This window comes from Streptomyces sp. NPDC091682 (genome assembly GCF_044756625.1).
Lineage (GTDB): Bacteria > Actinomycetota > Actinomycetes > Streptomycetales > Streptomycetaceae > Streptomyces.
The window spans coordinates 1-55,728 of the sequence record NZ_JBIVTH010000025.1; the positions used below are offsets into that span (position 1 = coordinate 1).

The 55,728-nt window shown below is 73.2% G+C and carries 50 protein-coding genes (1 of these 50 only partly in view); 25 read left to right on the forward strand and 25 right to left on the reverse strand.

Annotated elements, in window-relative coordinates:
* The first annotated feature begins 456 nt into the window (after positions 1-456).
* Both ACIQK6_RS36450 and ptsP read left to right on the forward strand, forming a co-directional pair.
* Complete coding sequence (locus ACIQK6_RS36450; RefSeq protein ID WP_329104252.1) at positions 457-906, forward strand: PTS glucose transporter subunit IIA; 450 nt, start codon at positions 457-459, stop codon at positions 904-906.
* A gap of 74 nt (positions 907-980) precedes the next feature.
* A complete protein-coding gene (gene ptsP, locus ACIQK6_RS36455) occupies positions 981-2,651 on the forward strand; it encodes a phosphoenolpyruvate--protein phosphotransferase (protein WP_329104250.1) in 1,671 nt (556 codons plus the stop codon).
* Between the two features lie 69 nt (positions 2,652-2,720).
* Here the strand turns inward: ptsP and ACIQK6_RS36460 are convergent, their stop codons facing one another.
* Positions 2,721-3,644 carry a hypothetical protein gene (locus tag ACIQK6_RS36460; RefSeq protein ID WP_402696789.1) on the reverse strand — a complete coding sequence of 308 codons (924 nt, stop codon included), beginning with the start codon at positions 3,642-3,644 and terminating at the stop codon, positions 2,721-2,723.
* A gap of 63 nt (positions 3,645-3,707) precedes the next feature.
* A complete protein-coding gene (locus ACIQK6_RS36465) occupies positions 3,708-5,684 on the reverse strand; it encodes an acetoacetate--CoA ligase (protein ID WP_402696790.1) in 1,977 nt (658 codons plus the stop codon).
* A 221-nt stretch (positions 5,685-5,905) separates the two neighbouring features.
* Between ACIQK6_RS36465 and ACIQK6_RS36470 the strand changes: the two genes are divergently transcribed.
* From ACIQK6_RS36470 to ACIQK6_RS36485, 4 genes are all read left to right on the forward strand, one after another.
* Complete coding sequence (locus ACIQK6_RS36470; RefSeq protein WP_402696791.1) at positions 5,906-8,254, forward strand: glycoside hydrolase family 31 protein; 2,349 nt, start codon at positions 5,906-5,908, stop codon at positions 8,252-8,254.
* Positions 8,255-8,485: 231 nt separating this feature from the next.
* Positions 8,486-8,971: an SRPBCC domain-containing protein gene (locus ACIQK6_RS36475; protein WP_329104241.1), complete on the forward strand. Its 486-nt coding sequence runs from the start codon at positions 8,486-8,488 to the stop codon at positions 8,969-8,971.
* A complete protein-coding gene (locus tag ACIQK6_RS36480) occupies positions 8,968-9,312 on the forward strand; it encodes an ArsR/SmtB family transcription factor (RefSeq protein WP_402696793.1) in 345 nt (114 codons plus the stop codon). Before ACIQK6_RS36475 ends, ACIQK6_RS36480 begins: the two co-directional genes overlap by 4 nt.
* 36 nt (positions 9,313-9,348) lie before the next feature.
* The gene (locus tag ACIQK6_RS36485; RefSeq protein WP_329104237.1) at positions 9,349-9,786 is read left to right on the forward strand and encodes an SRPBCC domain-containing protein; all 438 of its coding nucleotides are present in this window, start codon (positions 9,349-9,351) and stop codon (positions 9,784-9,786) included.
* Between the two features lie 77 nt (positions 9,787-9,863).
* On the opposite strand, the gene ACIQK6_RS36490 is transcribed toward ACIQK6_RS36485, so the two are convergent.
* Positions 9,864-10,373, reverse strand: a complete 510-nt coding sequence (locus tag ACIQK6_RS36490) for an NUDIX domain-containing protein (RefSeq protein WP_329104235.1) — start codon at positions 10,371-10,373, stop codon at positions 9,864-9,866.
* A 185-nt stretch (positions 10,374-10,558) separates the two neighbouring features.
* Here ACIQK6_RS36490 and ACIQK6_RS36495 point away from each other — a divergent pair, with 185 nt between their 5' ends.
* From ACIQK6_RS36495 to ACIQK6_RS36505, 3 genes are read left to right on the forward strand one after another with little or no spacing between them, the layout of a single operon-like run.
* Positions 10,559-10,927, forward strand: coding sequence for a DUF962 domain-containing protein (locus tag ACIQK6_RS36495; protein ID WP_329104233.1), 369 nt, complete (start codon positions 10,559-10,561; stop codon positions 10,925-10,927).
* A gap of 34 nt (positions 10,928-10,961) precedes the next feature.
* Positions 10,962-11,465, forward strand: coding sequence for a Zn-ribbon domain-containing OB-fold protein (locus ACIQK6_RS36500; protein WP_402696795.1), 504 nt, complete (start codon positions 10,962-10,964; stop codon positions 11,463-11,465).
* Positions 11,462-12,658: a lipid-transfer protein gene (locus ACIQK6_RS36505; protein WP_329104229.1), complete on the forward strand. Its 1,197-nt coding sequence runs from the start codon at positions 11,462-11,464 to the stop codon at positions 12,656-12,658. The genes ACIQK6_RS36500 and ACIQK6_RS36505 overlap by 4 nt, the downstream gene beginning before the upstream one ends.
* Positions 12,659-12,803: 145 nt before the next feature.
* Here the strand turns inward: ACIQK6_RS36505 and ACIQK6_RS36510 are convergent, their stop codons facing one another.
* The 4 genes from ACIQK6_RS36510 to ACIQK6_RS36525 are packed head-to-tail and all read right to left on the reverse strand — an operon-like array spanning position 12,804 to position 17,133.
* Positions 12,804-13,430: an ATP/GTP-binding protein gene (locus tag ACIQK6_RS36510; RefSeq protein WP_030016310.1), complete on the reverse strand. Its 627-nt coding sequence runs from the start codon at positions 13,428-13,430 to the stop codon at positions 12,804-12,806.
* On the reverse strand, positions 13,411-13,878 hold the full coding sequence (locus ACIQK6_RS36515; protein ID WP_329104227.1) for a DUF742 domain-containing protein: 468 nt from the start codon (positions 13,876-13,878) through the stop codon (positions 13,411-13,413). The genes ACIQK6_RS36510 and ACIQK6_RS36515 overlap by 20 nt, the downstream gene beginning before the upstream one ends.
* Before the next feature lie 10 nt (positions 13,879-13,888).
* The gene (locus ACIQK6_RS36520) at positions 13,889-14,326 is read right to left on the reverse strand and encodes a roadblock/LC7 domain-containing protein (protein WP_030016314.1); all 438 of its coding nucleotides are present in this window, start codon (positions 14,324-14,326) and stop codon (positions 13,889-13,891) included.
* Positions 14,323-17,133 carry a nitrate- and nitrite sensing domain-containing protein gene (locus tag ACIQK6_RS36525; RefSeq protein WP_329104225.1) on the reverse strand — a complete coding sequence of 937 codons (2,811 nt, stop codon included), beginning with the start codon at positions 17,131-17,133 and terminating at the stop codon, positions 14,323-14,325. The genes ACIQK6_RS36520 and ACIQK6_RS36525 overlap by 4 nt, the downstream gene beginning before the upstream one ends.
* A gap of 426 nt (positions 17,134-17,559) precedes the next feature.
* On the opposite strand from ACIQK6_RS36525, the gene ACIQK6_RS36530 reads away from it, so the two are divergent.
* Positions 17,560-18,018 carry a hypothetical protein gene (locus ACIQK6_RS36530; RefSeq protein ID WP_329104223.1) on the forward strand — a complete coding sequence of 153 codons (459 nt, stop codon included), beginning with the start codon at positions 17,560-17,562 and terminating at the stop codon, positions 18,016-18,018.
* A 43-nt stretch (positions 18,019-18,061) separates the two neighbouring features.
* Here ACIQK6_RS36530 and ACIQK6_RS36535 read toward each other — a convergent pair whose 3' ends face one another.
* The 3 genes from ACIQK6_RS36535 to ACIQK6_RS36545 all read right to left on the reverse strand — a co-directional run bounded on the left by ACIQK6_RS36535 (position 18,062) and on the right by ACIQK6_RS36545 (position 25,563).
* Complete coding sequence (locus ACIQK6_RS36535) at positions 18,062-22,819, reverse strand: hypothetical protein (protein WP_402696798.1); 4,758 nt, start codon at positions 22,817-22,819, stop codon at positions 18,062-18,064.
* 76 nt (positions 22,820-22,895) lie between these two features.
* Complete coding sequence (locus tag ACIQK6_RS36540) at positions 22,896-23,798, reverse strand: hypothetical protein (RefSeq protein ID WP_329104220.1); 903 nt, start codon at positions 23,796-23,798, stop codon at positions 22,896-22,898.
* Between the two features lie 259 nt (positions 23,799-24,057).
* A complete protein-coding gene (locus ACIQK6_RS36545) occupies positions 24,058-25,563 on the reverse strand; it encodes a hypothetical protein (protein ID WP_329104219.1) in 1,506 nt (501 codons plus the stop codon).
* A 99-nt stretch (positions 25,564-25,662) separates the two neighbouring features.
* Between ACIQK6_RS36545 and ACIQK6_RS36550 the strand changes: the two genes are divergently transcribed.
* The 5 genes from ACIQK6_RS36550 (at position 25,663) to ACIQK6_RS36570 (ending at position 29,597) form a co-directional block, all read left to right on the forward strand.
* The gene (locus ACIQK6_RS36550) at positions 25,663-26,457 is read left to right on the forward strand and encodes a LamB/YcsF family protein (protein ID WP_402696800.1); all 795 of its coding nucleotides are present in this window, start codon (positions 25,663-25,665) and stop codon (positions 26,455-26,457) included.
* Positions 26,454-27,077: an allophanate hydrolase subunit 1 gene (locus ACIQK6_RS36555; RefSeq protein WP_329104218.1), complete on the forward strand. Its 624-nt coding sequence runs from the start codon at positions 26,454-26,456 to the stop codon at positions 27,075-27,077. Before ACIQK6_RS36550 ends, ACIQK6_RS36555 begins: the two co-directional genes overlap by 4 nt.
* Positions 27,070-27,939 carry a biotin-dependent carboxyltransferase family protein gene (locus tag ACIQK6_RS36560; RefSeq protein WP_329104216.1) on the forward strand — a complete coding sequence of 290 codons (870 nt, stop codon included), beginning with the start codon at positions 27,070-27,072 and terminating at the stop codon, positions 27,937-27,939. Before ACIQK6_RS36555 ends, ACIQK6_RS36560 begins: the two co-directional genes overlap by 8 nt.
* 72 nt (positions 27,940-28,011) lie before the next feature.
* A complete protein-coding gene (locus ACIQK6_RS36565) occupies positions 28,012-28,587 on the forward strand; it encodes an RNA polymerase sigma factor (protein WP_402696802.1) in 576 nt (191 codons plus the stop codon).
* Positions 28,584-29,597 (forward strand): hypothetical protein, encoded by a 1,014-nt coding sequence (locus tag ACIQK6_RS36570; RefSeq protein ID WP_329104212.1) that lies wholly within the window; start codon positions 28,584-28,586, stop codon positions 29,595-29,597. The genes ACIQK6_RS36565 and ACIQK6_RS36570 overlap by 4 nt, the downstream gene beginning before the upstream one ends.
* Positions 29,598-29,677: 80 nt before the next feature.
* Here ACIQK6_RS36570 and ACIQK6_RS36575 read toward each other — a convergent pair whose 3' ends face one another.
* Together ACIQK6_RS36575 and ACIQK6_RS36580 are read right to left on the reverse strand one after the other, a co-directional pair.
* Positions 29,678-31,075, reverse strand: coding sequence for a HEAT repeat domain-containing protein (locus tag ACIQK6_RS36575; RefSeq protein WP_329104210.1), 1,398 nt, complete (start codon positions 31,073-31,075; stop codon positions 29,678-29,680).
* 331 nt (positions 31,076-31,406) lie between these two features.
* Positions 31,407-31,829 carry an ankyrin repeat domain-containing protein gene (locus ACIQK6_RS36580; RefSeq protein ID WP_402696804.1) on the reverse strand — a complete coding sequence of 141 codons (423 nt, stop codon included), beginning with the start codon at positions 31,827-31,829 and terminating at the stop codon, positions 31,407-31,409.
* Between the two features lie 330 nt (positions 31,830-32,159).
* On the opposite strand from ACIQK6_RS36580, the gene ACIQK6_RS36585 reads away from it, so the two are divergent.
* Positions 32,160-32,354: a hypothetical protein gene (locus ACIQK6_RS36585; protein WP_007262923.1), complete on the forward strand. Its 195-nt coding sequence runs from the start codon at positions 32,160-32,162 to the stop codon at positions 32,352-32,354.
* Between the two features lie 68 nt (positions 32,355-32,422).
* Complete coding sequence (locus ACIQK6_RS36590; protein WP_329104206.1) at positions 32,423-34,054, forward strand: hypothetical protein; 1,632 nt, start codon at positions 32,423-32,425, stop codon at positions 34,052-34,054.
* Between the two features lie 15 nt (positions 34,055-34,069).
* Here the strand turns inward: ACIQK6_RS36590 and ACIQK6_RS36595 are convergent, their stop codons facing one another.
* Positions 34,070-35,572: a PLP-dependent aminotransferase family protein gene (locus ACIQK6_RS36595; RefSeq protein ID WP_329104204.1), complete on the reverse strand. Its 1,503-nt coding sequence runs from the start codon at positions 35,570-35,572 to the stop codon at positions 34,070-34,072.
* 226 nt (positions 35,573-35,798) lie between these two features.
* On the opposite strand from ACIQK6_RS36595, the gene ACIQK6_RS36600 reads away from it, so the two are divergent.
* From ACIQK6_RS36600 to ACIQK6_RS36610, 3 genes are all read left to right on the forward strand, one after another.
* Positions 35,799-36,569 carry a glycerophosphodiester phosphodiesterase gene (locus tag ACIQK6_RS36600; protein WP_329104203.1) on the forward strand — a complete coding sequence of 257 codons (771 nt, stop codon included), beginning with the start codon at positions 35,799-35,801 and terminating at the stop codon, positions 36,567-36,569.
* 69 nt (positions 36,570-36,638) lie between these two features.
* Positions 36,639-38,060 (forward strand): MFS transporter, encoded by a 1,422-nt coding sequence (locus ACIQK6_RS36605; RefSeq protein ID WP_329104200.1) that lies wholly within the window; start codon positions 36,639-36,641, stop codon positions 38,058-38,060.
* Positions 38,061-38,373: 313 nt separating this feature from the next.
* Complete coding sequence (locus tag ACIQK6_RS36610; RefSeq protein ID WP_007262928.1) at positions 38,374-38,748, forward strand: RNA polymerase-binding protein RbpA; 375 nt, start codon at positions 38,374-38,376, stop codon at positions 38,746-38,748.
* Positions 38,749-38,869: 121 nt separating this feature from the next.
* Here ACIQK6_RS36610 and fxsA read toward each other — a convergent pair whose 3' ends face one another.
* The 4 genes from fxsA to ACIQK6_RS36630 all read right to left on the reverse strand — a co-directional run bounded on the left by fxsA (position 38,870) and on the right by ACIQK6_RS36630 (position 42,799).
* Positions 38,870-39,442, reverse strand: coding sequence for an FxsA family membrane protein (fxsA, locus tag ACIQK6_RS36615; RefSeq protein ID WP_329104197.1), 573 nt, complete (start codon positions 39,440-39,442; stop codon positions 38,870-38,872).
* Positions 39,443-39,530: 88 nt separating this feature from the next.
* Entirely contained in the window at positions 39,531-40,364 is an 834-nt protein-coding gene (locus tag ACIQK6_RS36620; protein ID WP_329104195.1) for a polyprenol monophosphomannose synthase, read from the reverse strand.
* 303 nt (positions 40,365-40,667) lie between these two features.
* On the reverse strand, positions 40,668-42,296 hold the full coding sequence (locus ACIQK6_RS36625) for an amidohydrolase (protein ID WP_402696807.1): 1,629 nt from the start codon (positions 42,294-42,296) through the stop codon (positions 40,668-40,670).
* Between the two features lie 62 nt (positions 42,297-42,358).
* Positions 42,359-42,799, reverse strand: a complete 441-nt coding sequence (locus ACIQK6_RS36630; protein ID WP_030011705.1) for an Lrp/AsnC family transcriptional regulator — start codon at positions 42,797-42,799, stop codon at positions 42,359-42,361.
* Positions 42,800-43,016: 217 nt separating this feature from the next.
* On the opposite strand from ACIQK6_RS36630, the gene ACIQK6_RS36635 reads away from it, so the two are divergent.
* On the forward strand, positions 43,017-43,496 hold the full coding sequence (locus tag ACIQK6_RS36635; RefSeq protein WP_402696809.1) for a hypothetical protein: 480 nt from the start codon (positions 43,017-43,019) through the stop codon (positions 43,494-43,496).
* Positions 43,497-43,512: 16 nt separating this feature from the next.
* On the opposite strand, the gene ACIQK6_RS36640 is transcribed toward ACIQK6_RS36635, so the two are convergent.
* Positions 43,513-44,604, reverse strand: coding sequence for a phosphotransferase family protein (locus ACIQK6_RS36640; RefSeq protein ID WP_402696811.1), 1,092 nt, complete (start codon positions 44,602-44,604; stop codon positions 43,513-43,515).
* Between the two features lie 15 nt (positions 44,605-44,619).
* Complete coding sequence (locus tag ACIQK6_RS36645) at positions 44,620-45,753, reverse strand: hypothetical protein (RefSeq protein WP_402696813.1); 1,134 nt, start codon at positions 45,751-45,753, stop codon at positions 44,620-44,622.
* A gap of 214 nt (positions 45,754-45,967) precedes the next feature.
* Between ACIQK6_RS36645 and ACIQK6_RS36650 the strand changes: the two genes are divergently transcribed.
* Positions 45,968-46,363: a diadenosine tetraphosphate hydrolase gene (locus tag ACIQK6_RS36650; protein ID WP_402696814.1), complete on the forward strand. Its 396-nt coding sequence runs from the start codon at positions 45,968-45,970 to the stop codon at positions 46,361-46,363.
* A gap of 298 nt (positions 46,364-46,661) precedes the next feature.
* A complete protein-coding gene (locus ACIQK6_RS36655; protein WP_329104184.1) occupies positions 46,662-46,802 on the forward strand; it encodes a hypothetical protein in 141 nt (46 codons plus the stop codon).
* A gap of 6 nt (positions 46,803-46,808) precedes the next feature.
* On the opposite strand, the gene ACIQK6_RS36660 is transcribed toward ACIQK6_RS36655, so the two are convergent.
* The 5 genes from ACIQK6_RS36660 to ACIQK6_RS36680 all read right to left on the reverse strand — a co-directional run bounded on the left by ACIQK6_RS36660 (position 46,809) and on the right by ACIQK6_RS36680 (position 51,381).
* On the reverse strand, positions 46,809-47,981 hold the full coding sequence (locus tag ACIQK6_RS36660; protein ID WP_329104182.1) for an acyl-CoA dehydrogenase family protein: 1,173 nt from the start codon (positions 47,979-47,981) through the stop codon (positions 46,809-46,811).
* Between the two features lie 147 nt (positions 47,982-48,128).
* Complete coding sequence (locus ACIQK6_RS36665) at positions 48,129-48,818, reverse strand: TetR/AcrR family transcriptional regulator (RefSeq protein WP_402696817.1); 690 nt, start codon at positions 48,816-48,818, stop codon at positions 48,129-48,131.
* A gap of 250 nt (positions 48,819-49,068) precedes the next feature.
* A complete protein-coding gene (locus tag ACIQK6_RS36670; RefSeq protein WP_329104181.1) occupies positions 49,069-49,221 on the reverse strand; it encodes an SCO1431 family membrane protein in 153 nt (50 codons plus the stop codon).
* 238 nt (positions 49,222-49,459) lie between these two features.
* Positions 49,460-49,891 (reverse strand): SPW repeat protein, encoded by a 432-nt coding sequence (locus ACIQK6_RS36675; protein WP_030010692.1) that lies wholly within the window; start codon positions 49,889-49,891, stop codon positions 49,460-49,462.
* A 98-nt stretch (positions 49,892-49,989) separates the two neighbouring features.
* Positions 49,990-51,381, reverse strand: coding sequence for a peptidase C39 family protein (locus ACIQK6_RS36680; protein ID WP_329104178.1), 1,392 nt, complete (start codon positions 51,379-51,381; stop codon positions 49,990-49,992).
* Between the two features lie 126 nt (positions 51,382-51,507).
* Between ACIQK6_RS36680 and ACIQK6_RS36685 the strand changes: the two genes are divergently transcribed.
* Together ACIQK6_RS36685 and ACIQK6_RS36690 are read left to right on the forward strand one after the other, a co-directional pair.
* The gene (locus ACIQK6_RS36685) at positions 51,508-52,140 is read left to right on the forward strand and encodes a hypothetical protein (RefSeq protein WP_329104177.1); all 633 of its coding nucleotides are present in this window, start codon (positions 51,508-51,510) and stop codon (positions 52,138-52,140) included.
* A gap of 378 nt (positions 52,141-52,518) precedes the next feature.
* The gene (locus tag ACIQK6_RS36690; RefSeq protein WP_329104175.1) at positions 52,519-54,438 is read left to right on the forward strand and encodes an AAA family ATPase; all 1,920 of its coding nucleotides are present in this window, start codon (positions 52,519-52,521) and stop codon (positions 54,436-54,438) included.
* Between the two features lie 172 nt (positions 54,439-54,610).
* Here the strand turns inward: ACIQK6_RS36690 and ACIQK6_RS36695 are convergent, their stop codons facing one another.
* Positions 54,611-55,728, reverse strand: partial view of a hypothetical protein gene (locus ACIQK6_RS36695; protein ID WP_329104173.1) — the 3' portion only. 697 nt of this gene lie beyond the right edge of the window; only the last 1,118 of its 1,815 coding nucleotides appear in the window; its start codon lies beyond the right edge, outside the window; the stop codon is at positions 54,611-54,613.

A 55,728-nucleotide genomic window follows, 5' to 3' on the forward strand; every position in this document is an offset into this window, starting at 1 on the left:
CCGACTCTATCAGACTCTTTCGTGTCCGACTTCCTCGGCGCTTTCCAGGTTTTCGCTTTCGCGCTTTCCCTTTCCGGCGAGTCCGACTCTATCAGCGGTTTTCCTTCTCCCTGACCACTCTCCGCATTACCGAAAAGGCGTACGAAAAGAAGGGTGGGATCAAGATCAATGCCGAAGAGGAGGAGTCCCGTCCATCGGCCGTTCGCGAGAAGTTCACACGAGGCGTCCTGGCGGGAGTCACGACAGTACAGCTCTGGGGGTGCCCAAGCAAATCGATTCAGGCGTATGGTCTAGTCCACCGGTCTAGTCCACTAGTCTTCCGGCCAACGGAGACGCCCGGATCAGGAGCTACATCGGGCGAACCCGAACATTTAGTGCCATATCCTTCTGAAGAGTACGCCGTTCGCGACAGGTAGTGACGGCGACACGAAGAGCCCCACCCCCTGGGAGGCCCCCATGACCAGCGTGACGTCCCCACTTGCCGGGCGCGCCATCGGACTCGCGGCAGTGCCCGATCCGGTGTTCTCCGGCGCGATGGTGGGACCGGGCACCGCTATTGATCCCGTGCGCGAGGCGTCGGAGGCGGTGTCCCCCGTCGACGGTGTGGTCGTCTCCCTGCACCCGCACGCGTACGTGGTCGTCGACGGCGAGGGTCACGGTGTACTCACGCACCTCGGCATCGACACGGTTCAGCTCAACGGCGAGGGCTTCGAGCTCCTCGTCAACAAGGGCGACACCGTGACCCGCGGCCAGGCCGTCATCCGCTGGAACCCCGCTGCCGTCGAGGCAGCCGGCAAGTCGCCGATCTGCCCCGTTGTGGCGCTCGAAGCGACGGCCAAATCCCTCTCCGGCGTCGTCGAGTCCGGCGACGTGAAGGCTGACGACGCTCTCTTCAGCTGGCAGTGACGCGTCCGCCTGTTTGGGCGAGTCGTACATCCACCGCGGCGGCTCGGCCCGCCGCTCAATCGGAGACGGGTGAAATGGAGACAACGCTGCGAGGCGTCGGCGTGAGCCACGGGGTGGCGATCGGCGAGGTGCGGCACATGGGCACGGCGGTTCTGGAACCGCCGGCCAGGCAGATCACCGCGGATGAAGCGGCGCGCGAACAGGGGCGCGCCCGTCAGGCCGTGAGTGCTGTGGCGGCCGATCTGATCGCGCGCGGCCAGCTGGCCGGTGGCGAGGCCCAGCACGTGCTCGAAGCTCAGGCAATGATCGCCGAGGACCCCGAGCTGATGGCGGACGTCGACCGGCGGATCGCCGTCGGCAGCACCGCGGAGCGCGGCGTGTACGACGCGTTCGCCGCGTACCGCGACCTGCTCGCGGGGGCCGGCGAGTACATGGCCGGCCGGGTGGCCGACCTGGACGACGTGCGCAACCGCATCGTGGCACGGCTGCTGGGCGTGCCGATGCCTGGTGTGCCCGACAGCGATGAGCCGTACGTGCTGATCGCGCGGGACCTGGCTCCCGCCGACACGGCGCTGCTCGACCCGGCGCTCGTCCTCGGTTTCGTGACCGAGGAGGGCGGGCCGACCAGCCACAGCGCGATCCTCGCGCGGGCCCTGGGCGTGCCGGCCATCGTGGCGCTGCCGGGTGCCGGTGAGATCGCCGAGGGCACCATGATCGCGGTGGACGGCAGCACGGGCGACCTGTTCGTGGACCCGTCGCCGCAGAAGCGGGCCGAGCTCGAGGCCGCGGCCGCCGAGCGCAGGGCGGCTCTGGCCGCTTCGTCCGGTCCGGGTGCGACCTCCGACGGTCACAAGGTGCCGCTGCTGGCCAATGTCGGCGGTCCCGCGGACGTGCCGGCCGCCGTCGAGGCGGGGGCGGAGGGTGTGGGTCTGTTCCGCACCGAGTTCCTCTTCCTGGACGACAGCAAGAAGGCGCCGTCCGAGGAGAAGCAGATCGAGTCCTACCGCAAGGTGCTCGAAGCCTTCCCCGAGGGCCGGGTCGTCGTACGGGTGCTCGATGCCGGCGCCGACAAGCCGCTGGACTTCCTGACGCCGGGCGACGAGCCCAACCCGGCGCTGGGTGTGCGCGGGCTGCGCTCACTGCTGGACCACCCGGACGTGCTGCGCACGCAGCTCACCGCGCTGGCCAAGGCCGCCGAGGGGCTGCCGGTCTACCTCGAGGTCATGGCGCCGATGGTCGCCGACCGGATCGATGCCAAAGCCTTCGCGGACGCCTGTCGGGAGGCCGGTCTGAAGGCGAAGTTCGGGGCGATGGTGGAGATCCCTTCCGCCGCGCTGCGGGCGCGCTCCATCCTCCAGGAAGTCGAGTTCCTGTCGCTGGGCACGAACGACCTGGCCCAGTACGCCTTCGCCGCAGACCGTCAGGTCGGCGCCGTCTCGCGGCTCCAGGACCCGTGGCAGCCGGCGCTGCTCGACCTGATCGCCCTGTCGGCGGATGCCGCCAAGGCGGAGGGCAAGAGCTGCGGCGTGTGTGGTGAGGCCGCTTCCGATCCGCTGCTGGCCTGCGTGCTGACCGGTTTGGGTGTCACCTCCCTTTCGATGGGTGCCGCTTCGATTCCCTACGTCCGGGCGACGCTCGCCAAGTACACGCTGGCCCAGTGCGAGCGTGCCGCGGCGGCGGCCCGTGCGGCGGACAGCGCCGAGGAGGCTCGTGTGGCCGCGCAGGCGGTGCTGTCCGGCGAGTAGCCGGTTGGTGCGGGTGGTGTAGAGGGGCCTTCGCCGGTGGCGAGGGCCCCTCGGTCCGTTCCGGGCCGGTCAGTGGTGCGGTCCGGGTGCGTCGACCTCGTATCCCGGGCAGTATTCGACGCCCGATTCGGGGGCGACGGGGTCTCCGGTGTCGGCGTCGGTGCAGTAGGCGTTGAAAACGGCCGCGGCCGACAGGGCGGTGAGCCGGCCGCGGTCCAGGCGCCAGCCGTGGACCCGGTCCCGGCGGCCCTCACCGGTGGTGCGGACCACCAGTCCCCCGGGGCCGCCGAGGGCGAGTCCCGCGGCGAGGACCGTCACGAAGTCGAGGCCTGCCCGGCCGTCGATGCGCGGCGGTGTGTCCGGGTCGTCGGTGGTGTCGGCGTGTAGGACGGCGACGAGCTGTTGTGCTTCGGTCGGGATGCTGCAGACGAAGTGGTGGTGGCCGGGTCCGGCGCCGGCCACGAGGCGTTTGAGCGCGTCGGTGGCGCGGTCGAAGGAGGAGTGGCCGATGTCCTCGCCGCAGTCCGCGCAGTGGCCGACCTCGGCGAGGACGCCGGTGGCGTACTCCCAGGTGGCTTGGCGGACGGCTTCGTCGACGAGGAGCGGGACGAGCTCGTCGATGGGCTGGCCGCTGTAGGGCAGGAGGGCGCCGCTGCCGGCCAGCTCTGCGGTGAAGCGGGCGCGGGTTTCGGCGGTGTCCGGGTCGAGGCCGGTCTCCCCGCAGAATTCGGCGTACTCCTCGGGATCGAAGAGGGCGACGGTGGTGTGGATGCCCTGGGCCGCGAGGGACCTGAGCAGGCCGTCCACGTGGTGGAGGTAGTCCTGGTGGTCGTCGAAGGTGAAGCTGCGGTAGCCGCGCATGGCCGCGAAGTCCCCGGCGTCGGCCAGGAGGCCGATGGTGCCGGGGACCTCGCGGCGCAGCAGTCGGCGCCGGTCGGTGGTACGGGTTCGGTGCGCGCCCGTACGCGCACCGGTGTCGTTCTTGCGTGGCATGGCTCCCCCTGAGCATCGCAATCGCTTGCTCACTCAGAGTAGCCATCGCCACTGACATTGGCCTCAGCCGCGGGTGCGGGCCAGCTCCTCGTAGAAGTGGAGGAGGTCGAGGTTGTCGACGGAGCCCGGGTTGACCGCCTTGGCCAGGGGTGCGCCCTGCAGGAGGCGCTTGACCGGGACCTCGATGCGCTTGCCGGTGAGGGTGTGCGGGATGCCGGGGACTTCGATGATCTCGTCGGGGACGTGGCGCGGGGAGAGTTCCTCGCGGATCGTCGCCTTGATCCGGGCGCGCAGGTCGTCGTCGAGGGTCGCGCCGGGGACGAGGTGGACGAAGAGCGGCATCCAGTAGCCGCCGTTGGGCTCCTCCAGGCCGATGACCAGGGATTCCTTGATCTCGGGAAGGCGTTCGACGGCTTCGTAGATGTCGGCGGAGCCCATCCGGACGCCTTGGCGGTTGAGCGTGGAGTCGGAGCGGCCGTGGATGATCACCGAGCCGTGGTCGGTGAGGGTGATCCAGTCGCCGTGGCGCCAGACGCCCGGGAACATCTCGAAGTAGCTGTCGCGGTAGCGGCTGCCGTCGGGGTCGTTCCAGAAGTGGATCGGCATGGACGGCATGGGGTTGGTGACGACGAGCTCGCCGACCTCACTGGTGACCGGCTTGCCGGAGGGGTCCCAGGCCTGGAGGTCCGTGCCGAGGCAGGCGGCCTGGAGTTCGCCGATGTGCACCGGGAGGGTGGGGACGGCGCCCGCGAAGCAGCTGCAGACGTCGGTGCCGCCGCTGACGGAGGCGATCCAGAGGTCTTCGGCGACCTCCTCGTGGAGCCAGCGGAAGCCGTCGGGCGGGAGCGGGGAGCCGGTGGTGGCCACGCACTTCACGGCGGAGAGGTTGAAGTCGCGGGCCGGGTGGACCTCGGCCTTGCGGCAGGCCATGACGTAGGCGGCGGAGGTGCCGTACAGGGTGGCGCGGGTGCGCTCGGCGATGCGCCACTGGGCGCCCGTGTCGGGGTAGCCGGGGCTGCCGTCGTAGAGGACGACGGTCGTGCCGGTGAGCAGGCCGGAGACGAGGAAGTTCCACATCATCCAGCCGGTGGAGGTGTACCAGAAGAACCGGTCCTCGGGGCCGAGGTCGCAGTGCAGGCCGAGCTGCTTGAGGTGTTCGAGGAGGATGCCGCCCTGGGACTGGACGATGGCCTTGGGGAGCCCGGTCGTACCGGAGGAGTACAGCACCCAGAGGGGGTGGTCGAAGGGGACCGGCTCGAAGGCGGGCTCGGTGTCGCCCGAGGTCAGGGCGGACCAGTCGAGGGCGCCTTCGGGGGCGGGCGTGCCGAGGAGCGGGATGTGGACGACGGCGCGCAGGGACGGGAGGTCCGCGCGGAGCTCGGCGACGGTGTCGCGGCGGTCGTGCTCCTTGCCGCCGTAGCGGTAGCCGTCCACGGTGAACAGGACGACGGGCTCGACCTGCTGGAAGCGGTCGAGGACGCTGCGGGCTCCGAAGTCGGGGGCGCAGGAGGTCCAGACCCCGCCGACGGCGGCGGTGGCGAGGAGGGCGACGACGGCCTCGGGGATGTTGGGGAGGTAGCCGCTGATCCGGTCGCCGGGGCGCACGCCGAGGGCGCGCAGTTCGGCGGCGAGCGAGCCGACCTGGCGGCGGAGCTCGGCCCAGGTGACCGGGACGGCCTCGTGGGTCTCGTCCACGTACAGCAGGGCGGCGTCGGCGGCGCGGGCCGGGTCCTCGGCGGCGCGCAGGGCGTGCTCGGCGTAGTTGAGGGTGGCTCCGGCGAACCACTGCGCGCCGGGCATGGAGCGGTCGGCGAGGACGGATGCGTACGGGGTGGTGAAGCGGACGTCGAACCACTCGGCGACGGCCTGCCAGAAGGTGTCGAGCTCGTCGACGGACCAGCGGTGCAGGGCGGGGTAGCCGCCGTCGGCGGGGGCTCCGTGGTGCTCGGCGGCCCAGGCCTGGAAGGCGGTGATCCGTGCCGCGGCGATCCGGTCGGGGCCCGGCGCCCAGAGGGGTTCCGGCTGCGTGGCTGAGGTCATGGGTCGGCTCCCGGTCAAGTCTGCGGCTCGCGCTTCGTGTGCGTACGGTGCCGTCGCGCGGGGGTGTGGGCGCGGCGGCTCACAGGGACCATGCCATGTGATCGTCCGCTGCACCAGGGCCGTCCTGGCGGGTCGGATGATCGACTCGGGGGTGCCGCTGCCGGGTGAACGGCAGTTGAACGCCGTCCCTTCGGCCGAGGGCCGGTGGCAGGGTGAGCGGCATGGACGGTCGTGATCTGGTGCGTGCGGTGAAGGACATCGGTACGGAGCGCGGTCGGCGCGCCTGGCGCTCGGCCTGGCGCCACCGGCGCTCGGACGCGGTGGGGCTTCCGCGCCGGGGCGCGGAGCGGGCGCGCGTCCCCGGGCTGCTGACCGGTACGGAGGCCCGGCCGGGCGGGGGCGTGCTGCGGTTCGCGCGTTCCGAGCTGCTGGTGCGGGTGATGGTGGGCGGCGCGGTGTTCTGGAGCTGGGACGGGGCCGGGCCGACGCCCTCGTACGCGGTGGTGGGCGACGGCCCCGAGCCGGATCCGCGGGCCGTGCTGGAGCCGGACACCGGGGGCGGCTGGCGGGTGGTGTCGGAGCGGGTGACGGTGGCGGTGTCGCGGCACGGGGCTCTGGAGGTGCGCACGCCGGGCGGGACGGTGCTGCGGCGGGAGGCGCCGCCGCGGTGGTGGGAGCCGGTGGATCCGCGGATGGGTGCGGCGCGGTGGTCGCAGCGGAGCGAGGTGCCGGCGGACGCGCGGTTCTTCGGGCTGGGTGGGCGGGCCGCCGGGCCGCGGCTGCGGGACGGGGCGTACCGGCTGTGGAACACGGATCCGAAGGGGGGCTTCGGGCCGGGGGCCGATCCGCTGTACCTGACGATGCCGGTGCAGCTGGTGGTCGCGGACGCGGGGACGCACCTGGTGTTCCACGACAACTCGTGGGACGGGCGGGTGGTGCTGCGCGAGGGTGAGGAGGGCGCCGGTTCGGGGGCGGACCGGCCGGGGGCGAGCGAGCTGCGGATGGAGGGCGGGCCGCTGCGGTGCTGGGTGCTGGTGGGGACGCCGGCGCGGGTGTTGCAGGGGTGGTCGGGGCTGACGGGCGCGGCCGCGGTGCCGCCGGAGTGGGCGCTGGGGTACCAGCACGCGCGGTGGGGGTTCGGGAGCGCGGAAGAGGTGCGGCGGGTGGTGGCGGGGTACGCGTCGCGCGGGCTCGCGCTGTCGGCCGTACACCTGGACATCGACCACTACGACGGGCACCGGGTGTTCACGGTGGACCAGGGGCGGTTCCCCGATCTGCCCGGACTGGCACGCGAGTTGGGGGAGTCCGGGGTGCGGCTCGTGTCGATCGTGGACCCGGCGGTCAAGGCGGGTGACGGGGTGCACGCGTCGGGGCTGACGGTGGGGGCGGGCGGGGCCTTCGTGCGGGACGCGCGGGGCGGGGAGGTGCGCGGTGAGGTGTGGCCGGGCGAGTGCGCGTACCCGGACTTCACGGATCCGGCGGTGCGGGAGTGGTGGGGCGGGCTGTACGAGGAGCGGCTCGCGCAGGGCTTCGCCGGTTTCTGGCACGACATGAACGAGCCGGTGTCCTTTGCGCCGTTCGGGGACACGACGCTGCCGAGGTCGGCGCGGCACGCGCTGGACGGGGTGGGCGGCGACCACCGCGAGGGGCACAACGTGTACGCGCTGGGGATGGCGCGGGCGGGGTGGGAGGGGCTGGTTCGGCTGCGGCCCGCCGAGCGGCCGTTCCTGTTCTCGCGGTCGGGGTGGGCGGGGATGCAGCGGTACGGGGGCACGTGGTCGGGGGACGTGGAGTCCAGCTGGGAGGGGCTGCGGGCCTCGCTGGCGCTGGTGTTGGGGCTCGGGCTGTGCGGGGTGCCGTACTCGGGCCCGGACGTCGGGGGGTTCGGGGGTTCCCCGTCGCCGGAGTTGTACGTGCGGTGGCTGCAATTGGGGGCCTACCTGCCGCTGTTCCGGACCCACTCGGCGATCTGGGCGGGACGGCGGGAGCCGTGGGAGTTCGGGCCGGAGGTGACGGAGCAGGCCCGGGCGGTGATGGCGGAGCGGGAGCGGCTGCGGCCGTACTTCGTGACGCTGGCCCATCTGGCGCGGCGGACGGGCGCCCCGTACGTGCGGCCGGTCTGGTGGGGGACGCCGGAGGACCGGCGGCTGCGGGACTGCGAGGACGCGTTCCTGCTGGGTGACGCGCTGCTGGTGGCGCCGGTGCTGGAGTGCGGGGCGGACCGGCGGGCGGTGCGGCTGCCGCGGGGGCGCTGGTACGACACGGCGACGGGGGCGGCGTACGAGGGCCCGGGGCAGATCCTGCTGGACGCGCCGCAGGGCCGGATCCCGGTGCTGGCACGGGCGGGGGCGGTGCTGCCGGTGCGTGCCGCCTCCGGCGACGGGGTGGAGCTGGAGGTCTGGGCTCCGGCGCGGGGGCGCACGGGGGGCGGGGTGGTGATCCGGGACCCGGGGCCGGGTTTCGGGGCGGGTGAGGTGGAGCGGTACGCGGTGCGGTGGCTGGGTGACGCGGTGGTGGTGGAGGACGAGTCGGGGAACCGGGTGGAGGGGGTCACCGTGCGGGGCCTGTAGGCGCACGGGCCGGTGGCCGCGCAGGCCCGTGGTGTCGCCGCCTCCTCCGGGCCTCCCCGGGCCTCCCCCGGGCCCCCTCCATGCCTCCTCCATGCCTCCTCCATGCCTCCTCCATGCCTCCTCCGGGGCTCCTCCGGGGCTCCTCCGGGGCTCCTCCGGTCGATACGCAACCATCGGTTGCGTATCGACCGGAGGGGGGCTAGCTTTATATGCAACCGAAGGTTGCGAAAGATGGAGACGGCCATGGAGTACGGGAGCATCGAGCGCGAGCTGCACATCGACGCCTCGCCCGAGGTGGTGTTCGAGGTGCTGAGCAGCCCCGAGCACATCCGGGAGTGGTGGAGCGCCGAGACCACCGCGTTCGAGCCGGCCGCGGGCGCGACCGCCCGTCTCACGTGGACGGATCAGGACACCGGTCGGCAGCAGTCCGCGCCGTTCACGGTCGTCGAGGCCGACCCGCCGCGGATGTTCTCGTTCCGGTGGACCTACGACGAGACGCAGACGGAAGCGGCGGGTCCGGGCAACTCGCTACTGGTGACCTTCGAGCTCCTACCCGCGGGTACGGGAACCACGGTCCGCTTCCGCGAGAGCGGCTACCGCGAGCGGGGCTGGGAGGCCGCCGTGCTCGAAGCCCACTACGACGACCACCGGCAGGGCTGGGACTTCTACCTGCCGCGCCTGGTGGCGACGGCCGATCGACTGGCGGCCGCGCGATGAGCACCGCCGTCGACGACGACCTCTGGTCCGCGATAGGCGACCCGACCCGGCGCCGGATGATCGACCTCCTGCTGGCCGACGGCCAGGGGACCGCGACCACCCTCAGCGTGCACCTGCCGGTGACCAGACAGGCCGTGACCAAACACCTGGCCGTGCTCGACCGGGTCGGGCTGGTCCGGTCGACGCCGGCGGGACGGGAGAAGCGCTACCGGGTGGACGAGGCCCAGTTGGCCCGGGCCGTGGCGCAGCTGAACTCGGTCGGCGAGATGTGGGACGCCCGGCTGCGGCGCGTCAAGAGCCTCGCCGAAGCGATCCAACGGGCCAAGAACGAGAAGCAGTGACGCGGAGACGCGACATTCAGGAGTGAGGAGAGCGAGATGGTGGACATCCTGCACCGGGTAGGCATCACCGCGACCCCGGAGAAGGTGTACGAAGCGCTCACCACGGTCGAGGGACTGGCCGCCTGGTGGACGACCGACACGAGCGGGAACGGCGACGGCGTCCTGGAGTTCCGGTTCGGCGACCTCGGCGGCTTCGACATGAAGGTGCTCGAACTGCGGCCGAACACACGGGTGCTGTGGGAGGTCGCCGACGGTCCGGCCGAGTGGGTCGGGACGACGGTGAGCTTCGAACTGACCCGGGACGGCGAGTGGACGATCGTCAGGTTCGCGCACGCGGGCTGGCGCGAACCGGTCGAGTTCATGAACCACTGCAGCACCAAGTGGGCGATCTTCCTGATGAGCCTGAAGTCCCTGGTGGAGACGGGCTCCGGCGCGCCGCACCCGCGCGACGTACAGATCAGCAACTGGCACTGACGTCGCTTGCGCAGGGCCCGACGCCGTGTTCCCGACCCACGGGGTCGGGCCCACGGGGTCGGGCCCACGGGGTCGGTTCAGGCGTACTTGCCGGCGAACCAGGACGCCGCCGCCTGGGTGTGCAAGGGGAAGGCCAGCGCCGAGGGGGTGCGCAGGACGTGCCAGCCCGTGGTCTCGTCCGTCGGCTTCGAGGCGGGCAGTTCCGCGGCCGGGCGGGCCGGGAGGAGCCCGAAGAGGAGGAGGTGGCCCGCCGGGGAGCTCAGGGCGTCGGCCAGGACGACCTCCGAGGCCGGGGCCGTGATGCCGGTCTCCTCGAAGAGTTCACGGACGACCGCGTCGCGCCAGTCCTCGCCGAAGTCGATGAAGCCGCCGGGGAGGGCGACGCCGCCGAGGGCCGGTTCGATGGTGCGGGTGATGACCACGAGGCCGGTGCCGTCCGCATCCTCGACGGGCAGAAGGGTGACGGCCACCGGGAGCGGATTGCGGTAGGCGGTCGCCCCGCAGGCCGCGCAGGTGCGGGGCCACTCGGGGCTGGAGTACGGGGCTCCGCAGGTGGAGCAGTGCGAGTCCTTCAGGTGTGCCGACATCCGGCGATGGTATGCCAAGGGGTCTGTGGACGGCGGCTGTTGCGGCCCCCTGCCGGCCGGCGGCCCGTTCGGGCCCGCCCCGGCGGTGATGGCGTGCCGCGCACGGGGCCCGAGGCGGGTAGCGGTATGCATGTCGACCCTCCCCGTCGCTGTCGCCGTCGTGCGGCCGTAAGTACCTTGCCCGCATGACCTTCACCTCGTACGAGGAGTTCTGGCCCTACTACGTCGCGATGCACTCGCGCGCGGCCACCCGCTGGATCCATCTCACGGGCACCCTGACCGGGCTGGCCGTGAGCGCCTACGGGCTGGCGCGCGGCCGCCGGCGCTACCTCGCCGCCCTCCCCCTGATCGGGTACGGGACCGCCTGGTCCGCGCACTTCCTGATCGAGGGGAACAACCCGGCCTCCTTCGGTCATCCCGGATGGTCGCTGCGCGGGGACGCGCAGATGATCCGGATGATGCTGGCCGGGCGCGACGCGGAGCTGGGCGAGATCGCGCAGAAGTGGCTCGCCGAGAACCCGTGTCAGGGACGACCGCCCGTGGCAGACTCCTGACGATCCGTCAGAAGTTTGACCAGGGAGGGGCATCGTGGCACGCACACGCACACCCGTCGTGAGCGGGTGGTTCACCGAGGACGCACCGGACGGCGGCGGCTTCCGACTGCTCGGCACCCGGTGCTCGGCCTGTACCGCGGTGTTCTTCCCCCGCGAGGACGCCTACTGCCGCAATCCGCGCTGCCCGGGCGGCGGCGAGCTCGCCGAGGTGCCGCTGTCCCCACGGGGCCGGGTCTGGTCCTACACCGACGGGCGCTATCGGCCGCCCGCGCCGTACGTGTCCGATCCGGCCGCGCCCTGGGAGCCGTACACGCTGGTCGCGGTGGAACTGGAGGCCGAGGCGATGGTGGTCCTGGGGCAGGCCGCGCCGGGGGTGGGGGTCGCCGACCTCGCGGTCGGGATGGAGGTCGAGGTGGTCGGGGGCGTATTGAACGAGGATGCCGGGACCGCCGGCGCCACGGGGACCACCGGGACCACCGGGACCACCGGGACCGTCTGGACCACCTGGCAGTTCCGGCCGGTGGGAGGCGCCGAGTGAGCGCCGACATCGCCGTCCTCGGGGCCGGTATGCACCCCTGGGGCAAATGGGGCCGCAGTTTCGTCGAATACGGGCGGGTCGCCGCGCGGGCGGCACTGGCCGACGCCGGACTGGACTGGACGCAGGTGCAGTCGATCGTCGGCGCCGACACCGTGCGTTCCGGCTACCCGGGCTACGTGGCGGGCGCCACGTTCGCCCGGGCTCTCGGCTGGCAGGGCGCACGGGTGACCAGCGTGTACGCGGCCTGCGCGTCCGGCGCCCAGGCCATCGGAGCCGCCCGCGCGCAGATCCTGGCCGGCCTGGCCGACGTGGTGCTCGTGGTCGGCGCGGACGCCGCGCCCAAGGGGTTCTTCGCACCGGCCGGTGGCGATCGGCCCGACGATCCGGACTGGCTGCGGTTCCGCGTGCTCGGCGCCACCAACCCTGCCTACTTCGCGCTCTACGCCCGGCGCCGGATGGCCCTCCACGGGGACACCCCCGAGGACTTCGCCCAGGTCAAGGTGAAGAACGCGGCGGCAGGGCTGCTCAATCCGCACGCCCGCTACCGCAGGAAGGTCACCGCCGAGGAGGTGGCCGCTTCGGCGGTGGTCGCCGATCCGCTTCGGCTGCTCGACATCTGCGCCACCTCCGACGGGGGCGCGGCCCTGGTGCTCACCAGCATGGACTTCGCCCGTGCGCGCGGGGTGGCCGATCCGGTGCGGATCCGCGCCGTCTCGACGGTGACGCCCACCTATCCGCGGACGGTGCTGGACCTGCCGGACATCGCCACCGACTCGGCGGTGGCGATGGCGGTGGCGCCGGCGGCCGGGTCCTTCAGGTCCTCGATCGCGCGCGCCGCCTACGAGGAGGCGGGGCTCGGCCCGGACGACCTCTCCCTGGCCGAGGTGTACGACCTGTCCACCGCCCTGGAGCTGGAGTGGTACGAGGACATCGGGCTCTGCGGGGAAGGTGAGGGGGCGAAGCTCGTACGGGAGGGGGCGACGGCGCTGGGTGGCCGGATCCCGGTCAACGCCAGTGGCGGGCTGGCTTCCTTCGGGGAGGCGGTGCCGGCGCAGGCCATCGCGCAGGTGTGTGAGCTGACCTGGCAGTTGCGCGGTACGGCCGGGGAGCGGCAGGTGCCCGGTGCGCGGGCCGGGATCACGGCGAACCAGGGGCTGTTCGGGCACGGGTCCGCGGTCGTCGTCGTGCGCTGAACTGCTGGTGTTGTCCGAACGCTTGACGGCTCCCGGCGGCAGGTTCACACTCGCTCCACAGTCCCGCGCCGCGACCGGGGCCCCGGTCCCCCCGTGAGAGCTGCGGCCCGTACCCCAGTCGGCGGGGGTACGGGCCGCCTCCGTGTCAGGCGCCCGCCGAGAGGCTCCGGCGCCGCTCGCGTGCCAGGGACATCGCGTGTTCCACGACCCCCACCAGCACGTCCTTCACGGATTCCCGGTCCCGTGCGTCGCACAGCAGCACCGGTACCCCGGGGTCGAGGTCCAGTGCCGTCCGTACGGTCACCACGGGGTGCCGGTCGGCTCCGTCGAAGCAGTTGACCGCGACGACGAACGGGATCGCGCGCCGCTCGAAGTAGTCGATGGCGGCGAAGCAGTCGGCGAGGCGACGGGTGTCCGCGAGGACGACGGCGCCGAGCGACCCCTGTGCGAGCTCGTCCCACAGGAACCAGAAGCGGTCCTGCCCGGGGGTGCCGAACAGGTACAGCACCAGGTCCTCGCGGAGCGTGATGCGCCCGAAGTCCATGGCCACGGTGGTGGTGCTCTTGCCTTCCACTCCCCCCGTGTCGTCGACACCGACGCCCGGCTCGGAGAGCCGTTCCTCGGTGCGGAGCGGTCTGATTTCGCTCACCGCGCTGACCAGGGTGGTCTTGCCCACCCCGAAGCCGCCCGCGACCAGGATCTTCAAGGTCAGCGGCTCGACCGGCGACACCGCGTGCATGGCACCGGTGCGGCTAAAGCGCCCGAAGGCCATCGATCACCTCACGCAGAATGGATTCATCGGGCAGTTCGGCCGGCGGTACCGGCCTGGTCACGTGGACCAGTTCCTCGTCGACCAGGTCGCCGATCAGGACGCGGACGACCCCGACCGCGAGGTCGAGATCGGCCGCGAGTTCGGCGACCGACTGCGGTCGGCCCCGGCACAGCCCGAGGATGTGGGCGTGTTCCGGGGAGAGGGTCATGTCCCAAACCGGATCGTCTGCCGCCGGTTCGGCGACGACGAGCGCGATCAGGTCGAGTCGGTGCTGGCCCGTGTGGCTGGTCCGGCCGCGGGTCATGGCGTACGGGCGGACGACGGGCCCCGCGTCGTCGTCGAACCAGTGCGCGTGGTCGGGGTCCAGTTGGTCGGGGTCGGAGTAGGACGCGTCGACGGTGAAGCCGCCGGGAATGCCGGTGGGGTGGTCCTGGCCTGAATCGCTCATGCCTTACGACTCACCCTCCGGCTGGCAGCCCAGTGCGCGGGGCGGTCGCCAGGTGGTCGCCGACGCGCTTGACCATCAGCGTCATCTCGTACGCCACCTGGCCGACGTCGGAGTCGGCGTCGGCCAGGACGGCCAGGCAGCTGCCGTCGCCCGCGGCCATGACGAAGAGGAAGGCCTCGTCGAGCTCGACCACGGTCTGGCGGACCCGGCCGGAGTCGAAGTGCCGGCCGACCCCCTTGGCCAGGCTGTGGAAGCCGGAGGCGACCGCCGCCAGGTGCTCGCTGTCTTCGCGGGTCAGGTCCTTGGAGCTGCCGGTGGGCAGGCCGTCGCCGGAGAGGACCACCGCCTTGCGGATGGATCCGACCCGGTCGACGAGCTCGTCGAGGAGCCAGTTGAGCGGGCCGGAGCCGCGGCCCCTGGTGTCGTTGCCGGTCTGCGGTGCGGTCATCGACCGTCCCCTTCGTTCTCGTTCGCGGGACCGCCGGCGGCGGATGTGCCTGCCTCGGTCTCGGACTTCTGCTGTGCGTGCTGGTTGCGGCCCGCCGTCCAGCCGCGCTGGAGTGCGGACATGCGCGTACGTACGTCTTCCGCGTCGCGGTCGGCCACCTGGTCGGGGGCGGCTTCGGCGGGTGCGGCGGACGGGGACTTCTTGAGCTGGGGCGCCAGGCTGGCCTGGCGGACCCGGCGGGGCAGCCCGCCGATGTCGGGGCCGGGTACGGCGGCCCCGGCATCGGATCCGGTCGCGGGGACCGGGGAGGGCTGCGGGACCACGGACACCGGGCGGGGCTCCACCCGGCGGCCGTGCTCTGCTACGAGGGTCGGGGTCGGGCGGCGGCGCGGCAGCGGTACGGCGCCCTGGGAGCGGGGGCCGTCCGGACGCGGGGTCTCCACGCGCTGGGTGTCCAGCCGGACCGGGCCGGTGGGTGCGTGCGGCTCGCGGTCGCCCTTGCGGGAGCCGCTGCGGTCCGCGTGCCGGTCGGTGTGCGGCCGGTCCGCCGGGCGCAGGCCCAGGAGGGCGCTGCGCGGGATGCCGTTCGGCGGGGTCTCGTCGTCGAGCGTGGCCATGACCGGGCGGGCGGCGGCGGTGCGGCTCGTGATCGCCGTGGGGGCGTCGTCGAGCGCGGCGGGGTCGTCGAGGCCGTCCAGCCGGTCCAGCCCGCCGACCGGGAGCGGTGCCTCCAGCTCGACCGGGCCGCGCAGTTCGGCGACGGGCAGCTGGCGGCCGGAGGTCGCGCGCTCCATGGCGGCGGCCGCGGGCCGCTCGGACCCGGCGCGGCCGAGGTGGCCGACCTTGTCGGACCTGAGGGGCTTGGCCGCGGCGCGGGCGCCGTCGAACCGCGCGCCCGCACCGTTGGTCTCGGGGGCCTCGGTCAGCAGGGCCGCGGGGAGGAAGAGCACCGCGGTGGTGCCCCCGTACGGGCTGGGCTGGAGGACGACCTTGACGCTGTGGCGCTGGGCGAGGCGGCTGACGACGAACAGGCCGAGCCGGTCGGTGTCGGAGAGCTCGAACTCGGGGGTCTCGGCGAGCCGGAGGTTCGCGTCGAGCAGCGCTTCCGGGGTCATGCCGAGGCCGCGGTCGTGGATCTCCAGGGTGAAGCCGTTGGCGACGCGCTCGCCGTGCACCTGGACCGCGGTGTGCGGCGGCGAGAACACGGTGGCGTTCTCCAGGAGTTCGGCGATGAGGTGGGTGACGTCGGCGACGGCCGGGCCGACGATGCCCAGGCGCGTGAGCCGGCGCACCTCGATGCGCTCGTAGTCCTCGACCTCGGCGACGGCGGCGCGTACGACGTCCATCAGCTGGACGGGCTTGCGCCACTGGCGGGAGGGCGCGGCGCCGGAGAGGATCACGAGGCCCTCGGCGTGGCGGCGCATGCGAGTGGTCATGTGGTCGAGGCGGAAGAGGTCGGCCAGTTCCTCGGTGTCCTCGGTACGGCGTTCCATCGTGTCGAGGAGGGTCAGCTGGCGGTGCAGCAGCACCTGGTTGCGGCGGGCCAGGTTGACGAACACCTCGGAGACCCCGCGGCGCAGGTCGGCTTGCTTGACGGCGGCTTCGACGGCGGCGCGCTGGAGGGTGTTGAGGGCCTGGCCGACCTGGCCGACCTCGTCCTTCTCGTATTCGAGCTGGGGCGACTCGGTCTCCACGTCGACGTGCTCGCCCGCGGCGAGGCGGCGCATCACGCTGGGCAGCCGGACGCCGGAGGCCTCGTGGGCCTCCTTGCGCAGCCGGGACAGGTCGCGGACGAGGTCGCGGCCAATGCGTACGGAGAGCACCAGGGACACGATCAGGGCGAGGAAGCCGAGGACGCCGGCGGCGGCGGCCTGGACCATGACGTCCGTGGCGACGGGCTCGATGCGCTCCTGGTAGCGGTTGCCGGCGTCGGTGTTCATCGTGGCCAGGTCGTCGAGGACCTTGGTGGAGGCCTCGTCCCACTGGGCGGCGGTGACGCTGCGCGGCTTGTTGACGGCGCCGCCGACGATGAAGCGTTCCTCGGCGTCGCGCAGGGCCTGGGTCTCGGGGTCCTTCCAGTACTTCTCGAAGCGCTCCCGGTCCTCGGCGGGGAGGGTCACGAGGTTGAACTCGTAGAGCAGGGTGCGCTTGGCGACGAAGTCGGAGACGTGGCGGACGTCGGGAGCGGTGACGTTGCGCGCGGCGAGGGCCGAGGCGATGACGGCGTCCTCGCGGGAGAGCAGTTCGCGGGCGCGGCTGATGCCGACGAGGGCGCGGCCTTCCTTGTCGACCTCCACGTTGTCCAGGCCGTGGAGGTTCATGAGGAAGTCGTAGCAGGGGTCGACCAGCCGGTTGTACAGGTCCAGGGCCTGCGTGGGGTCCAGGGCGTTCTGGTCGACGGAGCGGCGCATGGTGCCGATGCCCTGGAAGGCGGCGACGATCGAGTGCAGGCGCTGGGCGCTCTGCGGGCTCAGCTCGTCGCTGACCTTGGCGTCGCGGGCGCTGAGGCTGATCCTCTCGACGGCCAGGTCGGTTTCGGCTCGGCGCTTGGTGAGTTCAGCCGTGGCGGTGGCGGCCCGGGGGTCGCCGAGGACGACCAGGGTCTGGCGCCGTTCCTTCTGGATGACGCGGGCGACGTCTTCGACGGGGTAGCCGACCTTGTCGATGATGTAGGCCACGTCGAAGAGTTGGATGGCCTCACGGCCGGTGATGACTGTCGCGAAGCCCCAGAGGGCGGTCAGGGAGACGAGCGGCACAAGGAGCAACGCCACGATCTTCCGGCGGATGGACTTCCCGCGAAAGCGCATGGCCTCCCCAGCCTCCCCCAGGTCAACCCCGTTACCGGGGGTCGGTGTTCCGTCATTTAAACGGCGTGAGCCTACTACTGCTGGGAGGCAGCTTCGAAGGCGTGTCCGGACGTTTTCGGCCTGACCCCGGGAGGAAGATCACCAGTTGTCCGACACTTCCGGTCAACAGCAGCCCGATATGTGGCAGATGACACTCGGTGGGGCGTCAGTTCCCGCAACCGGATGGATGGCTGGAATTACTCGTTCCGCGATCGTTCCGGCCGGGCAGGGGCATCCGCGATCCGGGAATCTCTCGGCGCCGCCGAACGTCTGTCTGTTCGAGGGGGCGCGTCGGAACGGACGTGGGAGGCGGCCGTGGTGGGCAGACGTGGCAAGTAGGCAGGACGAGCAGGCATGACGGACCGCGCGGTGGGGAGTGAGCGGACCATGAGCAGTGACGAGGGCGTCGGCGTGCGTGCGGGCCTGGGGGCCGGCGGGGCCGGGCGGGGACTGTGGGTCGAAGAGCCGGCCCGGCGGCGCCGGATGCCGGATTCGGTACGGACCTCCGCGGTGCGGGCGGTGTTGATCGTGGCCGTGACCCTGACGCAGGCGACGATCACGTTCTTCCTGACCTTGACGGGGTCCTGGCTGGCCCTTCCGATGGGACTCGGGGCGATCGCGGGGACGATCGTGGCCACCTGGGGCGTGCTGGACGTGTGGATCACCCGACAGACCTGGAACCAGCGGTACGGGGTCCTGTCGGAGCCGAGCAGCACGGCACGCAGCCGCCGCCGGGAGGCCCGACGTGCCTCCCGGGCGGCCCGGGAGGCACGGAAGGCCGCCGTGGGCCGAATACCCCGCGAGGACGGCCCCCTGGCGGCTCCTGGCCGCTATTCCACGCGCTGACGCCCCCACGCCCGCATCGCCGCGCGTCGGGAAGCGTCGAGCGTCAGGAAACGCCGCTGCGCCGGAACATGCGGGTCGCCGTGATCTCGCCGTGGATGGTCTCCGCCTCGGCGGACTGCTGCGGCAGGCCCGGGCGCAGGTGCTCCTCGACGCTGATGTACTTCAGGCCGGCCCGCAGGTCCGCGTCGTTGCGCAGGCGGATCACCAGCGGGAACTCGGCGAGGGCCGTGGTGTCGAACAGGCCGGTCGTGTAGAGCAGCTGGACGCCCAGCGCGTCGGAAACGGCCCGCTGGAGCTCCAGCAGGTACGTGGCGTTGGCGCGGCCGATCGGGTTGTCCAGGAACAGCGTTCCCGCGTGCCGGTGCTTGTCGCGGCCGCGGTCGTTGCTGCGCAGCGCCGCCATCGTGCAGTACAGCGCGATCGCGGCGGTCAGCAGCTGCCCGCCGGAGAACACGTCGCCCATCTGCCCCACCGGCACCCGCTCGGCGCGCAGCACCGCGTCCGGCTTGAGGATCTCCACGGAGATGCCCTTGGGCTCCAGGGCCGCCTGGACACCCCTCAGCAGCAAGGACATGCCGTCACGCCGGCCCTCGCCGAAGGAGGCGCTGCTGTTCTTCTTCACGGCCGAGCGGGTCGCCTCGTCGATGACCTCGCCGAGCCGCTCGGTGAGCGTGGCCTGGTCCGGCTCATCGAAGCGGATCCGCAGGAACTCCTGGCCCGACCATTCACCGAGGCCCTCCGGGAGCTGGGAGAGCCGCTGCGCGGAGCGGAGCGTGGCCAGGGCCGATTCGACGAGGCCGCGCAGGCGGTCGACGATGCTGTCGCGGTTGCGCTCCAGCTGGGCCAGTTCGTCGGTGAGGACGCGCAGCCGGGGCGCGAAGGCCGCGGCCCAGGCCGCCGCGTGCTCGGGCAGGGCGGAGGCGGGCAGTTCGCGGATCTGCTGGCGCGCCGGGGTGCGTACCTGCTCGTAGCGGGTGGCGTTGGCGTGCCGGACCAGGATGTCGCTCGCCTCGCGCACCGCGGACTCGGCGGCCGAGAGCTCGCCCGCGCAGCCGCGCAGGGAGCGGCGGGCCTCGGCGGCGGACTGGCGGGCCTCCTCCAGGGTGCCCGCGTGGGGCACCGGCTCCTGCTCGTCGTCCTGGTGGGTGTGGTCGCGCAGCAGGTCCCGGAGCATCGCTGCGGTCTCGTCGAAGCCGCCGGCGCCGTCCTCGGCGGTGCGGTGTGCGCGCAGCAGGTCCGCGTGGGCGGCCCGAGCGCTCTCCACCGCCGCGGTGTGGGCGGCGAGCTGGGCGGTGGCCGTGCGCAGCAGGGCCTGAGCCTGCTCGACGTCCTCGGGGACGAGTTCCTCGGGGAGTTCGGTGTGCGCCTCCCCCTCGGTGGGAGCGTGCCGTTCCGCCTCGCCGCGCAGCCGGCCGAGCTGCTCGCTGGCGGTGGACGCGCGGGTCTCCAGCATCTGGACGAGGGACTCGGCGCGGGCGGCCGCGGCCTGCCGGGAGGGGCCGTCGGCGCCGTCGGTGCCTTCGAGGAGCTGGGCGGCCCGGGTACGGACCTTGTTGGTGAGGCGGTCGAGCTCGGCCAGGGCGGCGCTCTCGTCGCTCTCGGCGCGGGCCTGTTCGGCGCGCAGGTCGGCGCCGACGCCGACCTTCTCGTACAGCTGGGAGGCCGCGCGGTAGGCCTCGCGCAGGTCGGGCAGCGGCGCCCGGGGGCCGTCGCCCTCTCCGTCGGGAAGCTGGTCGGGGGCGCCGGCGATCTCGGCGCGTTCGGCGCGCAGGGCGCGGGCGGTGCGGCGGGCGTCGTCGGCGGCGCGCTGGGCGGCGCGGCGGTCCTCGTCAGCGGCGCGGGCCCGGTCCAGGCAGACCTCGGCGCGGGCCTCGGACTCGGCGGCGTCGTCGGCGAGTTCGCGGAGCTTGGCCTGCCAGCCGGCGCGCTCGCGCAGCCGGAACGCGAGCCCGGCGAGGGCGTCGGCGACGCGGCGGGCGCGCTGGGCGGTGTCCTGGCGCTCCTCGCGGACGCGGGCCGCGTCCGCGGCGGCCTCGTCGGCCTCGGCGCGGACGGTACGGGCCTCCGCGAGCTCGGCGTCGGTCTCCTCGGCGAACATCCGGGCGGCGGCGGCCGCCTCCGCGAGCTCGGTGAGGCGACCGGGCGGGCAGCCGGTGCGCCAGGAGCCGAGGCGGGCGGCGAGCTCGCGGTCACCGCCGAGGCGGGCGGCGAGGTCGCGGATCTCGGTGTCGCGGACGGCGGTGCGGGCGCGCAGGGCCTGGCGCTCCTCGTCGGCGGCGTGCTCGTCGTGCATGGCCGGGTTCGGCGGTACGAGGAACACCCCGGAGTCGACCGCGTCGCCGGCCGGCGGCAGCGGGGCCAGCAGGGCGGCGGCGGTGCCGACGGCGACGGTGGAGCGGGGCAGCAGGGCGGCGCCGGAGAGCACCTCGCGGGCCCGGCCGTGGGTGTCGGGGTCGGTGATGACGACGCCGTCGACGAGCTCGGGGCGGGCGGCGAGGACGGCGGCGTGGTCGGCGGGGTCCACGGACTGGGCGAGGTAGCGCCAGCCGGGGAGGGCGGGAATGCCGTGCTCGCCGAGGTACTCGACGGTGGCCAGGACGTCCGGGCCGGGCGGCAGCAGGCCGCCGTCGCCGAGGGCGCCGAGGATGCGGGCGTCGTCGGCTGCCGTGGTGCGCAGCTCGAAGAGCTGGCGCTCGGCGGCTGCGACCGCGTCGGTGAGCAGTTGGCGGAGGTCGTCGGCGTTCCGGTCGAGGTCGGCGACCGTGAGCCCGCCGGCTCCGGCTGCGTCGGGGCGGCCGGCGGGTCCCGCTGGGGCCGCCGGCCCGGGTCCGCCAGAGCCGTGCGCGGCGTGCGCGGCGTGCGCGGTTCCCGCCGACGCGGCCTGCGCGCCGGATCCCGCGAAGGCGCCGGCGGCGCCGCTCTGCGTGCGCGGGTGGGGAAGGAAGGAGGCGGGCACCGACGGGAGGCCCAGCAGCTCCGCCAGGCGCGGGGCGGTGGCGAGGGAGGCCGCGGCCCGGTGCTCCGCGTCGTGGGCGGCCTCGGCCGCGTCGGCGGCGTCCGCCGCACGGGCGGCGGTGAGCTCGGCACGGGATTCCGTGGCGGCGGCCTCGCGGGCGGCCTCGGCGGCGGCGCGGGCGGCCTCCCGGGACTCGTCCCAGGCGGCCACCGCGGTCTTCTCGGCATCGGTGGCGGCGAGGGCGGCACGGGCCGGGTCGGCGTCGGGGGCGGTGTCGTCGAGCCAGCCGGCACGGACGGCCTCGGCGGTCTCCTGCTGGACCTCGGCCAGCCGCGAGCGCAGGTGCTCGGCCTCGCTGCGGGCCCGCTGGGCGGCCGTGGCGGCGGCGGTTGCGTCGCGGTGGGCGGCTTCGCCGGTGGCCTGGAGGGCGGCGGAGCGCTCCTCCTCCTCGTTGGCGAGCAGCTCGCCGTGCTCGGCGGCGGTGTGCAGGGCCCGGACGAGCTCGCCGGCCGCCGTGGCGCGGGCGGCCAGCGCCGGGGCGGCGTCCCGCTCGGCCTCCAGGATCGCGGCAGCGACGCGGGCGGAGCGGTCGGCGGCGGCCCGGTGGCGCAGCACGTTCTCGGCGGCCTGCCACGCGGCGTGCAGCGTCCGGGCTTCGAGGAGTTCGCGGCGCTGGGCCGCGGCGGCCTTGTCGGCGACGGTCAGGGCCAGCGAGGCGTGCCGGTAGGCGAGTTCGGCGGAGACGGCGGCGCTGCGGGTGCGCGCGGACTCGGCGGCGGTCACCTGGTGGGCGGCGCCGGTGACCCGCTGGGCCAGGTCGGCGGCCCGGCCGCGCTCCTGGGCGGCGCGGGCGGACAGCCGCCGGGCGAGGGTGCGCGTACGGCGTTCCGCGCCCGCATGCACGTCGCGCAGCCGGGAGCGGGCTCCGGCGGCCTCGACGATGCGGGTGAGCAGGTCCACCGAGCCTGCGGTGAAGTCCCGTTCGGCCATGAGCTCGGCGCGGCGGCCGAGCTTGTTGCCGAAGCCGTGGACGAGGTCGGCGAGGCCCTCCGTGTCGCGGGTGTCGGTGACGGCGCGCAGCAGGAGGTCGGTGAAGTCGGAGTCCTTCTTGACCGCGAAGAGGCCGGCCGCCTCGCCCTCGTCCGCGTTCATTTCGCGCTGGTAGCGGAAGAGTTCGGGGTCCAGGCCGAGCTCGGTGAGGTGCTCGTTCCAGCGGTCGTGGATTTCCTCGAAGTACACCTCGAGGTGCGGGTACGCCTTGCCCGCCTCGGTGAGGGAGTCGCGGAAGCCCTTCATCGTGCGGCGGCGGCCCTGGGCCCCGGAGGCGCCTTCGACGGTCGGGCGCACGGAGGTGGCTTCGGCGACGGGCAGGCTGTCGAGGCTCAGGCCGGGGCCGGGGCGGAAGGAGTACCAGGCCTCGGCGAACTTGCGCGGGTCGTTGGAGACCTGGCGGCCGCGCCATTCGCTGACCTTGCCGACGACCACGCACTCGCCGGTCTGGGTGTGCTGCCACTCCAGGGCGACGTGACCGCAGTCGTCGGCGAGCAGGAACTTGCGCAGGACGCCGGAGCTGGCGCCGCCGAGGGTGTTGCGGTGGCCGGGGAGCATCACCGAGAAGATCAGCTTGAGGAGGACGGACTTGCCGCCGCCGTTCTCCAGGAAGAGCACACCGGCGGGCGCGGGCCGGCGCGGCGGGCCGGTGGGCTCGTCCTCGAAGAACTCCGCCTGGGTCGGCGCCGGGTGGGGCACCGGTTCGCCGACTCCGCGCAGGTCGAGCACGGTGTCGGCGTAGCGCGCACCGGCGGGCCCGATGGAGTAGAGGCGGATCCGGGACAGCTCGTACATGGCGGCGGACTCTCGTGGTGTCTTGGTGAGGCGGGACGTACGGGGATCGGGGCGCGGGCCGCGGGGGGCCCGGGGCTCATGCGTGGAACGGGAGCCCGGCGTCGGCGGCGAGTTCCAGGTCGTCGCCCTCGGGCGGCGGCAGCAGGGTGGCGGAGCCGTCGCTGACGCAGACCACGCCGAGTTCCAGGAGCTCGGCCATCGCCGCGCTGCCCGCCATGTCACGGACCTGGAGCTGGTAGCGGGGGGTCGTGCGGTAGGTGCCTCCGGCCTCGTCCCCGGTGCGCTGGAGGAAACCGGAGTCGGTGAGGAAGGCGGCCGCCTTGCCGACGATGCCGGTGGTGGATCCCGCGAGGCGGCGGGCGTCCTTGGTGGCGCCGGTCGCGCTGCGGCGGGCGTAGACGCGCCAGGCGGCCTCCAGGCCGGGGGCGTCGGAGGCCGGGTCGGTGTTCTCGCCGAGCTCCTCGGCGCGCTCCTCCAGGCGGCGACAGGTCTGCCGGACGAAGGCGTCGACGCCGTTGACGGTGATGCGGCCGATGTAGCCGTCGTCGGCGAGGTCTTCGGGGCGCGGGAAGGCCAGGGCGGCCACGGCGAGGTGCGCGAGGCCGTGCAGGAAGCGGTCGGCGGAGTCGGCGGCGGTGCGGCGGGCGTAGTCGCCCATCCGGACGGCGAAGACGGAGTCCTCGCCGGCGGCCACGGCCATGCCGGCGCGCGGGGACACCTCCAGGACCACGAGGCCGAGGCCGGTGGCGACGGCGTCGGCGAGCCGGCCGAAGGCGGGGTCCTCCCGGTAGCGGCGGAGCAGCTCCGCGTACTCGGCGTCCCGGGCGGGGAGCAGCTTGGGCTGCAGCCCGAAGGCGACGAGCCGGGCCGCGTCGGCGGCGTCCGCCGGGGTCACGGACCCTCCGGTGGCGGGCGCGACGGGAGCCGACGGCGCGTCGGGCTCGCTCCACGCGGGGTGCTCGGCGTGGTGGTCGCTCACGGGCGGGTCTCCTCGGCGGTGCGGGTCGTACGGGTGATACGGACGGTATGGGTGGTACCGCGTGGCGGTGCGGCGGCGGTCGGCCGATCCAGCCCCGCCGGCGTTTGAGCGGGGGGCACCTCCCAGCGGTAGCTGGGGGAGGGTCCGAGCAGAGCCCGGTGCCCGGCGGAGCCGGGTTTCCTGGGGCGCCGCCCCGGACCCCGCGCCTCAAACGCCGGCGAGGCTGGATGTGGCCCGGCCGGGGCGAGGGCGCGGCGGGTCACGAGGCCTCCGCGCGGTCGGCGGCCATGCCGGCGGCGTCCAGCAGGGCGGTGCCGACGATGAGGTCGGCGCCGCCGAACTCGTGGTCGTCGAGCTGCGTGCCGTCGTCCACCGCGAAGAGGAGCCGCTCCTCCCCCTGCCGGTAGGCCGTGCCGACGGCCGGGCTCGCCGCGTGGACGGCCAGCAGGGCCACCAGGTACGGCAGTTCCGGATCGCTGCGGCGGGCCTCCGCGAGGAGCCCGGACAGCCGCCGCGGGGCGTCGTGCGGCAGGTCGAGGAGCTCCATCGCGGCGGCGAGCTGCTCCTCGCTGAAGCGGCTGTCGTCCGGGGTGGCGATGAGGTCCGGCTCGGGCATCTCCGCGCCGAGGTGCTCGCGCTCGACGGGCGGGGTCAGCAGGATCTCGACGAGGTCGGCCACCCGCACCGAAACGGGCGTGCGCAGCCCGGCGCCGGAGGCGAAGAAGGCGGTGGTCACCCGGCTCGCCTGCTCCAGGGGGAGCGGCAGCAGCGGGGCGACGAGCTGGCCGTACAGGTCGATGCCGGAGCGGGGTGCCGGGGCGGCGAAGGCCTGGCGGTCCTGTTCGGCGCGGAACAGCGGGCCGGCGTCCAGCAGCCGGGACTGGAGCTGGGTGTGCCGGCGGATGCAGTCCTTGACGATGTCGACGAGCTCGGCCGCGCGCCGCTTGTTCTCCGGCTCCTCCGCCTCGTCGCGCGCCTTGCGGATGTTGGTCAGGATCGCGTTCTCGTGGCGGTAGCGGTCGGCGACGTGGTCCAGCGCCTCGGCGATCATGTCGGGCACGGCCCGCAGCCAGTCCACCGCCCGGACGTTGCGGCGCGTGGCGTCCAGCGTGCGGCGCAGGGTCTCGGCGTACTGGACCGTGCGGTAGCGGGCCTGCTCGGCGGCGAGCTGGGCGTCCGCCAGCCGGCCGCGGCTGATCAGCACCTCCAGCTTGACCTCGGCGGCGATCTGGGCGCTGGTGACGTCCGTGTCGAGGGCGCCGACGAGGACGTTGACGGCCTCGTCGGTGGTGCGCAGGTAGACCACGCCGCCGTAGCCGGGGACCTCTTCGATCAGCTTGAAGTCGTAGTCCCGGCGCACGTAGACGCCGTCAGGGCCGAAGGTGCCGTAGATCGCGCGGAAGCCGCGGTCCACGCTGCCGACGTTGATCAGGTTCTCCAGCACCCAGCGGGCCACCCGCTCGTGCTCGGCCGCCGGGCGGGCGGGGGCCTGGGCCGCGACGCGCGGCAGCAGCCTGGCCACTATCTGTTCGTGGTCGGCGCCCGTGTCGAAGTCCATGTTGAGCGTGACCAGGTCGATCGCGGCCAGGGCGACCTCCGCCATCGCGTAGACCCCGTACTCGCCGGCCAGATTGGCTTTGCGGACGTCGAGGTCGTGCAGCGGGGCGGTGCAGGCGAGGGCGCGCAGCCGCCGGGCCAGGCCCTCGTCGGCGGCCGGGCCCGGCGCCGGGGACGGAAGGGTCTTCGCCGGGGCAGGGAGAGTCACGGACAAAGACTAGGTCCTGTTGCTGACAACATCCCAAACGGCATGGTTCGGCCGGATCGTCCCGGCATCCGCCACGGCCGCCTGCTCTACGCTCGGCGCATGGCTTCCATGATCGCATCCGCTCGCGTGATCGACCTCAACGCCGACCTCGGCGAGGGCTTCGGGCGCTGGACGCTCACCGACGACGAGGCCCTGCTCTCCGTCGTCACGAGCGCCAATGTGGCCTGCGGCTTCCACGCCGGTGACCCGTCCATCATGCGCCGGGTCTGCGAACGGGCCGCGGAGCGGGGGGTGCGGATCGGCGCGCAGGTGTCCTACCGCGATCTGGCCGGCTTCGGGCGGCGCTCCATGGACGTGCCGCCGGGCGAGCTCGCCGACGAGGTGGCCTACCAGATCGGGGCGCTGGAGGTGTTCGCGCGGGCGGCCGGCTCCCGGGTGTCGTACGTGAAGCCGCACGGCGCGCTCTACAACCGCACCGTGCACGACGCGGGCCAGGCCGCCGCCGTCGTCGCGGGCGTCCGGCTGGCGGCCGGGTCCGGTGCCACCGGGGGCCTGCCGGTGCTGGGGCTGCCCGGGTCGCTGCTGCTCGCCGCCGCCGAGGAGGCCGGCCTGCCCCCCGTACCGGAAGCCTTCGCCGACCGCGCCTACACGCCGGCCGGGACGCTGGTCCCGCGCGGCGAGCCGGACGCCGTGCTGCACGACCCGGACGCGGTCGTGGCGCGGGCCGTCCGGATGGCGGCCGAGGGGGCGGTGACGGCGGCCGACGGGTCGCCGGTCCCGGTGGCCGCGCGCTCGCTGTGCCTGCACGGGGACACCCCCGGGGCGGCCGGGCTCGCCCTCCGGGTCCGGGAGGCGCTGGGCGCGGCCGGGGTCCGGGTGGAGGCCTTCGCGTGAGGCCCCTCGTGGTGGGGGGCGGGGCGCTGCTGATCGAACTGGACTCGGCGGACGAGGTCGCAGCCCTCCACGCCGAGCTGCTGCGCCGCCGGGACGCGGGCGGGCTGGGTCCCGTACGGGACCTCGTGCCGGCCGCGCGGACCGTACTGCTGGACGGCGTGAGGGATCCGGCGGCGCTCGGTGCCGAGATCGCACGGTGGGAGGTGCCGCCGCTCGCGCCGACGCAGGGGCCGCAGGTCACCGTCCCGGTGCGGTACGACGGCCCGGACCTGGTGGAGGTGGCCCGGCTGTGGGGGGTCGCCCCGCGGGAGGTCCCGGGGATCGTCGGCAGGGCCGTCTTCCGGGTGGCCTTCTGCGGTTTCGCGCCGGGCTTCGGCTACCTGACGGGGCTGCCGGAGCGGTTCCGCGTCCCCCGCCGCGGGACGCCCCGTACGGCCGTCCCGGCGGGCTCGCTGGCGCTGGCCGGGGAGTACGCGGGCGTGTACCCGCGCTCCTCCCCCGGCGGCTGGCAGCTGATCGGCTCCACGGACGCGGTGCTCTGGGATCCGCAGCGGGAACCGGCGGCGCTCCTCGCGCCCGGGGTGCGGGTGCGGTTCATCGAGGAGGACGGCCGTGGCTGAGGGGCTGCTGGTGGTGCGGCCGGGGGCGCTGACGACGGTCCAGGACCGGGGCCGCCCGGGCTACGCGCACCTGGGGGTCCCGCGCTCGGGAGCCCTCGACACGGCGGCGTACGCGCTGGCCAACCGGCTCGTCGGGAACGCGCCGGGCGCGGCGGCGCTGGAGACGACCCTGGACGGGGTCGGGCTGCGGGCCCTGGCTGCGACCACCGTGGCGGTCACGGGCGCGCCCTGTCCGGTACGGGTCTGCGGTCGCCCGGTGGCCTGGGGGGCGCCGGTCCGGCTCCCGGCCGGGGCGGAGCTGGAGGTGGGCCGCGCGGAGTCGGGAGTGCGCGGCTACGTCGCGGTGCGGGGAGGCCTGGTCGGCCCGCCGGTCCTGGGCAGCCGCTCCACGGACCTGCTGTCCGGGCTGGGGCCGCCGGTCCTGTCGGCCGGGACGCTGCTGCCGGTGGGCCCGCCGGGCCCGGATCCGTCCCCCGGGGCGGATGCCTGCGGCCTGCCCGGGCCGCCTGCGGTGCTGCTGCTCCCGCTGCGGCTGGGGCCGCGGGCGGACTGGTTCACCGGGGCTTCCCTCGCCGGGCTGTGGCGCTCGGAGTTCCGCGTATCGGCGGCGTCCAACCGCATCGGCGTGCGCACGGAGGCGGGCACCCCGCTGGCCCGCGCCCGGACGGGCGAGCTGCCCAGCGAGGGCATGGTGCTGGGCGCGGTCCAGGTGCCGCCGGACGGGATGCCGGTGGTGTTCCTGGCCGATCACCCGGTGACGGGCGGCTACCCGGTGGTGGGCGTGGTCCCGCCGGGCCCGGCCCTGGACGCGGCGGCGCAGGCCCGGCCGGGGATCCCAGTCAGGTTCGTGAGGTCCCGGTGAAACGTTTTCGGGGGCTGCGGCCAAGTACGGAGTGAGGGGACCGACCGGGTCCCCGCGCAGGGGAGGAACCGGGTGCGCAGCCCACGACACGAGACCGGGCCGCCGGATCTCAGCACGCCCGAAGGGTTCGGGGCGTTCTACGAGGAGCACATCGACGCCGTGCTCGGGTTCGTCACCCGCCGGGTCGCCGACCCGCACCTGGCGGCGGATCTGACGGCGGACATCTTCCTCGCGGCGATGGGATCGGCCTCCGGCTACCGGCCCCACAGGGGAGCACCGATCGCCTGGCTGTTCGGCATAGCCCGCAACGTCCTGTCGGGCCACGCCCGCGGGCTCGCCCGCGAGAGCGGCGCCCTGGCGCGGCTGAGCGGCCGCCGCCTCCTGGAGGACGAGGACGTAGCGGCCCTGGAGGAACGGATCGATGCCCAGCGGGCCTTCAGGGTCCTGGCGGAGCGTCACTCCGCCCTTTCCGAGCCGTTGCGCGCGGCCCTCGACCTCGTGGTCATCGACGAACTCACCCCGGCCGAGGCCGCCCAGGCCCTCGGCGTCACCCAGGCGACCGTCCGCGTCCGCCTCCACCGGGCCCGCCGCGCGCTGCGCGGGACCGGGACCGCCGTCACCGAAACGCAGTTGGAGGCAGCCCGATGAGCACCAGGCCCGGCGGGTTCGAGGACCGGCTCAAGGCGGCGCTGCTGGCCCGTCTCCCGCAGGAGGCTCCGGCCCCGGCTCCCGCCCGCTCCCTGACCCGCCGCTACGGCATCCCGCTCGCGGTGGGCATCGCGACGGCCGTCGTCCTCGCCGTGATGGCCCTGCCCGGCAGTACCCGCAACGGCTCGCTGCCGTCGGTCGGTCCCACCGGCTCGCCGAGCCCTTCGACCACGGACGCGCCCGAGATCAAGAAGGACCCGGACGGCTCGCTCCGGTTCAAGATGCCCGAGCAGCAGCAGGTCCCGGCCCTGGCCGACCGGCTCAAGGAACTGGGGGTCGAGGTCGCGCTGGTCCCGAAGCGGCCGCTGTCCCAGTGCACCTCCGAGCTCATACGCGGGGGCTTCGACCCGATGGGCGACCCCGAGGCCGTGGTCCTGCAGCAGGGCGATGACGGGTGGTTCTTCAAGGTCAACGCGAAGACGGTCCCGCCGGGCTACAAGCTCGCGTTCTCGTCGGCGGAGCACTACCCGCTGGGCGATCGGAGGACCGACTTCAACGTGGTGGAGCCGGCCAGGATCCCGTCCTGCACGCTCGACTACTCGGAGGGCCTGGAGGAAGCACTGAAAGCGCGCTCCGAGCCCCCGAAGGACCCCGGCAGGACCATCGAGATCCCCGCGCCCGGGCTCGCCGATCTGCCGGAGGTGGTCCGGAGCCTGCAGGAACAGGGGGTCAGCGTCGCGGTGACCCAGTTGAAGCCCCGGTCGGAGTGCACGCACCTGGGCCGCGGGTACCGCCACGCCGGTAGGCAGGCCGACCCCGAGACCGAACTGACCCGGGGGCGGGAGGAGGGCACGTTGAGGATCAACTCCAAGACGGTGCCTCCGGGGTACACCCTCGTCCTCAAGAAGCCGGTGAGCGGGTCCGACCCCGGCGCCACGGTCGGTTACGGCGTGCAGAAGACGTCCGAGGTCACCGCCTGCGAGATCGACCCCCTCTTGCTGGGCGGGTGACACCCTCTTCGCGATGAGCCCCGGACGCCCCGGACGCCCCGGCCTTCCTCAGGCCGGGGCGTCCGCGCGCCTGCGACCCGCTACACGGCGGACTCCGGGGCGATGCGGCTGCGGACGGCCGACTGGACGTCCTCCTCCTCCGCGGGATCGGCGGCCAGGCGGCGCAGCCGGGGCGCCACGCGGGCGTCGGCCGTCTCGGCGTGGTGGGCCGCCACCTCGCGGGTGGTCTCCTCGCAGTCCCACAGGCACTCGACGGCGAAGCCCGCCGCGAAGGAGGGGTCGGTGCTGGCCAGGGCCTTGGCGGCCCGGCCGCGCAGGTGGGACGAGGCGGTCTCGCGGTAGATGTGGCGCAGCACGGGGGCCGCGCAGCCGACGGCGAGCCGGCCGGCCCCGTCCACCAGGGCGAACAGGCGCCGGGTGTCGGGGCCCGCTCCGCGCACGGTGGAGCGCAGGGCGCCCAGTACCAGGCCCGCGTCCTCGGCTCCGCCGCGGGCGGCCAGGATGGCCGCGGCGGCCTCGCCGAGCGCGTCGGGGCGGTGGACCCAGCGTCGGGCCCGTTCGACGGCCTCCGGACCGCACATGCGCTCGTAGGCGGCCACGGCGGGCTCGTCGGCGGCGGCTTCGATGAGGTCCAGCACGGCCGGGTTCTCCGGCTCGGCGAGGACCAGGTGGTGCAGGGCGGTGGCCCGGGCGGCCTCGCCATCGGCGCCGGCGGCGGCCGCGAGGATGGCGGAGCGGTCCTCGGGCTGGGCCACGGCGGCGAGGCAGCGGGCCGCGGGGACGTGCAGCGGGGTACCGCGGCGCAGTCCGTCGGCGGCCCAGTCGAAGACGGCCTGGACGCCCCAGCCGGGCCGGGGCCCGCTCGGGGTCATCTGGCGCTGCCAGCGGTCGAAGGAGCCCTGCTGACGGGCGGCGCGCAGGCGCTCCCCGTACTGGGGGGTCTCCTCCCACAGGCACCACGGGCGGGGCTCGTAGGCGTCACGGACGGCGGCGGCCAGCCGCGCCTCGCCCTCCACCGTGGCGGGGAAGCGGGCGAGGACGGCCGGGGCCAGGGACCGCAGGCCCTCGTCGTCGTCGCGCAGGGCCAGCTCGTCGAGCGCCCAGGCCCAGTTCGCCCCGGAGGCGGCGTAGCGGCGCAGCAGCATGAGCGCGTCGTCGCGGCCGTAGGAGGCCAGGTGCCCCAGGACGGACAGGGCGAGGCCCGTGCGGTGGTCCTCTTCGTCGACGAGGTCGTCGGCGCTGAAGAGGTGGGCCTCGATCTCGCCCAGCGGACCGGCGAGGTCCAGGTACAACCGGGCGTAGTACAAGGAGCGGTTCTCGACCTGCCAGTCCTGGCGCGGGTCGCGGAGCACGCACTGGTTGAGGGCCTCGAGGGCCTCCGCCCTGGGTGCCGCGAGTGCGTGCAGCGTGCCGTCGCCGCGGCCTCGCTGAAGGAGACCGAGCAGGGTACCGCTCGGTGCTATGACTGGTTCGAACATGGGAATGGCCTCAAATCAAGCTGGGGACGCAACCGGGAATCGGAATTCACAGGGCCGCGTAACAGCATGTGAGGACGTCCGCCGTCATGTTCCGCTCGATGTAGACCATTGCCTTCTCACTCTCGTCGGTGCTTCGTGACCATGGAGGCCGGGCCGGCCGGTGCACGCTTCGTGTCTCGCCCGCTTCTGCCCGTCCCCCGTGCTCGCGAATCGAATCCGACGCCATGATGACCCAGCCGGTTTGTGCGCCGCGACCACATTTATGGCCGCCGTGACCAACCTGTGAGGTCGGGACGTGTCCGGGCCCGGCCAGATCCTAGGTAAAACCGGACTACTCGGCTCCGAAAAGTTCCAGCAGGTCGGCCTTGGCGAACATGCGCGCCGTGTCCACGGCGGAGGGGGTTCCGGCCTTCGGGTCGGCCCCACCGGCGAGCAGGGCGCGGATGACGGCCTCCTCGCCCTTGAAGACCGCACCGGCGAGCGGGGTCTGGCCGCGGTCGTTGGCGCGGTCGGCCTCGGCGCCGCGGGCCAGCAGGACCGACACGGCTCCGGCGTGGCCGTGGTAGGCGGCGAGCATGACCAGGGTGTCGCCGCGGTCGTTGGTGAGGTTCGCCGGGACCCCGGCGTCCAGGTAGGCGGTGAGCGCCTCGGTCTCGCCCTGGCGGGCGAGGTCGAAGATCTTGGTGGCCAGCTCGATGACGTCCTCGTCGGGGACGTCCTGGGAACCGGAACCCTCGGCTGCGCGCTCGCTCATGGTCCGTACCGCCTTTCACTCGTTGCTGACATGGTCCGCCCGCCCGTCACGACGTGGAAGACCCGGTCGGGGGCCGGGCGGGCAGGGGGGTGCACGGCGCTGCGTCCGTACGGGTGAATCGTCAGAGTAGCGCCCTGGCCTGCACATGTCCGGGTCGGGCCGAGGCAATGATCACCTTCGACCCCCTGCGCGCCGGGCGTGCCGACCGGACGGGGCCGGTCAAGTGAAAAACCATTGAATTCACCCATATGCACCTTTTGTCGCATTGATACTTCCTGTGAGCCTGGAAGAACTGATGGTGACTGTCCCCACCAACCGGGAGAAAACGTCATGGTCCTGTCCATCTCAGGCGTGGTCCTGCTCGGCATCATCTGCTTCCTCTTCTTCAAGAAGGACGGGATGAAGCTGACGCACGCGTTCGTCTGCGCGCTCTTCGGCTTCTTCCTCGCCGGCTCCGCCATCGCCCCGAGCATCACGGCGAGCACGGCGAGCCTCGCGAGCCTGCTCGGCGGGATCAAGCTCTAGCCCGGCCATCGCGCAGCGACACCAGCACCACCCGGAACACCGTCACACCACAACTCCAGGAGACGCCCGTGGCCCGGCGCCCACTTCCCCGCATCCTCAGCAGCGGCAGCACGTCGCTGGCCCGGGGCCGCGACCTCGCTCGCACGGTCGCCGACAGTGCCACGGACGTCCTCCATCCTCTCCTCGTGATCGGACGCGGCCTGCGCATCCTGGCCGCGGCCGGGCGGCGCCGTTGGTCCCAGACCCCCAAGGACAAGCGTGGTCCCGCGCTGTTCCTGGGAGCCGCCTGCGTCCTCGTGGTCGCACTCCTCCCCTACGGTCCCCTGCTCGCCCTGCTCACCCTCATGGCGGCGGCGGCCTGGCACGGACGCGAGCGCACCCCGACGAAGACCGGACCCAGCGATGCCGAGACCGAACGGCTCGGCTCCCTCTACGAAGCCCTCGTGCCGTACTTCTCCATCCCGGAAGACCCGAGTCCGCTCTTCGCCCACGGCGGGGACTGGGACAAGGCCTTCAGCGACTACGGGTTCGACGGGGCGGGCCGCATCACCCGGCTCCGCATCCGCTACCCGGCCTACTTCACCGACGGCGAGGCCACCTCACGGGCCCGGATCGAGGCACTGCTGCACGCCAAGTCCGGGCGGGGACGGGAGTACCTCTTCGACTGGGACGAGGAGGGCAACCAGCTCGACCTGAGGGTGCTGGAGGCGCTTCCGACGGGCATCGCCGCCCAGCCGTTCGTCACCTCCCCCGGCGAGACCGTGCTCGGCTTCACCGACGCCGGCGGCGTGCGGCGCACCCTGCCCGTCCTGGAGGACGACGAGCCCCGCGACGTGCCGCCGGTGATCTGGCGCACCGGGCCCCGCTCCGCCGAGCCCCACCTGCTGGCCGTCGGCCAGCCCGGCAGCGGCGCCTCCACCCTGCTGCGCTCCGTCGCCCTGCAGGCCCTGCGGCACGGGGGCGACGTACTGATCGTCGACGGCGGCGGCAACGGCGACTACTCCTGCCTCTCCGGCCGCAGTGGCGTCCTCGCCGTGGAATGCGGACCGGTCGGGGCACAGGCCACGCTGGAATGGGCAGCGCAGGAGACCGAACGGCGGCTCATCGCCACCCACCGGGCCCGGGAGGTCGGACGGCCCGCACCGGAGGACACCGGCCGGCCCTTGTGGATCCTGCTGGACCAGCCGAGCGTGCTGGCCCACCTCTCCGTCGCCGGCGGCGGCCCCGACCCGCTGGCCCAACTCCAGGTGCCGCTGCGGCACGGACGGCCCGCGCACGTCACCGTGGTGGTGGCCGAGCAGTTCGGGCACCTGGAACTGCTGCACGACGCGGTCTGGCAGCACACCCGGGCCCGCGTCGTCCTCGGGCCCGCCACGGTCCACCAGGTCGCCGACGTACTAGGGCTGGCGCCGCACACCACCCCGACGGCACAGGTGCCGCCGGGGCGCGGGTACGCCCGGCTCGGCACCGGGCCCGTGCACCGGCTCCAGGTGCCCGCCACCCCGGACCCGTACGACGAGGCCGCGCACCCCGCGTACCGCCAGGCCGTGCTCGAGCTACTGCCTGATCGCCTCGCGCCCGGCGGGAGCGGTGGGCGGGACCAGGGCACGCCGACCAAGCCGCTCCAGGGGCAGCCGCCGGCGCAGGGGCCGGCTCTGAACGCCCCGGAGGTGCCGGAAGTGCCGGCCGAGGCTTCGTAGGCCGGTCGTGGCGGGCTACGCCACGAACGTGCGCGGCGGCTCCGCCCCGCTGCCGCCCGCGCCCGTGCCGACCAGCCGGGCCGCCGCCGCCAGCCGGGAGGCCGCTTCCTCGGCCACCGGCCCGCCCACGGTGAACGGCAGCCGGACGTAGCCCTCGAAGGCCCCGTCCACGCCGAACCGCGGCCCCGAGGGGACCCGGACCCCGACCCGCTCCCCCACTTCGGCCAGCCGGGAGCCGGAGAGCCCGCCCGCGCGGGCCCACAGGGTCAGCCCGCCCTGCGGGACCTCGAACTCCCAGTCCGGCAACTCCCGGCGGACCGCCGCGACCAGCGCGTCGCGGTTCTCCCGGGCCTGCTCGCGGCGGATCTCGACGGCCTCCTGCCAGCCCCCGGTGCGCATCAGCCAGTTCACCGCGAGCTGCTCCAGCACCGGGGTGCCCAGGTCGGCGTAGGCGCGGGCGGCGACCAGGCTGCGGATCACGTCGGGAGCCGCGCGGACCCAGCCGATCCGCATGCCCGCCCAGAACGCCTTGCTGGCCGAGCCGACCGTGATGACCGTGCTGCCGGCCGGGTCGAAGGAGCACACCGGGCGGGGCATCGCCAGGCCCGGGTCCAGCCGGAGCTCCAGCATGGTCTCGTCGGCCACCAGGACGGTGCCGGCCGAGCGGGCGGCCTCCACCATCGCGCGGCGCTGCTCCTCGGAGGCCAGGGCCCCGGTCGGGTTGTGGAAGTCGGCGACCACGTAGGCGAGGCGGGGGGCCGAATCGCGCAGCACCTGCCGCCACACGTCCATGTCCCAGCCGCGCAGGCCGTCGGCCATGGCGACGGGCACGAGGCGGACCCCGGCGGCGCGCATCAGCTGGAGGATGTTGGCGTAGGAGGGGGACTCGACGGCGATCCGCTCCCCCCGCCCGGCGAAGAGACTGCAGATGGCGTCGATGGCACCCATCGCACCGGTGGTGACCATGATCTGCTCGGGCATCGTGGGGATGCCCTGCTCGGTGTAGCGGTCGGCGAGCATCCGGCGCAGCGCGGGCAGGCCCGCCGGGTAGTCCCCGTGGGTGTGCGCGTACGGCGGCAGCTCCTCCAGGGCGCCCTGGACCGCCTTGGTGAGCCAGGGCTCGGGGGCCGGGAGCGCGGCGCAGCCGAGGTCGATCATCGAACCGAGGGACTCGGGCGGCAGTGGTTCGAGGCCCCGGGCGGGCAGCGGGTTCCCGGCGGGTACGGAGGTCCAGCTGCCGGCACCGCGTCGGGACTCCAGGAACCCCTCGCCCCGCAGGGCCTCGTAGGCGGCGGCGACGGTGGTGCGGCTGAGGGAGAGGGCGACGGCCAGTTCCCGCTCAGCGGGCAGTCGGGCGGCGACGGGGACGCGGCCTTCGAGGACGAGCAGGCGGATGCCGTCGGCGAGGGTCCGGTAGGCGGGCGGCTTGCGAGCCCCGGGGGCGCCGGGCCGCTCCTGCTGGGAGGTGATGAGGCGGGCGAGCTGTGCGGCACCGACCGCTGAGGTCCATTCGGCCATGCTGTCCGGTCCACCTTCGTCGAATTGGCCCCGCCCGACCCCGGGCGCGGCCGGTATTGGATTGCTTCCGCCCCCACACCCTGCCACGTCGGGGTCCACCGGGACCAGGGGCGGGGGGTACGCGAACGCCCGGCGGTGGGGGCCGCACGGCTGCGGCGGCGCGCCGTTCACCGCGCAGCCACCGGGCCGCACCCTCCCCACGGGTAACAAGAGGCATACTGCCGCCGTGACGCACGTACGCCTTCGCCATCCATATCTGGACCACCCGGCTCCGATCCCCTTCGCGCACCGGGGCGGTGCCGCGGACGGGCTGGAGAACACAGCCGCCGCCTTCCGGCGGGCCGCCGAAGCGGGCTACCGGTACTTCGAGACCGATGTGCACGCCACGGTGGACGGGAAACTCGTCGCCTTCCACGACTCCACGCTGGACCGGGTCACCGACGGGCAGGGCCGGATCGCCGAACTGCCCTGGAAGAAGATCCGCGAGGCCCGGGTGGGGGGCACCGAGCCGCTGCCGCTCCTCGAGGAGCTGCTGGAGGAGTTCCCGGACGCCCGCTGGAACATCGACATCAAGGCCGAGTCGGCGCTGCACCCGCTGGTCAACCTGATCGCCCGGGCCGGGATCTGGGACCGGGTCTGCGTGAGCTCCTTCTCCGAGAGCCGGGTGGCCCGCGCCCAGAAGATCGCCGGGCCCCGGCTGGCGACCTCCTACGGCGTGCGCGGGGTGCTCGGCCTGCGGCTGCGCTCGTACGCCATTCCCGCGGCCCTGCGCGTGGGCGCGGTGGCGGCGCAGGTTCCGGAGACCCAGGCCGGCATCCGCGTGGTCGACCGCCGGTTCGTACGGACCGCGCACGAGCGGGGACTCCAGGTGCACGTCTGGACCGTGAACGAACCGGAACGTATGGAGGCGCTCCTCGACCTGGGTGTCGATGGCATCATGACCGACCGGATCGACATCTTGCGCACGGTGCTGGACCGGCGTGGGGCCTGGGCCTGACGCGCCCTTCACCCTCCCGCCCGGGCCGGAACGCCGCTGCGGAAACGGAACCAGCGAGGGGGACACCGCATGAGTGCGGAAGAGCGCAGCAGGACCGAGGAAGCGGAACCCGGGGCGGAGGACGGCAGAGCCGCAGCCGCCCCGGCGGCGGACGCGACCGCCACGACCGCCGCGTCCGCCGAGCGCAAGCGCGAGCAGCGGGGCTGGTACTTCTACGACTTCGCCGTCTCGGTCTACTCGGCGAGCGTGCTGACCGTGTTCCTCGGGCCCTACCTGACGGCCGTGGCCAAGGCCGCCGCGGACGCCGAGGGCTTCGTGCACCCGCTGGGCATCCCGGTGCGCGCCGGGTCCTTCTTCGCCTACTCGGTCTCGGCCTCGGTGATCCTCGCCGTCCTGCTGATGCCGCTGGTGGGCGCCGTGGCCGACCGGACCGGGCGCAAGAAGCCGCTGCTGGCGGCCGCCGCGTACACGGGCGCCGCGGCGACCACCGGAATGTTCTTCCTCGGCGGTGAGCGCTACCTGCTGGGCGGTCTGCTGCTGGTCGTGGCGAACGCCGCCCTGTCCGTTTCGATGGTGCTCTACAACGCCTACCTGCCGCAGATCTCCACCCCCGACGAACGGGACACCGTCTCCTCGCGGGGCTGGGCCTTCGGCTACACCGCCGGGTCCGTGATGCTGGTGGTGAACCTGGTGCTCTACATGGGGCACGACTCCTTCGGCCTCTCCGAGGGCATGGCGATCCGGATCTGCCTGGCTTCCGCGGGCCTGTGGTGGGGGGCCTTCGCGCTGATCCCGCTGCGCCGACTGCGGGACCGGGCCGTGGTCCGGGAGCCGGGGGCGGCTCCGGCCGTCAGCGGTTGGAAGCAGCTCGTCGCCACCCTGAAGGACATGCGGCGCTACCCGCTGACCCTGTCGTTCCTGCTGGCGTACCTGATCTACAACGACGGCGTGCAGACCGTGATCTCCCAGGCCTCCATCTACGGCTCGGAGGAGCTGGAGCTGGAGCAGTCCACCCTCATCGGGGCGGTGCTGCTGGTACAGGTCCTGGCGGTCGGCGGCGCGCTGGGCATGGGCCGCCTCGCCCGGACCTACGGAGCCAAGCGGACGATCCTCGGCTCGCTGGCCGCGTGGGCGGTGACCCTGGGGGTCGGCTACTTCCTGCCGGCCCGGACCCCGGTCTGGTTCTTCGCGCTCGCCGCGATGATCGGGCTGGTACTGGGAGGCAGCCAGGCGCTGTCGCGCTCCCTGTTCTCGCACCTGGTACCGGCGGGCAAGGAGGCCGAGTACTTCTCGGCGTACGAGATGAGCGACCGGGGCCTCAGCTGGGTGGGGCCGCTGGTGTTCGGCCTGACGTACCAGCTCACGGGCAGCTACCGGGACGCGATCATCTCTCTGGTGGTCTTCTTCGCACTGGGATTCGTGCTCCTGGCGCGAGTGCCGCTGCGGCGCGCGGTGGAGGCGGCAGGCAATCCTGTACCGGAGCGGATCTGAGCCCGGGTCCGCGAGCGCGCTCCGCCCGGATCTACGAACGAATTCCGAACGAATTTAGACGTTGAAGCAAAGGGGCGGTAGTGTACGCCTTTGGCCTGCCAGGCGGACCGTTACTGCGCGCTCAAGAAGCGTGGACGTTGGGTCACATCTGCTGCCAGATGTGACAAAACGGGCACTGGTGGGTACAACAAGGGGCGGCACGACGGGCGACGCACGACCCGGAGCGGGAATCTATACCGCCGACCGGACGTTGACCGGATGACGACGACAGCGACACCTGTCCTGTGGGCGACAAGCCCGGGAGGCACGATTCATGAGTGAGCGAGCTCTCCGCGGTACGCGCCTCGTGGTTACCAGCTACGAGACGGACCGCGGCATCGATCTGGCCCCGCGCCAGGCGGTGGAGTACGCATGCCAGAACGGACATCGATTTGAGATGCCGTTCTCGGTTGAGGCAGAAATTCCGCCGGAGTGGGAGTGCAAGGCGTGCGGCGCCATGGCACTCCTGGTGGACGGGGATGGGCCCGAAGAGAAGAAGGGCAAGCCCGCGCGAACGCACTGGGACATGCTCATGGAGCGACGCACCCGCGAGGAGCTCGAGGAAGTGCTGGCCGAGAGGCTTGCAGTCCTGCGTTCCGGCGCCATGAACATTGCCGTGCATCCGCGGGACAGCCGCAAGTCCGCCTGACAGCCGGACGGATGCACAAAGCCGAGGGGCCCCGCCACATGCTGTGTGGCGGGGCCCCTCGGCTTGTCCGTTTGCTCGGCGTTACTCGGCGGCTTGTCCCCTTACGGGACCCTTTCCCCTGTTACGGGGCCAGCGGCGGGCGGTACGCGGCGTCCGGGCCGTCCTGCCGGCCGGGCCGCTCCTCGCGGATGACCTCGCCCTGGACGACCTTGCCGTCGGGGTAGTGGATACGGGCCTGCTGGAAGGCGTCACCGAAGCTGCCGGCCGGGGCGGAGGCCATCTTCCGCTCCAGCGAACGGGCCGCCCTGCGGCCGATCCAGGCCCGGACGGGCGGCAGCAGCAGGACCAGACCCGCCACGTCGGAGATCAGACCCGGCAGCATCAGGAGCAGGCCCGCCAGCATCGTGAGGCCGTTGCCCTGGCCGGGCTGCTGCGGAGCCGGCTGCTGCCCCTGCTGGGCCTGCTGGAAGGTGCTCGCCAGGTTCTTGAAGGCACGCCGCCCGGCCCGCTTGATGACCACCGCGCCCAGGACGATGCCGCCCGCGAGCAGCGCGGCCACGGCGAGCCCGCCGGCCACGTCCGCGACCACGGTGAGCAGCCAGATCTCCAGGATCAGCCAGGCGGCGATCGCCAGGGGGAGGAAGGTACGGGCGGGCGAGCGCCGCCGGGGGGCCGTGGAAATGCCGGTCGTCATACCATCCAGTGTGCCTGGAGCCGCATAAAAGCGGCCTCAGCCGGAGGTACCGGACATCCCCTAGGGGTGCCCGGGCCCGGCCGGCCCGTCAGGCTCCGCTTCCCGGCTTGCCGGTCTGCGTGCCGCTGCCCGTACCACTGCCCGTACCGCTGTCCGTAGCGCTGTCCTTGCCCAGCAGCTTGGAGGCCTGGGCCTTGATGCCCCACTGGGTGACCCGCCACAGGGCCTCGACCAGGATGTCCTTGCTCATCTTGCTGTCGCCGAACTCGCGCTCGACGAACGTGATCGGGACCTCCACCACGCGGAAGCCCTTCTGCACGGCCCTGCGCGCCAGGTCGACCTGGAAGCAGTAGCCCGCCGAGGCCACCTCGTCCAGCCCCAGCCCCTCCAGGGTCTCCCGGCGGAAGGCCCGGTAGCCGCCGGTCACGTCCCGCATCGGGAGGTTCAGCATCAGCCGGGAGTACGTCGAACCGCCGCGCGAGATGAACTCACGGCTCTTGGGCCAGTTCACCACCCGTCCGCCCGGCACCCAGCGGGAGCCCAGGACCAGGTCCGCGCCGGCCAGCGCGGTCAGCAGGCGGGGCAGCTCCTCGGGCTGGTGGGAGCCGTCGGCGTCCATTTCGACGATCACCCCGTACCCCTGCTCCAGGGCCCAGACGAAGCCCGCCAGGTAGGCGGCGCCCAGCCCCTCCTTGCCCTTGCGGTGCAGCACGTGGACGTGGTCGTCGCCCGCCGCCAGCTCGTCGGCGAGCTTGCCGGTGCCGTCCGGGCTGTTGTCGTCCGCGACGAGGATGTGGGCCTCGGGCACGGCCGCGCGCACACGCCCGACGATCAGCCCGATGTTCTCCGCCTCGTTGTAGGTCGGAATGATCACCAAGGCTGTACCGAGCGGTCCGTAGGTCCGCTGTCCGCCGTCGCTCACTGAGTCCCCTTTTGTGCTCGTGCACGTCCTGTACGTCTGGTCGCAGAGGATGACTTTAGAACAGTGGCCGGGGCCCGCGGTCCTTCGGGCCGGTCAGACACCCGCTGGCTGCGGGCCGCCGTGACCGTTGTCTACTGGACCGCGGACCCCGACCCGGGCCACCGCCGCCCGGCGAAACCTTCCCTCGCCCCCGAGGCGCGGGCGCGCTGCGCAGACGGAGTCGTCCGGCACGGATTTCCTAGTGGTGGACCCGGCCGAACCTATCCGGGTCCGACCGCCCGTACCGAACCGAGGCCGACCGGATCACCCCTGTGGGCGTACGAATACCTCCCGCCCGCCGACGACGGTGGCGAGGCACACCGGCAGCGTCGATCCGGGGGTCAGGTCGGGCAGTCCGGGGGTGCCCGAGCGGGGGTCGGTGGACCAGCGGGCGACCCGGTCGTCGGGGGCCTGGACGACCAGGTCACCCGTCTGCCAGACCGCGTAGTCAGCCGGGGCGCCGGGAACGAGGACGCCCGCGTCGTCGCGGCCCAGCGCCCGCCAGCCGCCCCGCGTGTGGGCGGTGAAGGCGGCCCGTACGGAGATCCGGTGCTCGGGGGTCCGGTGGAAGGCGGCCGCTCGGACGGTGCCCCACGGGTCGAGCGGGGTGACGGGCGCGTCCGAGCCGAAGGCCAGCGGGACGCCGGCCTTGAGCATGGCCGCGTACGGGTTGAGGGTGCGGGCCCGCCCGGCACCGAGCCGGTCCGCGTACATCCCGTCCTCGCCGCCCCAGGCCGCGTCGAACGCGGGCTGCACCGAGGCGGTCAGCCCCAGCTCCGCGAAGGCCGCGATGGTGGCGGGGGTCATCATCTCCGCGTGCTCCACCCGGTGGCGGGCGGCGCGGACCCGGGCCAGCCCGACCTTCTCGGCGGCCGCCCGGACGCCCTCGACGACGGCGGTGATCGCAGCGTCCCCGATGGCGTGGAATCCGGCCTGGAGACCCTCTTCGGTACAGGCGGCCACGTGCTCGGCGACGGCGTGCACGTCGAGGTATTCGGTGCCGGTGTGCGGGGCGTCCGCGTACGGGGCGTGCAGACAGGCCGTGTGCGAGCCGAGGGCACCGTCCACGAACAGGTCCCCGGCGGCTCCGACCGCCCCGAGCTCCTTGGCCAGTCCGAGGTCCCGGTCGGCCCAGTACCCGAAGACGCGCGGCCCCGGCCGCTCGGCAGCCAGGGCCAGCAGACCGGTGAAGTCCTCGGCGGAGGAGATCTCGGGCCCGCCGCACTCGTGGACGGAACCGATGCCGAGGGAGGCGGCCCGGTCGAGTGCGGCCCGCTGCGCCTCGGCGCGCTGGGCGGGGGTGACGGCGGCCAGCGCGGCCCGCCGCACGGCGTGGTGGTCGTCACCGGTCAGCGGCCGGTCGTCGTCGGGCCGTACCCCCGGGACGAGGGCGAGCAGGGCGGTGGTGACCACGGCCGAGTGCACGTCGACGCGGCTGAGGTAGAGCGGGCGGCCGCCGGTGGCCTCGTCCAGCTCGGCGCGGTGCGGGGCCCGGCGCTCGGGCCAGCGGGCGGCGTCCCAGCCGTGCCCGAGGAGCACCCGGTCGGCCGGGCGGCTCGCCGCGTGGGCGCGTACGAGGTCCAGCGCGGCGGACAGCGTGCGCGCCCCGGTGAGGTCCAGCCCGGTGAGGGCCAGGCCCGCTGAGGTGGTGTGGACGTGGGCGTCGGTGAACGCCGGCGTGACGAGCGCGCCGCCGAGGTCGACGACCTCGTCCACGCCCTGCGCGAAGGCGTCGGCGGCGCCCTCAGAGCCGACCCAGGCGACGCGGCCGCGCTCGACGACCATCGCGGTGGCGAAGGGGTCGGCGGGGCTGTGCACCTCGCCCCCACGGAGGAGGACGGTCCTGGTCGGTGCTCCGGCGGCGTCGGCGGAGTGGGCGGTGCGGTCAGTCATGCCGACCAGTGTCCCGCGTCGCCCACTCCGGCCCGACCACCGGGTCCCCGCTCGGGCGCGGGTCAGACGCGGGGCGGGCGCGCCTCGTAGGGGGTGGACAGGACGACCGTCGTGCGCGTCGAGACGTGGGCGAGGGCGCGCAGCCGACCCAGGAGGTCTTCCAGCTCCAGCGGGGTGGCGACGCGCACCTTCAGGATGTAGTTCTCGTCGCCCGCGACGCTGTGGCAGGCCTCGATCTCGGGAACGCCGGCCAGCCGGTCGGCGATGTCGTCCGGGGCGCTCGGGTCGAAGGGCTTGACCGAGATGAACGCGGTCAGCGGCAGGCCGACGGCCTCCGGATCGACCACGGCCGCATAGCCTCGGATGACCCCGCGCTGCTCCAGACGTCGTACTCGCTGATGGACTGCCGACGTCGACAGTCCCGTGGCCTTGCCCAGATCCGTGTAGCTCATCCGCCCGTCCCGCACGAGCAGATCAACGATCTGGCGGTCCAGCTCCTCCATTGCGCTCATAGCCGCTCAACTTACGGCCCAAGGGCGCTCCAGGCCCAGTGCTGTCCGCCCACTGGAGGCATCTGCAGCAGGCATGTGACCAAGGCCACAGGGGTATGCAGGTGGAGGCCTGTCTGTTGTGGTTACTCGTGACGCTCGACGGGAATTGGTTGCTGTGGCCGAGGCCGAAGAACCTGCCCGCCCGGCCCACCCAAGGGGGAGTACATCCATGCTGAACACCAAGCGCGCCGGTCGCACCGAACCGGAGCCCCTGGAACCGCTCGATTCCGAGGACGGTACGTACCCGGACGGCGGCGGGGACGGCGATTACCTCGACGAGATCGAGGGGTTCGAGATCCACCACGCGATCTGCCCCGACTGCGGCCAGTCGATCGCCCTCGTCGCGGACGAGGAGTTCCTCCCGCAGCACGCCCTCTGCCTGACCCCCTGGAACCCCTTCGGCCTCACCGTGTGCGCGGGCACCGGCCGGCCCGCGAGCGACGCCCTGCCCACCGTCGGCATGATCCAGCCGGTGGAGGCTCAGGAGCGCGAATCCGTCGTCCTGTCGACCCTGCCCCAGGGGCTGGACTGGCGGACCCAGCCCTTCTCCCACGTCGGCGGTCCGGGCTCGCGCCCGATCCGCGTGGTGAGCCCCGTGCTGCCGCGGCCGCAGGCGCAGACGCGGCAGCAGCACGCGCAGGCGGCCTGACGGCCGCTCCGCCCGCCTACCAGTACGTCCCCTGCACCATGGCGGCCAGGCTGGCGTGGTGCAGGATCAAGCCGTCCGGGTCCGCCGGAACCTCCGCCTCCCCAAAGTGGGCCTGCCGGTAGGCGATGCGCAGCATCACGATCGCGTGCCGCAGGGCCGCGTAGAGGGTGTGGAACTCCATGTCCCGCGGGGTGTGGCCGGTGAGCTCGGCGTACCGGCGCTCCAGGTCCTCGCGGCGCAGGAATTCCGGCAGGCCGGGCTGGCCGAAGCCGACCGTGAGGTCCTGGAAGAACCGGTGCAGGTAGACGATCCAGCCGAGGTCCACCTCGCGCGGGGCGTACGCCGCCATTTCCCAGTCCAGTACGGCCACCGGCGTGAAGCCGTCGTAGACGACGTTGCCGATGCGGGCGTCGCCCCAGTTCAGGACGGCGGGGCCCTCGTCCCGCGGCCACAGCTCCTCCAGGCGGGCGAACGCCCGCTCGATGAGCGGGGACGGCGCGAGACCGCCCACCACCCATTCGTAGTAGGCGCGTTGGGCGTCCACGTGCCGGCGCAGCGGCGTGCCCTCACCGTCGGGGAGGAGGAACTCGGCCTCCTTGGCGGGGAACTGGTCGTGCAGTCGGGCGAGCAGCGAGATGCTCGCCTCCTGGAGGGCGGCGCGCTCGGCGTCGGTGGCGGCGTGCAGCCAGTTGCCCTCGTAGGTGTAGGGCATGACGTCGGGCGGGACCCGGCCCTCCGCACGGGCCATCACGAAGAACGGCGCACCCAGCGGCACCGGGTCCTCCTCCAGCCACTGCACGCGCGGGACGGGCAGGTCCGTGTGCCGGGCGACCAGGCTCATCACGCGGTGCTGGCGCGGCATGTCGTACGTCGGGAAGACGGTGTAGGCGGCCGGGTCGGCGGCGAGCCGCAGCGCGCAGGCGCGCAGCGGGGTGTCGGGGTGCTCTATGTCGAAGAGCAGGGTCTCGCTGGACATCCCGTTGGACCCGGGGACCGAGACGCCCGTGACCCGCGCGCCGGGGAGCCTGGTGTCCAACCAGGCGGCGAGGCGGCGGGCGAGCTCCTCGGGCTCCCGGGTGGAGGTGCGCGGTCGTGGCGCGGTGGCCATGGTGGATCCCCTTTCCTACTGGGCGACGGAGGAGTGGTCGGCGAAACCGCTCGGGTCGTGGCGCCCGAAGCTGCCGTGTTCGAAGATGCCGTGGCCGATCCGCCCGTCGAGGGTGAAGCGGGCCGAGTGGTCGGTCACTCCGAAGGCGGCCGTCGGGTGGGCCGCGGGGTCGGAGAGGTCGTAGACGCGGCGGTCGCTCCAGCCGCGGCCCTGCCAGGTGCCGTGCTGCCAGTCAGCGGCGGGCGGGTATCCGGCGCCGACGGCGAGCGGGGACGAGTTGAGGATCTCCACGCCCAGTTCGAGGGGCTTGCGGGAGGGGTCGGTGAGGTGGACGACGGCCCGCTCGGGGTGCCGACTGCCGGGCCGGTAGCGGATCTCGGTGTGCGGCCAGCCGAGTTGGACGTCGTGGCGTCCGCGGTCCTCCGGGAAGACCTGCACGGCCTCGTTCAGGGTGCGGTGGCCGTCGGCGTCCTCCTGGGCGATGACCATGACGAAGCGGTCCTCGAAGCGGACCGGGATCCACAGCCAGTGGAAGCCCTCGGGGCGGTACTCGTCGGCCGCGCGCCCCCCTTCCTCCCCGGGGATCGGCCGCACGCCCCAACTCCGGTCGCGGGTGCCGGTCCACTCCCCCGGCGTGAGGATGAGCTCCTCCCCCTTGGCCCGGATGGTTCCGGTGACCTGGCCGGCCTGCACGAAGCGGCGGCCTTCGAGCATGAGGCGGTCGCCGCGCCGCTGGACGTGGTGCGGCTCCCAGACGGCGGGGAACTCGGCGGTCCAGGTGATGTCGTACGAGAGCCCGTGCGGGTCCGCCGGATCGGCGGCGCAGCGCAGCGTGAGCCGCTTGAGCGGTACGTCGACGGTGATGGACAGAGGTCCCACCGAGAGGTTCGTCCGGTCGTCACCGAGGGCGTCGGAGGCCCGGACGGCGAGCAGCTCGTCGCCGATGCGGAGGGTGGCGTAGGCGTCGATGACCCCTGCGTTGGGGTAGACGCCGAGGCCGAGTATCAGGACGGCGCGGCCGGCGTGGTCGAAGACGTGGAAGATGCACCGGTCGTAGGCGTTGCGGTCACCGCTGACGACGTGCTTCATCGACAAGGGCGCCTGGTGGATCGGGTATTCGTCGAGCGCGACGGGCCGGTCGGCGGGCATGGCGAACCTCCTGGACGGGCGGCTTCGAAACGGCTGGGAGTACGTGGAGCGGCGGCTCGAGCAAATATGACGGTACGTCAGAAACAAGCCCCGGGGCCACCCTTCTGGCACGCTCTGACAGACCGGCGCGATATGCCGGGAGCTCCCGGTGGGGTGAGGTGGGGGGCGGGGGCTTCGGGGGCGGGAAGTCTGTCGGGCGGGGTCGGGTGGCACGGTGGTGGCTTCGGTGGGCGGGGGTCACCCGGCCGGATACTCGGTGCTCCTGACGGACGACCCGGCCGTGCAACGGCTGTCGGACCTACCGAAGGCGAGGCGGTTGGCCTTCTTGTCCGACATGGATCGGCTGGGGGAAGCGGTCGAGCGAGCCTGCAGGCGTCTGGACCCGGCCTTCCGCCGGGTGAACCTGGAGATCCTCGGCAACACCGACGGCTTCTTGCACGCGCACGTGTGGCCGCGTTTCGAATGGGAGCCGGCCGATCTCGTGGGCATGCCCGTCTGGCTGTATCCGCGCGAGAGGTGGAGCGACAGCACGTTCGCACTCGGTCCGCACCATGACGCACTGCGCGGAGCGATCGGCGCGGAGCTGGACCAGCTGTCAGACGCCCGTTGAGGGTGCGGGTCCGCCGACCGGAGGTCGACGGACCCGTTGATCGGTGACGGTCAGCGGCCGACGCCGAAAGCGCCGTCCGGCCGCCACACCACCCCCCGCCGCGCCGCCCCCGCCCCGCACTCGGCGACGCCTCGAACGGATGGGCGCACGTCGGGGGCGATTACCCGGCCCTTCGGTTCTGCGTTGGCGAGGTATGACCATGCTTCAGTCTTCAACGGGCCGAAGGCGTCGACTGGTGGCGCCGGGATTCGAAGAATCGGTTCAGCGGCCGCGTGAGCAGGCCCCGCAGGCATCGCAGGTGACGGATCCGCCGATCTACCTGGACCTGCTGACGCGGTGGGCGGATGCCGGCCGGACGTTGCCCGGCCGGCGCGACCCGGAGTGGTCGCGGCTCACGTCCTCCCCGGTCTGGCCCACGACCAGCAGCGGGCTGTACTGACCGCGGTCAGCGCGTCTCCGGGCCCGCCAGGTGGCGGGCGATGACCATGCGCTGGATCTGATTGGTGCCCTCCACGATCTGGAGCACCTTCGCCTCCCGCATCAGCCGTTCGACGGGGAAGTCCGCCGTGTAGCCGTACCCGCCGAGGACCTGCACCGCGTCCGTGGTGACGGCCATCGCCGCGTCCGTGCAGAACAGCTTGGCCATGGCCGCCTGGCGGGAGAACGGCTTGCCGGCGTCGCGCAGCCGCGCCGCCGCGAGGTAGAGCGCCCGACCGGCCTCGATCTTGGTGGCCATGTCGGCCAGCATGAAGCGCAGCCCCTGGAAGTCCGCGATCGGGTGCCCGAACTGCTTGCGGTCCAGTGCGTACGTCAGGGCCTCGTCCAGTGCGGCCTGGGCGACGCCGATGGCGCAGGCGGCGATGCCCAGGCGCCCGGCGTCCAGTGCGGCCAGGGCGATGCTGAAGCCCTGCCCCTCCTCGCCGATGCGGCGGGCGTCGGGGACCCGTACGCCGTCGAAGTGCAGCTGGGCGGTGGGCGAGCCCTTCATGCCCATCTTCTTCTCGGGCACGGCCGCGGTCAGGCCCTCCGCGTCCCCGGGGACCAGGAAGGCCGTGATGCCCTTGGGCCCCTCGACGCCGGTGCGCGCGAGGACGGTGTAGAAGTCGGCGACCCCGCCGTGGGTGATCCAGGCCTTGGTGCCGGTGATGATCCAGTCGTCGCCGTCCCGTACCGCCTTGGTGGTGAGCGAGGCGGCGTCGGAGCCGGCGGCCGGCTCGGAGAGGCAGTAGGCGCCGAGCAGGCCGCCGCCGAGCATCGCGGGGAGGTGCGCGCTCTGCTGCTCCTTGGTGCCGTAGCCGCCGAGGCCGTGGCAGGCCAGGGAGTGCACGCTGACGCCGAGGCCGACGGTCAGGCGGGCCGCGGCCAGCTCCTCGAGGACCTGGAGGTAGACCTCGTACGGCTGCTCGCCGCCGCCGAATTCACCGGGGTAGGGAAGGCCGAGCAGGCCTGCCTCGGAGAGCAGGGTGAAGACCTCCCGCGGGAACCGGCCGGAGTCTTCCTCCTCGGCCGCCTTGGGACGGATCTCCCGCTGCGCGATCTCGCGTACGAGGGCGAGGAGGTCCCGGGACTCCTCGGTGGGCAGCTGTCGGTCCACCGGCTGCGGGGCGCGGTCAGTCATGGCGGCGCTCTCCTCCCTGGTCGGGCACGGCGGCGACGCGTGAGGTGTGGGACGCGCCACCGGGTCTCGGTAATTCCACAGCCGATGCTGCCCTCCCGGGTCACGGAAGGGGCTGTTCAGAGGCTGCGGCGGCTTGAGTATGCCCGATCAGGGGCTTCCCGTCACCGGGGCAAGATCACCGAGCGGATCGAACGGCTCTTCGTGGCCGGGAGGTGCCGGACACTCCGGGACGAACTCCTCGATCACCTCCAGTGTCGCGCGTAGCTGGCGCACCAGCAGGGCCCCGAGCTCGGTGCGATCGGGCTGGTCAGGGGCGCCGAGTGCCCCGATCCAGTCCAGGGTGGCTCCTTCGACCCCGGAGAGCCAGCCCACGAGGGCGAGGCGGGCGATCGGCGGGAGGGTGCGGCGTCCGTACGCGGCTTCGGCGATGGTGGCGACGAGCTCCTCGCGGACGGTGTCGCGGATGGCCAGGACCTCGGCGTCGGATCCGACGCCGCCGGTGACGATGGTGCGGTAGGCGGCGCGGTGGTGCTCGGCGTAGTGCAGGTAGCCGTCGACGGTGCGACGGACGCGCTCCGCGCCGGGGAGGTCGGTGTCGCCGCCGGCCCGGGCGATGAGCTCGGCCACGGAGTCCTCGACGATGGCGAGGTAGTAGCCGCGCTTGCTGTCGAAGTAGTAGTAGATCAACCCCTTGGCGGCGCCCGCGTGTTTGGCGATGTCGTCCATGGAGAGCGCGTCGTACGAAGTGTCTGCGAACAACTTGCGTCCGGTGGCTATGAGTTCGGCCCTGCGCGCCTGCGATCGGCCCGTCGTTCCCCGCTGTTGACCACTACTCAAATTCAGCCCTAGCCTCGAACCGCCACAGGACGCCCACCTTAGGACAGACCTGTGCGCCGAGCTCTTTTCGCACTTCCTGTGCATCGGACGGCCTTCCGCGGGCCGCTGCCCGAGCACTGCGGCGCGGCCGATCACGCCGCCGCTCGTCTTCGTGACCCGGGTCGGCGCCGGGCAGGCGCCCGTGATCTCGGGCGCGATCGTCACGGGCGCGCTGCGACCGGCGGCCTCGTGATCCCGGACCGGGAGGGGGTCAGAGCCAGCCGATCTGGGTGACGAACATGGCGACGACGACCACGAGGGTCCAGCCGAGCACGTGCTCCAGCCAGGTGGAGTCGTCCTTGGGACCCCCGGTCCGGACGAGGTCCCGGGGAGCGGCGATGGGGGCGGCGCTGTCGGCAGTCATGGCGTCCAATGTGCCAGTGTTCGCGGCTTTCGCGGTAGGGACGTCACGGGTGGCATGCATCACGCAAACACTGACATACACCGACAGGGTCGCGGGCGAAGAGATGGGCGGGGGGAGACGGGCTGGGAGATGGACGGGGCCGATCGGGGTCGGGTCCCGGCGGCAGACGGCCGGGCCCCGACCTCGTCGATCGGGACCCGGCGCGTGCATTCATCGGGCGCTCCCTCCGGCGCCCCCGTCAGGCGCGGGACTCGCGGTCGCGGCTCGCCATGCCCGCCATCGCGAGGCCGAGGCACAGGGCGACACCTCCGGCGATCACGTTGCTGACCACCGTTCGCGTCGTGTCCATCTCACCGGCGATGGCCCACGGGGCGATGATCGTCCACGCGCCGAGGGCGACCGCCGTCCACGCCATCGCGTGGGTGCGCTCGTAGGCGGAGCCCAGACCGCTCATGCACAGGCAGAAGGCCAGGCCGGCGATCAGGTTGTTGATGGCCAGCGGGGTGAGGCCGCTGAACCCCACGATCCACGGCGAGGCGGCCAGGTACAGGCCGGTGATCAGGGCCAGCGCTTCGACGGCCTGCGCCCGGGGAGTGGTGGTCACCCGCTCGAACCGAGTGCGCATCTCGGCGAGATCGGGGTGGTGCTCGATGCTGGGATGGGTGGTCATGGCCGGCCGCCTCCTACCGAGAAGCCTTTATGTGCCATTTACCCCATCATGTTCCGCCTATCCATGACCCTTGGTCAACGGGCAAATTCGCGCCTTCCTCACAACACCCCCACCGCCCGCAGCGCCCGGAACTGCGCCCGGCTCAGGCGGGCCGGCGCATAGAGGTAGCAGATGCCGCCCGAGCCCGAGGTGACCTTGCCGGATACCCCCGTGCGCTTCGTACGGAGCCAGATGTTCTCCCACTCGGCACGCTTGTAGACGCGGCGCACGGCGGGGTTGTCCCGCGAGTTGGGGTCGTTCGCGATCACGTCGCCGGCGGCGGTGAAACCGATGACGGTCATCAGGTGGCCGGCGGTGCCGTAGCCCGCGCCCGTGAGTTCGTCGGGGCGGAAGGATTGGGAGGTGATGGCCGGGATGCCGGACCGGACGAGGGTTTCCAGGTCGGTCAGGGAGGTGAGGCGGGTGACGACTCCGGCCAGCCCGCGGTAGGTGGCGGCGTAGGCGGCGTTGAAGGGCCAGTTGCCGCAGCCCTTGTAGGCGGCGTCGTAGGTGGAGCGGGCCGCGTGGCAGATCTGCGGGTCGGAGTACTTCGGGTCGACCCAGGTCAGGTCGGAGGGGGCGGTCCTGCCGCCCCAGTACTCGATGATCATCTGCGAGGAGGTGGGGCTGCACCAGGCCTCGCCGCCGTTGTCGTACTCGGGGTACCGGCCGGCGTGGACCTCCTGCGAGTAGCGCGGGACCTCCAGCTCGTGGGCCGTGCGGGAGGGGACAGAGGCCGGGACGGTGAAGCGGTCCGGGACGTCGGAGACCATGGCTCCCGCGAGCCGCACGGTGGGACCGCGCTCGGCGCCGGGCCTGCGGTACAGGGTGAGGCGCAGCTGCCAGGCCGCGATCCGCAGGCCGGCGGTGGCGGCCGGGGGGTCGAGGGCGAGGGTGTCGGTCCAGACGGTGGACCTGCCGTCGCTCTGGCCGTCCACCGAGGTGCGGCGGATGTCTGCGTCGCCGGAGGCCCAGCGGCCCATCACGTACCAGGGGGTGGCGGTGCCGTCGGTGTAGGTGCCGCGCAGTTCGATCTGGATCCAGGTCCCGGCCGGGGTGCGGGCGTTCCAGGAGGCGATGGCCTCGGTGGCGGGCACGGTGGAGCGGTGCACGGGGGAGGTCCAGGTGGCGTACTCCCAGGTGCTCTTGCGGCCGGTGTGCGGGTCGGCGTACTCGGTGCGGCCGACAGCCGTTGCGATCTCCAGGCCGGGGCGGGCGCCGCCGACGGCTGTGGTGCCCTGGTGGGTGCCCGCGAGCCAGTGGCCGTAGGAGTACCAGAAGCGGTTGTCGACGGTGGGGCCCGGGGCCCGCGGGGCGGGAGGAACGTCAGGGGTGGGAGGAGCGGGAGGGGCCGCCGAGGCGCTGCCGCCGGAGACGGTGGCGGCGGTGGCCGCGGTGGCGACCGCGAGCGCGGCGACGAGTACGGTCCTGCGCGGCGTGGATTCGGTCATCGCGTGTTCCCCCAGGGCGGGTCGGCGGTTCGGCAGCTCTCCGGTGGCGTCCGGCATCACCCTTGCAGTTCCCGGCCGCGGCGGCCCGAAGCCACGGGCCGTGTCGGGCCTGTCTACGCTGGTCGGGTGGAGCCACACCAGTCACTTGAGTCACTCGCCCGGGAGCTCGCCGCCCTGCCGCCCTCCCTCGGCCCGGTGCGCCTGATCGGGATCGACGGGCACGCCGGGTCCGGGAAGAGCACCTTCGCGGGGCGGCTCGCCGAGGCGCTGGGAGCGCCCGTGCTGCACCTGGACGACGTGGCCACCCACGAGGAGCTGTTCGACTGGCAGGAGCGGTTGCGCACGCAGGTGCTGGAGCCGCTCGCCGCCGGGCGGCCCGCTCACTGGGCCCCGTACGACTGGGTGGAGCGCCGGTTCGGTCCGGAGCGGGTGCTGGAGCCGGCGCCGGTGCTCCTGGTCGAGGGGGTCGGCGCGGGGCGGGCAGCGCTGCGGCCGCGGCTGGCGCGGCTGCTGTGGATGGAAACGCCGCGCGAGCAGTCCTGGCAGCGGGGCCGAAACCGGGACGGGCGCGAACTTTCCGACTTCTGGGACGGATGGGAGCGCGCGGAGCGCGCGCACTTCTCCCACGACCCTTCGCGCCCCTTCGCCGACACCCTGGTACGCCAGAGCGGTACGGGATACGAGTGGTCTTCCGGGGCCCGTGCGACCGCAGGAGCCTCCACTTCCGTCACCGGGAGTAACGAACTCCCCCGGGCCTGAACGGCCTCGGAAGTCCGCCCCGCCGGGCCCTCGCCGACCCGCTTGACCTGGGTACCGCGACGGCCTTACGTTCTCAATGCGCGGCCATACAGGCTGCCGCGGACACGAAGCCCCCGATTGTTCCCCCGTGATCGGGGGCTTCGTTCTGCCGACGAACGCCCTCCACGACGGCGTCACACCCGGCCGATCCGCCCCGATCCTTCACCCTGAGTCACCATTCACCCCAGGGGCGCACGCCGGAACCGGGCCCGTCGCGCCCTACGTAAGGTGCGTCACCGCAGGTACGATGCAGCCCTGATTTCATCGGCGCAGTGGGCAACTCATGTGCTCGTCACGGAGGTTGCCGCGCACCACGGGGGCAGGCTTGTGGGGGACGTGATGGATTTCGGCACGCCGGGCAGCATGCACGCCCCGGCCGAACTGGCCTGGCTGCGCGGGGTCGACGCCTGCACCGTGGGCGCCTATCCGCAGGCCGAGGAAGAGTTCCGGGCGGCGGTACGGCTCGACCCCTCCATGGCGGACGCATGGCTGGGCCTGCACGCGCTCCGGGTCGACACCGGCAACGCGTTACTCCGCATGTACGCCCACCGGGACCGGTTCGGCGAGCAGCGCGCCCGGCACCGTCGGACGCTCAACTCCTGGTACTGGCTGGGCTGGTGGGTGCAGCCGGTGCTGGAGAGCCGGCGCGATCTGCTCCTCGCCCATGCCTCGCACTGGCTGGACGGCCGCCACGTGCCCGAACTGGACCAGGCCCTGGCCGCGCTGCCGCCGGTGGACACCGACGCGCAGGTGCGGTTCCTGCACGCGTGCCGGGCCTATCTGGTCAAGGACTGGGAGCAGCTGGTCCGGCACACCGAGCCGCTGGTCAACGATCCGCTGCTGGGCATCGAGGCCGGGCTGTTCGGCGGGATGGCGCGGGTCCGGCTGGAGATGTACGGGCAGGCGGAGCCGATGCTGGCGGCGGCGCTGATGCGGTGCCGCAGCGAGCAGCCCCAGCGCAAGGAGTTGCGGTACTGGCTGGCCCGGGCGCGGGAGGGAACCGGGCGCAGTGCGGCGGCGCTGCCGCTGTACCGGGCGGTGCACCGGGTGGACCCCTCGTTCATGGACACGGCGGCCCGGCTGACGGCCATCGAGGACGGTGACGACACCGACGGCGTGGCCGATCTGGCGGGCCTGGCGGGGTACGCCGCGTACGGGGGCTACAGCGGGCACGGCCCGTCCCCGGCGGGCGGGGACTTCGCGGCGGTCGCGCTGGGCGGCGGGCCCGTCCAGGACATCGCGGCGGACGGTCAGGTGGAGCCCGATCCGCTGGGTCCGCCCGCTCCCCCGGCGGGACGCGTGGAGGGTGCGCGGCGCAAGGCGCCGGTGCCGCCACGGGGCACGCCCGAGGGGCTGCCGGCCGGGCCGGCGGACCCGGCGGCGCTCGCCGAGGCGCTGGCGGAGCTGGAGCGGATGGTGGGCCTGGAGCCGGTCAAGCGGCAGGTGAAGGCCCTCTCGGCACAGCTTCACATGGCGCGGCTCCGGGCGGGTCAGGGGCTGCCGGTGCAGCCGCCGAAGCGGCACTTCGTGTTCTCCGGGCCCTCCGGTACGGGCAAGACGACCGTGGCCCGGATCCTGGGCCGGGTGTTCTACGCGCTGGGGCTGCTCGGCGGTGACCATCTGGTGGAGGCCCAGCGGGCCGACCTCGTGGGCGAGTTCCTGGGGCAGACAGCGGTGAAGGCGAACGAGCTGATCGATTCGGCGATCGGCGGGGTGCTGTTCGTGGACGAGGCCTATTCACTGTCCAACTCGGGCTACAGCAAGGGCGACGCGTACGGCGACGAGGCCCTGCAGGTGCTCCTGAAGCGGGCCGAGGACAACCGGGACCACCTGGTGGTGATACTGGCGGGCTATCCGGCCGGGATGGACCGGCTGCTGGCCGCCAATCCGGGGCTGTCCTCGCGGTTCACCACCCGGGTGGACTTCCCCAGCTACCGGCCGCTGGAACTGACCGCGATCGGCGGGGTGCTGGCCGACGCGAACGGGGACCACTGGGACGAGGAGGCGCTGGAGGAGCTGCGCAGCATCAGCGCGCACGTGGTGGAACAGGGCTGGATCGACGAGCTCGGCAACGGCCGCTTCCTGCGGACCCTGTACGAGAAGAGCTGCGCGTACCGGGACCTGCGGCTGGCCGGCTTCGCAGGTGAGCCGTCGCGGGACGACCTGGCGACGCTGCGGCTGCCCGACCTGATGCAGGCGTACGGGGAGGTGCTGTCGGGCCGCGGCCCCCAGGAACGGCCGGAGCCCCCGGCCTTCTGAGGATGTCGCGCGGCGGACGGGTGCTGCCGTTCGGGCAGCGGCCCCCGCACGGGTCGGGCCGTTGTGGATCGCGGACGGCACGGCAGTCCCGGCTGGTGGCCGGAACGCCCGGTCAGCAGCACGCCGCCGGAGCCCGTCGTGACGGGCCCCGGCGGCGTGCGGACCTGAGCGGTCAGTTCTTCGGCTGGCGACCGCAGACGAGGTCGTGGTTCTCGGCGGTCGTGTTGGCGCACCAGAGGCTGGGCCGCGCCGGCGGCACGAAGACGTACTCGGACAGCTTCATGTTGACCGGGACGCACTCCTGCTTGCCCTTGTAGGGCGAGTACTTGGGGCACTTCCCGTTCGGCAGCTGCTGCTGGTGGGCGCGGAGCGCGTCCAGGCCGAGGTCCTCGACGCTCGGGTTGGTGGACGGCATGAAGCGGTTGGCCGACCAGGAGGCGCCCATGGTGGCGAACAGGGCGGTCACGCAGATCAGGCCGGCGGCCAGCTGGGACAGCAGGCGCGGGGAGATCCGGGCGGCCCGGGCCGGGGCGACCTCCTGGAGCGTGCCGCGGATCCAGCCGAAGCCGCGCTCGTAGGTGAGCATCAGGCCGAGGACGGCCAGGATGATCAGGCAGTAGAAGATGATCCAGGTGGTGCGCGGGTACAGCTGGACGGCCTGGTTGTGCGCCATGTGGGAGGCGAACCAGAAGCGCAGCAGCCAGGCGCCGGCGAGGACGAAGCCGGCGGTGCGGACCACGGTGTTGCGCAGGCCGAGGCCCACGCCGATGCCCACGCCCAGGAGCAGCAGGATGCCGAAGCCGGTCTGGCCGGCCAGCTCGCCGGACACCGGGAAGTTGTAGTAGGTCTGCTCGCCGGCGCGGTCGGACGCCCAGCCCATCACGTAGGCCGGGTCGAGGTAGGTGTTGATGTAGGCGTAGCGGTCCACCGTCGAGGCGCCCAGGCGGGCCAGCTGGTACAGCAGCGGCGCGCCGATGACCGCGGCAGTGGCCAGCATGGCGCCGAGGAAGATCAGAGCACGCTTGACGGCGATCCGGCCGCGGCGCCACGGGAACAGCAGCAGGCCGAGGACGAACCCGCCCGGAGCGGCCCACAGGTACCAACCGGAGTACCAGAGGAACATGACGCCGAACACGATGCCGAAGCCGAGGCCGCGCAGTACTGCGGAGCGCGTCGTGAGCTGGTCGGCCCGGCGGATCTCGCGGAAGGCGGCGGCCAGCAGCGGCAGCAGGACGAGCATGGAGCCGTGGCTGTAGGGGCGGATCGGGTCGAGGAAGACGATCGAGGCCG

What these genes read in the sequence shown, in the direction of transcription:
- ACIQK6_RS36520 (WP_030016314.1), bottom strand. Translation starts at nt 14,326, where the DNA reads ATGACCGCACCGCAGACCGGCAACGACACCAGGGGCCGCGGCTCCGGC.
- ACIQK6_RS36550 (WP_402696800.1), top strand. Translation starts at nt 25,663, where the DNA reads ATGGCTTCCATGATCGCATCCGCTCGCGTGATCGACCTCAACGCCGAC.
- ptsP (WP_329104250.1), top strand. Translation starts at nt 981, where the DNA reads ATGGAGACAACGCTGCGAGGCGTCGGCGTGAGCCACGGGGTGGCGATC.
- ACIQK6_RS36610 (WP_007262928.1), top strand. Translation starts at nt 38,374, where the DNA reads ATGAGTGAGCGAGCTCTCCGCGGTACGCGCCTCGTGGTTACCAGCTAC.
- ACIQK6_RS36475 (WP_329104241.1), top strand. Translation starts at nt 8,486, where the DNA reads ATGGAGACGGCCATGGAGTACGGGAGCATCGAGCGCGAGCTGCACATC.
- ACIQK6_RS36510 (WP_030016310.1), bottom strand. Translation starts at nt 13,430, where the DNA reads ATGGCCTTCGGGCGCTTTAGCCGCACCGGTGCCATGCACGCGGTGTCG.
- ACIQK6_RS36525 (WP_329104225.1), bottom strand. Translation starts at nt 17,133, where the DNA reads ATGCGCTTTCGCGGGAAGTCCATCCGCCGGAAGATCGTGGCGTTGCTC.
- ACIQK6_RS36535 (WP_402696798.1), bottom strand. Translation starts at nt 22,819, where the DNA reads ATGTACGAGCTGTCCCGGATCCGCCTCTACTCCATCGGGCCCGCCGGT.
- ACIQK6_RS36480 (WP_402696793.1), top strand. Translation starts at nt 8,968, where the DNA reads ATGAGCACCGCCGTCGACGACGACCTCTGGTCCGCGATAGGCGACCCG.
- ACIQK6_RS36470 (WP_402696791.1), top strand. Translation starts at nt 5,906, where the DNA reads ATGGACGGTCGTGATCTGGTGCGTGCGGTGAAGGACATCGGTACGGAG.
- ACIQK6_RS36460 (WP_402696789.1), bottom strand. Translation starts at nt 3,644, where the DNA reads ATGCCACGCAAGAACGACACCGGTGCGCGTACGGGCGCGCACCGAACC.
- ACIQK6_RS36670 (WP_329104181.1), bottom strand. Translation starts at nt 49,221, where the DNA reads ATGACTGCCGACAGCGCCGCCCCCATCGCCGCTCCCCGGGACCTCGTC.
- ACIQK6_RS36465 (WP_402696790.1), bottom strand. Translation starts at nt 5,684, where the DNA reads ATGACCTCAGCCACGCAGCCGGAACCCCTCTGGGCGCCGGGCCCCGAC.
- ACIQK6_RS36690 (WP_329104175.1), top strand. Translation starts at nt 52,519, where the DNA reads ATGGATTTCGGCACGCCGGGCAGCATGCACGCCCCGGCCGAACTGGCC.
- ACIQK6_RS36640 (WP_402696811.1), bottom strand. Translation starts at nt 44,604, where the DNA reads ATGGCCACCGCGCCACGACCGCGCACCTCCACCCGGGAGCCCGAGGAG.
- ACIQK6_RS36575 (WP_329104210.1), bottom strand. Translation starts at nt 31,075, where the DNA reads ATGTTCGAACCAGTCATAGCACCGAGCGGTACCCTGCTCGGTCTCCTT.
- ACIQK6_RS36635 (WP_402696809.1), top strand. Translation starts at nt 43,017, where the DNA reads ATGCTGAACACCAAGCGCGCCGGTCGCACCGAACCGGAGCCCCTGGAA.
- ACIQK6_RS36680 (WP_329104178.1), bottom strand. Translation starts at nt 51,381, where the DNA reads ATGACCGAATCCACGCCGCGCAGGACCGTACTCGTCGCCGCGCTCGCG.
- ACIQK6_RS36495 (WP_329104233.1), top strand. Translation starts at nt 10,559, where the DNA reads ATGACCTTCACCTCGTACGAGGAGTTCTGGCCCTACTACGTCGCGATG.
- ACIQK6_RS36660 (WP_329104182.1), bottom strand. Translation starts at nt 47,981, where the DNA reads ATGACTGACCGCGCCCCGCAGCCGGTGGACCGACAGCTGCCCACCGAG.
- ACIQK6_RS36625 (WP_402696807.1), bottom strand. Translation starts at nt 42,296, where the DNA reads ATGACTGACCGCACCGCCCACTCCGCCGACGCCGCCGGAGCACCGACC.
- ACIQK6_RS36530 (WP_329104223.1), top strand. Translation starts at nt 17,560, where the DNA reads ATGAGCAGTGACGAGGGCGTCGGCGTGCGTGCGGGCCTGGGGGCCGGC.
- ACIQK6_RS36645 (WP_402696813.1), bottom strand. Translation starts at nt 45,753, where the DNA reads ATGCCCGCCGACCGGCCCGTCGCGCTCGACGAATACCCGATCCACCAG.
- ACIQK6_RS36630 (WP_030011705.1), bottom strand. Translation starts at nt 42,799, where the DNA reads ATGGAGGAGCTGGACCGCCAGATCGTTGATCTGCTCGTGCGGGACGGG.
- ACIQK6_RS36570 (WP_329104212.1), top strand. Translation starts at nt 28,584, where the DNA reads ATGAGCACCAGGCCCGGCGGGTTCGAGGACCGGCTCAAGGCGGCGCTG.
- ACIQK6_RS36595 (WP_329104204.1), bottom strand. Translation starts at nt 35,572, where the DNA reads ATGGCCGAATGGACCTCAGCGGTCGGTGCCGCACAGCTCGCCCGCCTC.
- ACIQK6_RS36675 (WP_030010692.1), bottom strand. Translation starts at nt 49,891, where the DNA reads ATGACCACCCATCCCAGCATCGAGCACCACCCCGATCTCGCCGAGATG.
- ACIQK6_RS36450 (WP_329104252.1), top strand. Translation starts at nt 457, where the DNA reads ATGACCAGCGTGACGTCCCCACTTGCCGGGCGCGCCATCGGACTCGCG.
- ACIQK6_RS36580 (WP_402696804.1), bottom strand. Translation starts at nt 31,829, where the DNA reads ATGAGCGAGCGCGCAGCCGAGGGTTCCGGTTCCCAGGACGTCCCCGAC.
- ACIQK6_RS36585 (WP_007262923.1), top strand. Translation starts at nt 32,160, where the DNA reads ATGGTCCTGTCCATCTCAGGCGTGGTCCTGCTCGGCATCATCTGCTTC.
- fxsA (WP_329104197.1), bottom strand. Translation starts at nt 39,442, where the DNA reads ATGACGACCGGCATTTCCACGGCCCCCCGGCGGCGCTCGCCCGCCCGT.
- ACIQK6_RS36605 (WP_329104200.1), top strand. Translation starts at nt 36,639, where the DNA reads ATGAGTGCGGAAGAGCGCAGCAGGACCGAGGAAGCGGAACCCGGGGCG.
- ACIQK6_RS36485 (WP_329104237.1), top strand. Translation starts at nt 9,349, where the DNA reads ATGGTGGACATCCTGCACCGGGTAGGCATCACCGCGACCCCGGAGAAG.
- ACIQK6_RS36490 (WP_329104235.1), bottom strand. Translation starts at nt 10,373, where the DNA reads ATGTCGGCACACCTGAAGGACTCGCACTGCTCCACCTGCGGAGCCCCG.
- ACIQK6_RS36515 (WP_329104227.1), bottom strand. Translation starts at nt 13,878, where the DNA reads ATGAGCGATTCAGGCCAGGACCACCCCACCGGCATTCCCGGCGGCTTC.